Annotated in this window: 53 protein-coding genes (2 of these 53 running past the window's edge); 15 read left to right on the top strand and 38 right to left on the bottom strand. The window is 41.9% G+C overall.

Annotated features, from left to right (window positions below; genetic code table 11):
* Positions 1-576, top strand: the 3' portion of a protein-coding gene (locus ACIPK1_RS02610) for a helix-turn-helix domain-containing protein (RefSeq protein WP_400449867.1). It extends 216 nt beyond the left edge of the window; only the last 576 of its 792 coding nucleotides appear in the window; the start codon falls outside the window, past its left edge; its stop codon occupies positions 574-576.
* Positions 577-841: 265 nt separating this feature from the next.
* Here ACIPK1_RS02610 and ACIPK1_RS02615 read toward each other — a convergent pair whose 3' ends face one another.
* From ACIPK1_RS02615 to gnd, 11 genes are all read right to left on the bottom strand, one after another.
* Positions 842-1564 (bottom strand): HAD family phosphatase, encoded by a 723-nt coding sequence (locus ACIPK1_RS02615; protein ID WP_087664630.1) that lies wholly within the window; start codon positions 1562-1564, stop codon positions 842-844.
* Between the two features lie 96 nt (positions 1565-1660).
* Positions 1661-2278: a bifunctional 4-hydroxy-2-oxoglutarate aldolase/2-dehydro-3-deoxy-phosphogluconate aldolase gene (locus tag ACIPK1_RS02620; protein WP_301388186.1), complete on the bottom strand. Its 618-nt coding sequence runs from the start codon at positions 2276-2278 to the stop codon at positions 1661-1663.
* Positions 2275-3372 (bottom strand): mannonate dehydratase, encoded by a 1098-nt coding sequence (gene uxuA / locus ACIPK1_RS02625; RefSeq protein WP_005234052.1) that lies wholly within the window; start codon positions 3370-3372, stop codon positions 2275-2277. Before uxuA ends, ACIPK1_RS02620 begins: the two co-directional genes overlap by 4 nt.
* 20 nt (positions 3373-3392) lie before the next feature.
* Positions 3393-3848, bottom strand: coding sequence for a PTS sugar transporter subunit IIA (locus ACIPK1_RS02630; protein ID WP_005234051.1), 456 nt, complete (start codon positions 3846-3848; stop codon positions 3393-3395).
* Positions 3849-3872: 24 nt separating this feature from the next.
* Entirely contained in the window at positions 3873-4748 is an 876-nt protein-coding gene (locus tag ACIPK1_RS02635) for a hypothetical protein (RefSeq protein WP_301388182.1), read from the bottom strand.
* Positions 4749-4850: 102 nt separating this feature from the next.
* Positions 4851-5357: a PTS sugar transporter subunit IIB gene (locus ACIPK1_RS02640; RefSeq protein ID WP_061053213.1), complete on the bottom strand. Its 507-nt coding sequence runs from the start codon at positions 5355-5357 to the stop codon at positions 4851-4853.
* Between the two features lie 18 nt (positions 5358-5375).
* Positions 5376-6233 (bottom strand): PTS system mannose/fructose/sorbose family transporter subunit IID, encoded by an 858-nt coding sequence (locus tag ACIPK1_RS02645; protein ID WP_301388180.1) that lies wholly within the window; start codon positions 6231-6233, stop codon positions 5376-5378.
* A gap of 19 nt (positions 6234-6252) precedes the next feature.
* Entirely contained in the window at positions 6253-7086 is an 834-nt protein-coding gene (locus ACIPK1_RS02650; protein ID WP_016621661.1) for a PTS sugar transporter subunit IIC, read from the bottom strand.
* 11 nt (positions 7087-7097) lie between these two features.
* Positions 7098-8201, bottom strand: a complete 1104-nt coding sequence (locus ACIPK1_RS02655) for an iron-containing alcohol dehydrogenase family protein (RefSeq protein ID WP_301388178.1) — start codon at positions 8199-8201, stop codon at positions 7098-7100.
* A gap of 15 nt (positions 8202-8216) precedes the next feature.
* Entirely contained in the window at positions 8217-9218 is a 1002-nt protein-coding gene (locus tag ACIPK1_RS02660; RefSeq protein ID WP_016621663.1) for a D-isomer specific 2-hydroxyacid dehydrogenase family protein, read from the bottom strand.
* 11 nt (positions 9219-9229) lie between these two features.
* Entirely contained in the window at positions 9230-10129 is a 900-nt protein-coding gene (gene gnd, locus ACIPK1_RS02665) for a phosphogluconate dehydrogenase (NAD(+)-dependent, decarboxylating) (RefSeq protein ID WP_016621664.1), read from the bottom strand.
* A 152-nt stretch (positions 10130-10281) separates the two neighbouring features.
* Here gnd and ACIPK1_RS02670 point away from each other — a divergent pair, with 152 nt between their 5' ends.
* Entirely contained in the window at positions 10282-11133 is an 852-nt protein-coding gene (locus ACIPK1_RS02670) for a MurR/RpiR family transcriptional regulator (RefSeq protein WP_005228428.1), read from the top strand.
* 255 nt (positions 11134-11388) lie between these two features.
* Here ACIPK1_RS02670 and ACIPK1_RS02675 read toward each other — a convergent pair whose 3' ends face one another.
* The 3 genes from ACIPK1_RS02675 to ACIPK1_RS02685 form a co-directional block, all read right to left on the bottom strand.
* Positions 11389-11760: a YccF domain-containing protein gene (locus tag ACIPK1_RS02675; RefSeq protein ID WP_010749951.1), complete on the bottom strand. Its 372-nt coding sequence runs from the start codon at positions 11758-11760 to the stop codon at positions 11389-11391.
* A 150-nt stretch (positions 11761-11910) separates the two neighbouring features.
* Positions 11911-12975, bottom strand: a complete 1065-nt coding sequence (locus tag ACIPK1_RS02680) for a DUF1002 domain-containing protein (RefSeq protein ID WP_008380562.1) — start codon at positions 12973-12975, stop codon at positions 11911-11913.
* Positions 12976-13152: 177 nt separating this feature from the next.
* Positions 13153-14166, bottom strand: a complete 1014-nt coding sequence (locus tag ACIPK1_RS02685; protein ID WP_016621666.1) for an acyltransferase — start codon at positions 14164-14166, stop codon at positions 13153-13155.
* A gap of 235 nt (positions 14167-14401) precedes the next feature.
* On the opposite strand from ACIPK1_RS02685, the gene ACIPK1_RS02690 reads away from it, so the two are divergent.
* The gene (locus ACIPK1_RS02690; protein WP_008380558.1) at positions 14402-15193 is read left to right on the top strand and encodes a helix-turn-helix domain-containing protein; all 792 of its coding nucleotides are present in this window, start codon (positions 14402-14404) and stop codon (positions 15191-15193) included.
* Between the two features lie 46 nt (positions 15194-15239).
* On the opposite strand, the gene ACIPK1_RS02695 is transcribed toward ACIPK1_RS02690, so the two are convergent.
* A complete protein-coding gene (locus ACIPK1_RS02695; protein WP_034872126.1) occupies positions 15240-15908 on the bottom strand; it encodes a CPBP family intramembrane glutamic endopeptidase in 669 nt (222 codons plus the stop codon).
* 396 nt (positions 15909-16304) lie between these two features.
* Between ACIPK1_RS02695 and ACIPK1_RS02700 the strand changes: the two genes are divergently transcribed.
* Genes ACIPK1_RS02700 through ACIPK1_RS02710 form a run of 3 tightly spaced genes read left to right on the top strand, consistent with a single transcriptional unit; the run spans position 16305 to position 18858 of the window.
* On the top strand, positions 16305-17279 hold the full coding sequence (locus ACIPK1_RS02700; protein WP_005234036.1) for an ATP-binding cassette domain-containing protein: 975 nt from the start codon (positions 16305-16307) through the stop codon (positions 17277-17279).
* Positions 17276-18079 carry a hypothetical protein gene (locus ACIPK1_RS02705; protein WP_016621669.1) on the top strand — a complete coding sequence of 268 codons (804 nt, stop codon included), beginning with the start codon at positions 17276-17278 and terminating at the stop codon, positions 18077-18079. The genes ACIPK1_RS02700 and ACIPK1_RS02705 overlap by 4 nt, the downstream gene beginning before the upstream one ends.
* Positions 18080-18084: 5 nt before the next feature.
* Entirely contained in the window at positions 18085-18858 is a 774-nt protein-coding gene (locus ACIPK1_RS02710; protein ID WP_005228413.1) for an ABC transporter permease, read from the top strand.
* Positions 18859-18913: 55 nt separating this feature from the next.
* On the opposite strand, the gene ACIPK1_RS02715 is transcribed toward ACIPK1_RS02710, so the two are convergent.
* The 4 genes from ACIPK1_RS02715 to ACIPK1_RS02730 all read right to left on the bottom strand — a co-directional run bounded on the left by ACIPK1_RS02715 (position 18914) and on the right by ACIPK1_RS02730 (position 23549).
* The gene (locus ACIPK1_RS02715; protein ID WP_016621670.1) at positions 18914-19372 is read right to left on the bottom strand and encodes a PTS glucose transporter subunit IIA; all 459 of its coding nucleotides are present in this window, start codon (positions 19370-19372) and stop codon (positions 18914-18916) included.
* 13 nt (positions 19373-19385) lie between these two features.
* Positions 19386-20552 (bottom strand): MFS transporter, encoded by a 1167-nt coding sequence (locus ACIPK1_RS02720; RefSeq protein WP_010749958.1) that lies wholly within the window; start codon positions 20550-20552, stop codon positions 19386-19388.
* A gap of 65 nt (positions 20553-20617) precedes the next feature.
* Positions 20618-21949 carry a 6-phospho-alpha-glucosidase gene (locus tag ACIPK1_RS02725; protein WP_301388876.1) on the bottom strand — a complete coding sequence of 444 codons (1332 nt, stop codon included), beginning with the start codon at positions 21947-21949 and terminating at the stop codon, positions 20618-20620.
* A 28-nt stretch (positions 21950-21977) separates the two neighbouring features.
* Positions 21978-23549, bottom strand: a complete 1572-nt coding sequence (locus ACIPK1_RS02730; protein ID WP_016612789.1) for an alpha-glucoside-specific PTS transporter subunit IIBC — start codon at positions 23547-23549, stop codon at positions 21978-21980.
* 180 nt (positions 23550-23729) lie between these two features.
* Between ACIPK1_RS02730 and ACIPK1_RS02735 the strand changes: the two genes are divergently transcribed.
* The gene (locus ACIPK1_RS02735; RefSeq protein ID WP_016621673.1) at positions 23730-24503 is read left to right on the top strand and encodes a MurR/RpiR family transcriptional regulator; all 774 of its coding nucleotides are present in this window, start codon (positions 23730-23732) and stop codon (positions 24501-24503) included.
* An 840-nt stretch (positions 24504-25343) separates the two neighbouring features.
* Here ACIPK1_RS02735 and ACIPK1_RS02740 read toward each other — a convergent pair.
* The 8 genes from ACIPK1_RS02740 to ACIPK1_RS02775 form a co-directional block, all read right to left on the bottom strand.
* Complete coding sequence (locus ACIPK1_RS02740; protein ID WP_301388872.1) at positions 25344-28259, bottom strand: NADH-dependent flavin oxidoreductase; 2916 nt, start codon at positions 28257-28259, stop codon at positions 25344-25346.
* Between the two features lie 138 nt (positions 28260-28397).
* Positions 28398-29237, bottom strand: a complete 840-nt coding sequence (locus ACIPK1_RS02745; RefSeq protein ID WP_061053223.1) for an SDR family NAD(P)-dependent oxidoreductase — start codon at positions 29235-29237, stop codon at positions 28398-28400.
* Positions 29238-29324: 87 nt separating this feature from the next.
* Complete coding sequence (locus tag ACIPK1_RS02750) at positions 29325-29993, bottom strand: hypothetical protein (protein ID WP_301388869.1); 669 nt, start codon at positions 29991-29993, stop codon at positions 29325-29327.
* Between the two features lie 12 nt (positions 29994-30005).
* A complete protein-coding gene (locus ACIPK1_RS02755) occupies positions 30006-32126 on the bottom strand; it encodes a hydantoinase/oxoprolinase family protein (RefSeq protein WP_400449875.1) in 2121 nt (706 codons plus the stop codon).
* A gap of 17 nt (positions 32127-32143) precedes the next feature.
* Complete coding sequence (locus ACIPK1_RS02760) at positions 32144-33472, bottom strand: citrate transporter (RefSeq protein WP_301388866.1); 1329 nt, start codon at positions 33470-33472, stop codon at positions 32144-32146.
* Positions 33473-33587: 115 nt separating this feature from the next.
* Positions 33588-34871, bottom strand: a complete 1284-nt coding sequence (locus ACIPK1_RS02765) for an MFS transporter (RefSeq protein WP_016621680.1) — start codon at positions 34869-34871, stop codon at positions 33588-33590.
* An 87-nt stretch (positions 34872-34958) separates the two neighbouring features.
* The gene (gene aroE, locus ACIPK1_RS02770) at positions 34959-35807 is read right to left on the bottom strand and encodes a shikimate dehydrogenase (protein ID WP_016621681.1); all 849 of its coding nucleotides are present in this window, start codon (positions 35805-35807) and stop codon (positions 34959-34961) included.
* 30 nt (positions 35808-35837) lie between these two features.
* Complete coding sequence (locus ACIPK1_RS02775) at positions 35838-36689, bottom strand: sugar phosphate isomerase/epimerase (RefSeq protein ID WP_301388864.1); 852 nt, start codon at positions 36687-36689, stop codon at positions 35838-35840.
* 236 nt (positions 36690-36925) lie between these two features.
* On the opposite strand from ACIPK1_RS02775, the gene ACIPK1_RS02780 reads away from it, so the two are divergent.
* Positions 36926-37825, top strand: coding sequence for a LysR family transcriptional regulator (locus tag ACIPK1_RS02780; protein ID WP_005234023.1), 900 nt, complete (start codon positions 36926-36928; stop codon positions 37823-37825).
* A 144-nt stretch (positions 37826-37969) separates the two neighbouring features.
* On the opposite strand, the gene ACIPK1_RS02785 is transcribed toward ACIPK1_RS02780, so the two are convergent.
* The 4 genes from ACIPK1_RS02785 to ACIPK1_RS02800 form a co-directional block, all read right to left on the bottom strand.
* Positions 37970-38596 (bottom strand): restriction endonuclease, encoded by a 627-nt coding sequence (locus tag ACIPK1_RS02785; protein WP_016621684.1) that lies wholly within the window; start codon positions 38594-38596, stop codon positions 37970-37972.
* Between the two features lie 492 nt (positions 38597-39088).
* Complete coding sequence (locus ACIPK1_RS02790) at positions 39089-39352, bottom strand: type B 50S ribosomal protein L31 (protein ID WP_008380527.1); 264 nt, start codon at positions 39350-39352, stop codon at positions 39089-39091.
* Positions 39353-39451: 99 nt separating this feature from the next.
* Positions 39452-40747: a transcription termination factor Rho gene (gene rho / locus ACIPK1_RS02795; RefSeq protein ID WP_005233978.1), complete on the bottom strand. Its 1296-nt coding sequence runs from the start codon at positions 40745-40747 to the stop codon at positions 39452-39454.
* A gap of 2 nt (positions 40748-40749) precedes the next feature.
* On the bottom strand, positions 40750-42009 hold the full coding sequence (locus ACIPK1_RS02800; protein WP_005233977.1) for a UDP-N-acetylglucosamine 1-carboxyvinyltransferase: 1260 nt from the start codon (positions 42007-42009) through the stop codon (positions 40750-40752).
* A 241-nt stretch (positions 42010-42250) separates the two neighbouring features.
* On the opposite strand from ACIPK1_RS02800, the gene ACIPK1_RS02805 reads away from it, so the two are divergent.
* On the top strand, positions 42251-42985 hold the full coding sequence (locus ACIPK1_RS02805; RefSeq protein WP_016621686.1) for an ABC transporter ATP-binding protein: 735 nt from the start codon (positions 42251-42253) through the stop codon (positions 42983-42985).
* Complete coding sequence (locus ACIPK1_RS02810) at positions 42969-44516, top strand: putative ABC exporter domain-containing protein (RefSeq protein WP_244732423.1); 1548 nt, start codon at positions 42969-42971, stop codon at positions 44514-44516. The genes ACIPK1_RS02805 and ACIPK1_RS02810 overlap by 17 nt, the downstream gene beginning before the upstream one ends.
* Before the next feature lie 92 nt (positions 44517-44608).
* Here ACIPK1_RS02810 and ACIPK1_RS02815 read toward each other — a convergent pair whose 3' ends face one another.
* Positions 44609-45478, bottom strand: coding sequence for a class II fructose-bisphosphate aldolase (locus ACIPK1_RS02815; RefSeq protein ID WP_005228297.1), 870 nt, complete (start codon positions 45476-45478; stop codon positions 44609-44611).
* A 368-nt stretch (positions 45479-45846) separates the two neighbouring features.
* Here ACIPK1_RS02815 and ACIPK1_RS02820 point away from each other — a divergent pair, with 368 nt between their 5' ends.
* Positions 45847-46302, top strand: coding sequence for a YehR family lipoprotein (locus ACIPK1_RS02820; RefSeq protein ID WP_005228292.1), 456 nt, complete (start codon positions 45847-45849; stop codon positions 46300-46302).
* Between the two features lie 265 nt (positions 46303-46567).
* Here ACIPK1_RS02820 and ACIPK1_RS02825 read toward each other — a convergent pair whose 3' ends face one another.
* From ACIPK1_RS02825 to lacG, 5 genes are all read right to left on the bottom strand, one after another.
* A complete protein-coding gene (locus ACIPK1_RS02825; protein ID WP_008380521.1) occupies positions 46568-48175 on the bottom strand; it encodes a CTP synthase in 1608 nt (535 codons plus the stop codon).
* 525 nt (positions 48176-48700) lie between these two features.
* A complete protein-coding gene (locus tag ACIPK1_RS02830; protein ID WP_016621690.1) occupies positions 48701-50332 on the bottom strand; it encodes a glycosyl hydrolase 53 family protein in 1632 nt (543 codons plus the stop codon).
* Between the two features lie 15 nt (positions 50333-50347).
* A complete protein-coding gene (locus ACIPK1_RS02835) occupies positions 50348-52021 on the bottom strand; it encodes a PTS lactose transporter subunit IIBC (protein WP_016621691.1) in 1674 nt (557 codons plus the stop codon).
* A gap of 12 nt (positions 52022-52033) precedes the next feature.
* Positions 52034-52351: a PTS lactose/cellobiose transporter subunit IIA gene (locus ACIPK1_RS02840; protein ID WP_034858641.1), complete on the bottom strand. Its 318-nt coding sequence runs from the start codon at positions 52349-52351 to the stop codon at positions 52034-52036.
* A 24-nt stretch (positions 52352-52375) separates the two neighbouring features.
* Positions 52376-53776, bottom strand: a complete 1401-nt coding sequence (gene lacG / locus ACIPK1_RS02845; RefSeq protein ID WP_016621692.1) for a 6-phospho-beta-galactosidase — start codon at positions 53774-53776, stop codon at positions 52376-52378.
* A gap of 236 nt (positions 53777-54012) precedes the next feature.
* Here lacG and ACIPK1_RS02850 point away from each other — a divergent pair, with 236 nt between their 5' ends.
* From ACIPK1_RS02850 to ACIPK1_RS02865, 4 genes are all read left to right on the top strand, one after another.
* Positions 54013-54798: a DeoR/GlpR family DNA-binding transcription regulator gene (locus ACIPK1_RS02850; RefSeq protein ID WP_016621693.1), complete on the top strand. Its 786-nt coding sequence runs from the start codon at positions 54013-54015 to the stop codon at positions 54796-54798.
* 2 nt (positions 54799-54800) lie between these two features.
* Positions 54801-55493, top strand: a complete 693-nt coding sequence (locus ACIPK1_RS02855; protein ID WP_144330899.1) for an HAD family phosphatase — start codon at positions 54801-54803, stop codon at positions 55491-55493.
* Positions 55494-55791: 298 nt separating this feature from the next.
* A complete protein-coding gene (locus ACIPK1_RS02860; protein WP_016621695.1) occupies positions 55792-56277 on the top strand; it encodes an RNA polymerase sigma factor in 486 nt (161 codons plus the stop codon).
* Positions 56267-56956, top strand: coding sequence for a hypothetical protein (locus tag ACIPK1_RS02865; protein WP_016621697.1), 690 nt, complete (start codon positions 56267-56269; stop codon positions 56954-56956). Before ACIPK1_RS02860 ends, ACIPK1_RS02865 begins: the two co-directional genes overlap by 11 nt.
* Positions 56957-57011: 55 nt before the next feature.
* Here ACIPK1_RS02865 and ACIPK1_RS02870 read toward each other — a convergent pair whose 3' ends face one another.
* On the bottom strand, positions 57012-57671 hold the 3' portion of the coding sequence (locus ACIPK1_RS02870) for a zinc metallopeptidase (RefSeq protein ID WP_016612795.1). The gene runs 48 nt beyond the window's last position; only the last 660 of its 708 coding nucleotides appear in the window; its start codon lies off the right edge, out of view — the gene reads right to left on this strand; the stop codon is at positions 57012-57014.

Here is a 57671-nt window from a genome sequence, read left to right on the forward strand (position 1 = left end):
CCCAAGGAATCACAACTGCATATTCTGGTTTTTTCGCCGGAGTTTATTCCAGATTTTTATGCCAAAACCAAAGATTTCGCTTTGTCAGATCCGGTTATCACCATTGATCCATTTGCCAAGCAGCTCTACTATCCTTTATTTGAAACGGATTCCCTCTATTTACGAAAATCGGCACTGTATCAAGTCCTTTACCTTTTTGAGCACCAAACGACTTTACTACCAGCCAAAAACCAAGAGGATATCCTGATCCAGCTGCTTGCCTATATCGAGTCACACTTCAAAGAAGAGCTGACGCTCGAAAAACTAAGCAGCAGTATCGGTTATAGTAGCGTCTACGTTTCCAGAATGATCACTGAGAAATTGAAAAGCACCTTTCCCCGACTTTTGAATCAAGCAAGAATACGCCATGCCTCTTTTTTGCTGACTCATAGTCTCTTGCCGATTACGGAAGTAGCAGAACAGGCTGGCTTTCAAAATGTGCGAACCTTCAATCGAAATTTCAAAGCTTTGACCTCACTGACTCCGAAAGAATACCGCTTAACACACAATGCTCATTTTTCATTGCTGAAGGAATAGCAAAACAAAAAAGCAGCTTCACTTACCTATAAAGTGAGCTGCTACAATCTTACTCGTTATTCTAGTCAGCCTTTTGCCACGTTCCCAGAAAGTAGTGAAAAACGTTCTAACGCTCCCCTTCTTCATAGAGAAATGAGCAGGAAAAAACCAATTGCCAAAATGAACCTTTGTTGTTTTACCGATTCCGCAACGCTATGCCTGATTTATAGCACCGTATGTTCTTGCTTAATGCCGTTTGCTTTATCGAAGCTTCTTGGAACATCGATCAAGCCCAAGAAAAATGATTCACGACTAGCCAGTCTCTGACTTCCGTCAGATCAGAAAAAGTTTTCACCTGTGCAGCTACTTCTTGCTCAAGTTTTGGCTGTTTAAGCAAAGGATACTTCCCATTTTTCTTGACTGGCAAAATACTCAAATCATCCGCAATCAGAAAAGCTGGGATCTTGGCTTGTTTTGCAGCTCTTATGCCGGCTAGAGAATCTTCTAATACCAAGGCTGCTTCAGGCTTTACGCCTAATTGTTGGCATGCTGTCAGAAAGATTTCTGGATCAGGTTTGCCCTTTCGCACTTGATCCCCAGAAACCACCGTATCAAACCAATCTGGCATCTGTTCCATTTCAAAATACGCCTTGATTTTTTCTTTCGACGAAGAGGACGCCACGGCTATCAAGCAATCTTGTTTTTTTAATGCTTCCAATAGTTCAAGAAGGCCGGGCTTTTTGAACACCCGTTTTTCTTCAGCTAAAATCACTTCTTTCTGACGATTCATCGCTTCTCGCCACCGATCCGTTGGTACCGTACTGCCATAGAGTTCCTGCATCCCTTTACGAATATCTGCTTCCGTTCTGCCAGTCAGGTAATAATAAACATCTTGGCAAACTTCAAAATCATACTCCTCCGCGGCTCTTAAATAGGCGCGGTAAGCTAACCGACCAGTTTCAAACATCAAACCGTCCATATCAAAAATCACCAGTTTTATCTTCTCCATCCTATGGCCTCCTTTGCTTTTCTGCGAATAAAAAAGCAATGGTACCAAAATCCTTTGGCACCCATTGCTTCATCTTGTTTATATACAGCTGACTGCTCAACTTAGCAATGATTTTACATGCGCCAAATGGCTGTCAGCCTTTTCCCGCCCTTCTTTTACTAGCGCTTCTGACAGAATGAAGGATCCGCCAACCGCTAATACTTGCGGATCAGATAAATAGTCTTGAACATTTTCGAGAGTGATTCCGCCAGTTGGGACAAATCGAATATCGTAAAACGGACCACTGAGGGCTTTGATTGCCGACAAGCCCCCGTAGATATCCGCAGGGAAAAATTTCACAACTGATAAGCCATAATCCGTTGCCCGTTGAATGTCATTGGGGGTAGCTGTCCCTGGAAACACTGGAATGTTTTCGGCAAGACAAAATTCCACCACATCAGGTACAAGAGCAGGGGAAACAATAAAGCGCGCCCCTTTCTCAACCGCTGCTTTCGCTTGTTCTAAGGTGCGGACCGTGCCTGCGCCTACGATCAATTTGCCCGATTGAGAGAGTTTTTCAATCGCTTCTAAAGCAAGGTCACTGCGGAAGGTTATTTCAATAAAATACAGTTCATGCTCAATCAGCAGTGATTCTACTACTGGCAAATAGGTAAGGTCTGTTGCAGTGTAAAGAGGCAACACCCTTGTTTTTGCCAATTGTTCATAGAGTGTCATACGCTCTCTCCTCCCTTCGTTCCCCTCGATTGCATTTGCTCTTTCAAGACGGCTTCATGAAGCCCTTGAAGATAACTGATACCAATCGCGCGATCATACAGACCATAGCCTGGCATCGCCACTTCCCCCCAGATCGTCCGCCCGTGATCAGGACGGATGACACCATCAAAACCGACCTCAACCAAGGCTTTCATAATGGCATACATATCTAACGATCCTTCAGTGGAAAGATGGGCAGATTCTTTAAATTTGCGTTCCCCCATAAACAACACATTGCGAAAATGAACAAAGTTGATGCGGCCTTTTAAGCCATGAACGATCTCCACCATGTCGTTTTCTGGATCGGCACCTAACGAACCGGTGCACAACGTTACCCCATTATAAGGCGAATCCACGATGGCCATGATTTTTTTCAAGTCCTCTAAATTTTTGGTGATCCGTGGCAAACCAAAAATTTCCCAAGGTGGATCGTCCGGATGGATCGCCATTTTCACATCTACTTCTTCACACACAGGAATGATCCGCTTTAAGAAATAGCTTAAGTTATCAAAGAGGATCTCTTGAGTGACCCCTTCATAAGTTGCCATCAAACGCTGGAACTTTTTCAGTCGTTCTTCTTCCCAGCCTGGCAATTTAAAGCCTTTTGATTGGCTATGGATCAGCGTATACATCTCACTAGGTTCCATATCATCCACAACGGCTTGATCATAGAGCAAAGAGAAGCTGCCATCCTCGTTTTGATAAAATAGATTTGTTTTTGCCCAGCCGAAGATCGGTTTGAAGCTATAGCAGATCATATGTACATCACAAGCTGCTAAATTCCGAATTGTTTGAATATATTGATCGATGTAGTGATCCCGTTCCTCTGTTCCGGCTTTGATCGCATCGTGGATCGCCACACTCTCAATCCCTAATAGTGAAAGATGCTCTTTTTCAATTGATGCTTTTAGTGCGTTGATTTCGGAAATCTCCCAGACATCTCCAGGCATTTTATTTAGAAGTGTTCCTACAATGCCGTGCATTCCTGGAATTTGTCGAATATTCGTTAACGGGATCGTATCCCCTTCCCCGTACCATCGAAACCCCCATTGCATTTGCTGTCATCCTTTCGTTTTTAAAAATCATCGTCCTCATCAGTCTCTTCGCTACTATCACCTGCTGAAGAATTGTGCCAAAGCGCTACACTGTTTTCTCCTTGCTGGATCACTGCTGCCACCGCCTGTTCAATCGGTGTCGCCAAAAATTGGTGATTGATCGCTTCTAATACCATCGGCAAATTCACCCCGCCGATCACATACGTCTTTTCCTGAAGCGATTCTTCTAATTGATTGATCGTTACAACCGACTGATTGTAGGGACTCGCACTCAATAGATCAGCAAACACCAAGACACCGTCCCCTTGATCTGTTTCATGAATCGCTTCATGGATTTTGTTTCCCAGAAGTTGAATATCCTCTCCGTGGTTCAAATTAACGACCGCAATATTTTCGACACTGCCCATGATCACCTCTGCAGCATCTTTAAAACCAGTACTCAGCTGTCCGTGAGTTGCCAATACGATTCCTAACAAATGTTATTCCTCCTTTTTCGCTTCCTAACCAAATAACGCAAGAACTTTTTGCATATTCCTCAGATTCAGCTCTTTTTGCTTTAATTGTTTTCTAGGCAGCACATACGTCTGATCCTGCTGCTTTTCTGCACAAAACAGATAGTTGATGCTGCCCATTGCTTCACTACTGTGTTCGATCGCCAACTGCTGCAGTTGCCCTTCATTGAATTGCTTGCCGATAGCTCGAATCGGAGCATCGGCACCAATAGAATCTAAATAATATATCTTCGCATTCGGCCTTACTGAATCACGTAACACTTCCAACCCGCGTTCTCCGTAACTTCCGTCATCAAGAAATGCGAAGGCCGTCGCTGTTTGACTGTTTTGACTGATCAAGGACAGCAGCGCTAAGATAGAGGAGGTATTGCGGGTTAGATTTTGCTGAAATCCTGCCCCGCGGCTTACGCGATTTAATAGCAGAAAATAAATACCGACCCCTGAAGCAAAAAGCGCTGTTTGCCAAGACAATAAGGGAAATCTCCCTGAGGCAAAGTGGATATAAAGCCAAGTCCCCAACAACCCTAAAAGAATCATCACTGCTGAAGCAGTCAGAATAAATTGATTTGTTTTACGGCCTTGCTCCTGCCGATCAAAAAAATGGTAATCGCCGAAATGCTCTGGCGGTGTATCATAATACGTGCAGATGATCCGTTTTGCTTTAGTCAGATCACCAACATACAAATTGCGTGAGGCGTTTTTTTTCGTGTGATCATACTCGATCACCTGAAGGTCTTTGCGAAATGGAATGATATCCGCGATGAGTGCCTTCAAAAATCTTTGTTTGCTTTTATCCGTTGATCGCGCTCGGTAGACATACCGATAACGAAACAGCCAATCACGAAATGCTTCTGTTTGATTCATGGCGGATTCTCCTATTCACAATTTACTGACAAGGAAGGAGGAACTCTATTTTTATAAGACCCTCCGCCTTCCTCTTCAACAGATGACGAACTCGCTCAATGATTACAAATTGAACTGCTTCAACACATCTTTAAGTGTTGATTTCGGTGCAGAAGGCGTTGCCTGAAAATAGATTGATTCCACACCATATTCTTCATTCATTTCTTTGAGTTTTTGCGCATCCGCTTGATTTAAATAAACAGATTTTGTTACCAAGAGATCCTTCTCGGGATCTTTTTGGGCAATACCGCCTATGTTCAATTCTTTCATCGGCACGCCGTGTTTGACTAAGTCGTACATCACGCTGACGGTTTTAGCGATCAAAATACAGTTGTAATCTTTGAAGTTGTATTCATCCCAGTAAAACTTGGCTTTTTCTGGTGTAACGACGATCGTTTTTTGCCCTGTTCGGCTACCGGCATTTTTGTATAGTTCCCGCATGAACTTATCCTTAGCTACTACCTCATCCACTACAAAGATCGAGTTGACTCCGCTTTTTTGCGACAAGGTCATCATGACCTGCCCATGGATCAATCGTTCATCTACTCGTGCTAAATTTACTACACCCATTGTTGACACTTCCTTTTCTTATAAAATACCGACACCGGATAAAATAATCAGAATCAAAGTCAGCCATAGCAATGCTTGCGTGACTTTTAATCCTTTCTTTGTATAGAACCAGTAGACGCCCATTACAACTGCTAACGGCAAGATCCCTGGTACAATCTGATCAAGGATATCTTGGATAATAAATTCTCGTCCAGAAATATCAAACTGCAGCGAAGAACTGACTTTGACATAGTTTCCAGCCAGAACCCCCATCATAAACAAACCGAGAACCGACAGTGTTTCAATGGCAGTTTGAACACCTGTACTCTGCATCAAGCCAGTTGCGTTGCGTCCCATTGAGAACGCTTGGCGGGCAAAAAACATTCCTAGAGAAACTTGATACAGTGCAAAGCAAATGAACGGAAACAACGCACCTAGCGGACTTCCTTGCTGTGCCCAAGGGACGGCAATCGCAATAAAGATATATTGAACGGTTCCTGAGTCGATGGCATCCCCGATTCCTGCTAAAGCACCCATCAAACCAGCTTTCGTGTTGTACATTAGATCATCCTGCATCAAGATCTCTTTTTTCTCATGCTCTTCCTCGGCCCGCTGTTGTTCCATTGATGACATCAGCCCAGTAATAACACCGCCACCCCAACTTAGCTGGGTATTGAAAAACAACAGTTGGCGTTTGTAGGCAGCTTTCAGTGCCTCATCGTCTTTGTAAAGTTTGCGCAAAATCGGCATCATGGCGTATAAAAGCGATGGTGATAAATACCGTTCAAACGAATGCGGGATCTCATTGGCGAAATGCCATCTTAGGTATGCTTTTGTGACATCTTTCTTCGTGATTTCTTCCGGTGCGCCTTGCGCTTTTTGAATTATTTCGGTCATTACTGCTCCTCCTTATCGATTAGAACCCGTCATCATAGTCATCGTCATCATCAAAGGATGGTGATGCTGTATTCGTTTCTGGGGCTGGGGCCAATTTTCCTTTTTGTGACTGAACAAAAATCAACGCGATCAAAATACCAAAAATCGCATAGGTGACCATGGTAATTTCTAGCGAACTGAAAACTACACTCATGAAATAGGCCAAGAAGAAAAAGACCATATAATCTTTTCGACCGATCACATAGACGGTAGTTGCAATCCCGATCGCTGCCAATCCGCCGCCGACTACTTCTAAAATATGGATAACGACTGTCCCCTCAAGAGCATTGATGACATCAGCAATCAGTGGAGCTCCTAAATAAAGTGCAATAAATACCAGCGGAACAAATAAAATAAATGAAGCCAGCGTTGGGTATAAAATAATTGAACGAGTCATTGCTTTGTCATTAAGATCTTCCACTGCTTTATCCGTATATTTTCCTAAGAAGGTATTGATAAAGAAACGGAACTGATACAAATAACTCCCTAGCAAACCAACAGGTACGGCAACAGCAATCGCTGCTTCTGGTTGCAGATTTCCTAGCAAAGCTACCGGTACGGCAATCGCCGCAGCAATTGAAGGTTCCGCTGGCATGGATCCGCCAGGAGAAAATACCCCCATGTAAATCATTTGTAAAGCGGCAGTAACGATCATGGCTTGAGCCACATTTCCCATCACCAGTCCGACAACTAATCCCGTCATCAATGGTGAAAAACGTAAAGTCAGTGTGGCGCCTCCGCCGAGCCAACGAGACATGACTGCTGCAACCCATAGCGCAATCAGTAAACTTTGTGTAACACTTAATGTATCCATTTTTCCTCCTCCTAAACTTCTTTCAAATAGTTTTCTAAATCAAGAACAGCTTCTTTCAAGCGTTCTTTGGTGATTAAGACTGGAATCAAGTGTACTTTTTCTTTTGAATCTATGAACTGCACCAACTGATCAATGACTTGTGCATCTTCAGGAAAAATACCCATTTGATGTAAACTCATTGGTAAGTGCAATTCTTGATAAAAGGGGATCAACTGATCGATGACCATCCATTTTTCTTCAAGGGCTAATTGATAAAACATCCCATAGGCAACCTTTTCCCCGTGAAGAAAACGATGACTTTCAGGCAGATATTTACTGATGGCATCATGCATCGCATGCGCCGCTGCATTGCGGGCATATTTATCGCCTAGCCCGCCTACCATTCCAGCAACTGCAATAACGATCTCCGACAAGTGACAAAAGGCGTCTGTCACTTCCTGCCGCTTCATATCTTCAATCGCTTGTTTCGATTGTGTCAAAATAGCTGTTTCGCATAATTTTGCTGTATAGCCTGCCATTTGCAAGAAAGGCTCATTTTTCAAATGTGGTTGGGCTAAGATTGCTTCCGATTCAATCCACTTTGCCAACGTATCTGCTAAACCGGCGATAAAGTAGGAGACTGGTGCATCGATCACTAACGTCGGATCGGTAATCAAAAAAGCAGCCTGTCTTAAATAGTGTTCCGACTTCCCTTCAGATTCTCCCGACTCTTTATACATGACAGACAAGGGTGTCCATGGTGCACAATTACTGGCCAATGTTGGGATCAGTCCAAAGGGTCGATTGACTACATGTGCTGCATATCCCACTAAGTCGGCTAACTTCCCGCCACCAACCCCCAGAATAAAATCGATCGCCAGTTCTTCAACAAGATCAGCAATCAGTCCAGCGCCATAATAGCTACATTCTCCTGTGTAGCGATGATAAAAAATTTCCAAATGCGCATCTTCTAAAAAGGGTAATTTTGGTTTCGCTTTTTCCCATGAAACCGTTCCATGTACGAGCAGCAGTCGTTTTACTTTGTACTCTTTTAATACTTCCGGCACATAGTCGATCGCGCCTTCATGGTAACGATAAACTTGCGGTCCAACCTTTACTTTTAAATCCGTTAGCACGAGCTTCACTCTCCTTTATACAGCCAAAAACCGACTTTCCGCTTGAACAGCACGGTCTGGCAGCAGTCCCTTAACGATTCGTTCAATATCCGTTACACATTTGTTTCCCATCTCTTCTAAGCATTCCATAGTATAAGCTGATGTATGCGGTGTCATAACTACATTTTCAAAAGCTAAATACGGATGATCTTTATGACCAGGCTCTTCCTCTAAGACATCGGTGGCAAGACCAGCGATTTTCCCACTTTTTAATCCGCTTACAATTGCCTCTTCATTCAAAAGTGCGCCACGGGCACTATTGGAGAGATACACTTGATCTTTCATTTTTGAAATTTCTTCAAAGGAAATCATATGATAATTTTCCTCCGTCAAGTTAGCACATAGACAAATAATATCTGATTTTGCTAGCAGCTCGTCTAGATCGACTTTTTTTCCACCATAGCTTTGAATATGCAAAGCTGACTTGTATGGATCGTATGCCAAAACCTCGCAGCGGAAACCATTTCTCAATATTTCTACTACACAACTTCCAGTATTGCCGACACCAATCACGCCTACTGTCTTGTTAAATAGTGCGCGTCCGACAAAGTTCGCTCGTTTTTCCCATTGATCTTCGCGAACTTTTGTATTCGATTCAACTGTACAGCGCAGAAGCGCCAATAGATTGGTCACATTATTTTCTGCTACTGCATCACGCTCGACCAAAGCTGGAATGATCGAAACAATCGTTTGGTGGTCCTTCGCTGCTTCTAAATCAATATTGTTATAGCCGATCCCGTGGCGTGTGATCAGTAGCAATTCATCTTTGTACTCAAAAAACTCTTTGGTAAAAAATGGGGTAACACTTGCTATAATGATGTTATATCCCTTAAGCTTTTCTGCCAATTCTTTCCCATTGATTTCGCTATCGAACGTGAAATGACTGACAGTTCCGATTGCTTTCAACCGCTCGATATGTTGCGGAAAGATTTTTCCAAAGCTGCTGGAATTCACTATAGCGATCTTAAACTGTTCCATATTCTTCCTCCTTACTCTTTTGCAACAATCTCGTGACCACCAAAACCATTCCTTAGCGCAGAGACGACTTTTGCTGAGAAACTGTCTTCTTCTTGGGACAAATTTCTCATAAACAAACTCATAGCGATCGTCGGTACAGCAACATTCATCTCCAAAGCCGTTTCCACTGTCCACCTAGCTTCACCAGAAGCTGCAACAACCCCGCGATATTCCTCCAACTTAGGGCTCTCATTAAATTGGGCCGCTGCGATTTCCATCAGCCAGCTGCGAATAACCGATCCATGATTCCATACCTCTGCGACGGAAGCCAAATCAAAGTCATAGGCACTTTGTTCAATCAATTGAAAGCCTTCACCGATGGCTTGCATCATTCCGTATTCGATACCGTTATGGACCATCTTTAGAAAATGACCGCTTCCTGATTCCCCTGCATAAAGGTAGCCTCCTAAAACAGCCACATCTGCAAACAAAGATTCCACCTCTGAAAAAGCGATTTCATTCCCGCCAATCATCAAACATGCATCTTTTCTAGCTCCGGAAACCCCACCAGAAGTCCCACAATCAAAGTAATGCACCTCTTTTTCTTTAAACCAGGCTGCTCGGCGAATCGAATCTTTGTAATTAGAATTTCCGCCTTCAATCACGATGTCTTTCGCTGATACAAGGGGCCATAGTTCTTCAAGAATCCCCTCAGTCACAGTTCCCGCAGGAAGCATCAACCATAAAACCCGTCGGCCGCTAAAAGAATTCGTCAAATCAGCTAGCGTTTGATAGAGTGTAATTCCAGCTTCTTTCGCTGTTTTCTGCGCATGTATCGAAAGATCCAGCCCTTTTACTTGATAACCTTGATCTTTTAAATTGAGGGCCAAGTTCAATCCCATTTTTCCAAGTCCGATAATTCCTATCTCCATGACAGCGCCTCCATTTCATACTTTCATTATACAAAAAAATATTTTTTTGTAAACACAAAAAATAAAAATAATTTTTATTTGCTTTTTTTCTTTAAAAGAGGTAACGTAACAATACAAAGATAATAATGTTCATATAAAGGAGGTAACCGTCTTTGACTGTTTCGATTCGCCTGCAAATAAAAACGCTTTATAAAGACTTAAGTCTCAAAGAACAAGCGATTGCCGACTACATTTTGGAAAATCCTAGTAAAGTCAGCCACAGTTCAATCAGTGATTTATCCAATGAATTAGGCATCGCTGATTCGACCTTTTTTCAATTCACAAAAAAACTCGGTTACAACGGATTTAAAGACTTCAAAATGGCAATGCTGATGCAGGAAAATGATTTTTCTGCCATTTCGATCCATGAAAATATCCAGAAGTCTGATAATGAATTGACTATGGCTCAAAAAGTATTTGATTCCAATATGACCACATTGACTGATACCAAAAATCTTTTGAAAGAAGAAGATTTAAAGCTTGCTGCTGCAATGATCAATCAATCTAAACGACTTTTTTTCTTCGGCGTTGGTGGTTCAGAGATCGTGGCAACCGATGCCTATCACAAATTTTTGCGCTCGCCGATCACTGTTTTTCACAGCAGTGATTATCACATCCAACTGATGGAGGCTTCATTGTTGACGCCAGATGATTGCGGCATTTTTATCTCTCATACTGGAAAATCAAGAGAAACCATTGAACTAGCTCAAGTTGCCAAAAACAATGGTGCCAAAATTATCGTCATTACTAGCCATGCTGCTTCCCCTTTAGCCAAACTCGGCGACGTGGTTTTCATCTCTATTTCCGAAGAAACTGAGTTTCGCTCAGAGGCATTGGCATCCAGAATCGCTCAACTGAGCATCATGGATTCCCTCTATGTCATCTTAATGTTTATCAATCGAGACAAAGCGCAACAATCGATTGCCAAAATTCGACGCTCCATTTCAAAAATCAAAGAACCCTGAGAAGGGAAGAAAAAACTTACATTTTTCTGCGTTTCGCTAATTCTTTTGTGAATCACAGTTGATATGCAAAAAAACTTGTGCGTTTTTTCTGTACTCTTCGTTGGTTTCTTATCAACTTTTTCAGTTCTGAATCTCAAATGCGCTGAGCCTGCCAAAAATCTTGTCCCTTACTCTTGCTAATGTTCGCAAAAAAACCACATCACAAAGCTATCCGCTCTGTAATGTGGTTTTTTAAGACTATCTTTTTTAGGTAAATCAATAACGACTAGACACAATCTCTGCTCCAAAGGGCATCAACGCTAAGCGCGCCATTTTCAATGATTGCGCCGCAAATGGAATGCCGATGATCGTGATGGCTAGAATGACTGCGCTAGCTAAATGGCCTAAAGCCAGTGGTATACCAGAAAAAATCAACCATAAAATATTTAGAATCACGGACACGCCACCGCCACGGTAAACGATGTCTTTCCCAAATGGTGCGAGTGACAACGTCGCAAACTTAAAACATTGCAGACCAATGGGAATGCCGATGATGGTGATACACCATAAACACCCAGCCAAAAACCATGAGATCGCACCGATCAAGCCGCCAAAGACAAACCAAATCACGTTGCCTAAAAAATTCATCTGATTGCCCTCCTTCTTTTTTAATAAAGACTGCTCCTGTTTTAGCAAAGAAAGCAGAGGACATCGAAAGCCCTCAGACGTGCGCTATCGTCTGATGCTCCGCTTCTCTTTTTTCTTAATACAAGCGAAATGTGTTATTTTGTAAAATGCTTATTGCCCAGAATCAACGGTTGATTCGCTGCTATTGTTAGACTCATTTGAGTCATTGCCGAAGACACCGGTGATCGAAGACCAGATGCCGCTAAAGAAGCTCTTGATATTTTCCCAAAGTCCCTTAGAGGTTTCTTCGATTTGCTTGCGGGCTTCTGACAGATCCAATTCTTTGATGAAGTCATCGAAGATATTGTTGTCTCGCATGTCGCTCATCAAAGAGGTCAACTCAGAAATTTGATTTTCCGTAACGATTCCTTCAAGTCCGTTGTCCTTCAAGGCTTTTTCTACTGTTTCTTGAATATCTGCTTGGGTTAATTCCGTACCATCTGCAGTTTGAGCAGCCAAATCGGTTTTCGCTTGTTCTTGCGCTGCATTCAAAGCTTCATCGGAATAGCCTTCTTTATCTTTATTCTCTTCGGTGATCGTAGACAGCACATCCATCTCATCTTGAGCTACGGCTACTCGATTCTGATTGATGACACCGCCTGATTCTTCAACGATTTTGTATACCCCAGCTAAAGCTCCGGAACCGTCGATCGGTACGGCAGAAGCGACCGTTAGCTTCGCATCAGTGATCCCTGCCGTCAGCGCTGCATTTTGGTACTGGGCTGCAGTGATGCGGGTAATGTTATCTGGTGTCGCGATATCGACAGTGATTCCTGCCCCGCTTTCTAAAGTCTGCATTCTGACCGAGCTATAGACCGCCCAATCTGCAGTAAAGCCGCCATCGGGAATGTATTTCATCAAGTCATTACCGTTTGTCGTATAAATCGGTGTTTCGCCTTGGATGCCTAAGCGCTCAAGTGTGTAGTCTTCTTGTGCTTTCGTCAAGGCATTTCCGATCGCCACAGCATTGACTTGCAAACGATCTGAACTGCTGTCAGAGGTACTTGTTTGACTGTCGGTAGTGGCTGTCGTTGCGGTAGAACTGCTTGTTGCAGTGGAACTGCTCGTCGTTGAATTGGTTTCGTCAGCAAAAACTTGTGGTGCTGCTAATAAAACTTGGCTAGATACCAAGAGAGTCGCTAAAATCATCGCTGGTTTTCGAGTCTGTTTTTTCATCACTATATCCTCCAAGTGTTGATCTCTTTTTCAGGGATTTTTCCCTCTTACTGCTGTTATTGTACTATAGGTTTTCTTGCAAAGCCTACGTCTAGGGTCTGAAATGAAGAAAAACTTAGAACTCTGCTGCTATTTAAAAAAAGTGTAACTTGGTTTTATCCTTGGTGCAGCAATGCTTTAGGCGCTTTTCTTTTCATCAACTGTTTTTTTAGCAAACCCAACAGCATAGGATTTGAAATGACTGCCCACTTTCCTCAAGCCGAGAAAGGCTCCCGTTAAAACTATCGTATAAAAGAACAACGGAAACCCTCCTAGTAAAAAAAAGACTTTCCCGGATTCCAGAAACAGCGGGTGACTCAGAAAGATCAATCGACTAGCCTCAGCTGCTTGTTTTGCTTGCCAAGTCCGCTTTTGTGGTTGCTGCTTGATCAGCCAAGCAAGGAAAAAAAGAGTCGTCGGCACAAAGAACAGCATGAAATTCTTATCGTCCCCCTGATTGAGATACACGAGTCGACCTTCAATGCCTAATAAGCAAAGAGAGACCGCGAATTTTCTGCCAAGATGCTTCGTGAAAAAAGGACGTTTCTGGTGTTCACCTAAACAAAACCCGCACAGCAAAAAAAGAAACCCATAAAAAAGACCGTTTCTCGTTGTAAAAAATAGAGTCCGATAATTTTGATAAAATACCAATAAAGGTCCACTTAAATAACTGCTGTACGTTTCAAGACAGCCAATCAAATACAAACTGATCGCCAGTAAAAACTGCCACCGATAGCCAAGAAAACGGGTTTTCCTTACTAACCACATGCCAAAGAGCAACGCTGGAAAATACCAAAGATGGTACCAGACCCCTACTGTTAAAAAGCCAGCAGCCAAACCGATGACCCGTAATGGATCGGCAAGATTTTGCTGTCCTAAATAAAACCAACCTAAGGGAAGATACACGATCGACCAACGCAAATAAAGCTTGAATTGTCGTTTGCACCATTGCTGCCATGAACAGGTGCTCTTTTGAAAAAAATAGCCATTCAGCAGGAGAAAAAAAGGAACCGCCAAACGACATAAGAGACTCTTTAACAAAAAATGAAGCTCGTTGTTTTCTGCCAGTCGACCACAGTGAACGAGAATCACCAGTAAGGAAGCGAAGAATTGGGTATAGCCAATTGGAACCATAAGGTGTTTTGTCTTCATTCGATCGTTTCTCCTTTCTCCGTCAAATTTGATCAAACATACTTCACTCTACTGGCCCTTTCTTTTTCTGACCAGCACTGAAAGCTTCCAGAATAGAAAGACAGTGCAACAAGTAGAAACATTGATAAATAAAGGATGTTACCCTTTGTTGCATCGTTAATTTCATAGATCCTCGTTCGCATAGAAAAGAGTTTGCTATAATATATAAGAAGAATGATGGAGGCAAAACAGACACATGGATATTGGGAAAATTATTAAAGAAGAACGCACCAAACGAAATCTCACGCAAGAACAATTGGCGCAGGAATTTTTTGTCACTCGGCAACTGATTTCAAAATGGGAAAACGGCAAGAGCTATCCTGATCTAGACCAAGTAGTCAAACTGAGCAACTATTTTGAATTGACCTTGGACTATTTATTAAAAGAAGACAAACAGATGGTCCAAGAACTCAATCTGACCACCCACCGAAAACGAATTGGCCTCGTATTGATCGCCCTTTTGACTGTTCTCAGTATTAGCTTAAGTACGATTTTGCTGGCAGGATTTTGGATCGATCCAGTCTTTTTCACAAAAGAAGACCTAACGATCACTTCTATTAAAAAGTACCACTTGCCTGCCACTGAGATAACAAATCAGGAAACCGGACAAGTGATTCAGCTGCCTGAAGATACGGAATACTTGATCACTTATACGATCGATCGGCCAATGGTAAAAACGGGCCGTCTGTCGGGTTATAAAGAATACAGCAGCGAAAATGCCAGCCAATTAATGGTTTCGGGTTATCACGGTTTTCATTTTGGCACGCAAACAAGCAAAATCGTCATTCGCAGCAATCGCGAAGACAATTTAGCTGCACCAGAATTAAATGCAAACAAGGATCTTTATCTTCGTAATATGAATAAAGCGCGCGCCTATCAAAAATCTGCAGCAGGTGACGCATTTTCTATCGAAGACGAAGGCGATCTCCTCTTTACTGCAGAAGAACTGGAACAATTACCCTTTGAACAAGGACAACTGCCAGAGTAAACAAAAACCACCGAATCGTTTTGATCGGTGGTTTTTTGCTGACTTCTTAACCTAACAAGATCATTGCGATCGCCGCCAAGGCATTATTGAGAAAATGCATGGCGATGGCTGTTTCTAAGCGCTTGGTTTTTACATAAATCAACGCCATGATCAGCCCCATAGCACCGTAGATCAAAAACTCGACCAGATTGGTGACGGAATGGATGATACTAAAAACGGCTACACTTGAAATGATCCCGACTATCGGGTATTTCTTGAATAAAAGGCCGATAAACCCACCACGGAAAACGATTTCTTCCATGATTGGCGCCGCCACAGCGATCAATAGGAAGATCAAAAGCGGATTTTCGCCTGTAAACAGTTCCCCTAACAATGCATCATTCGCGGTCGCCTCTTGATCGGATATATGCTGCAGATACATGGTACCACCAACAGCAACGACTCGACCTAAAACAAAACCACCGATGATCCATAGCCAGTTGCGCTTCGTTGACCACCCAAAGTCAAAGGTGGCAAGTCCTAGCTTCCGAGCCAAATACATCAGTAGGCCAATGTTTGCCAAAAGCAAGGCAATCAACCCGTAGCTCATCATCGCAGGAATCCTCGGCTCTCCTGCTTCCAAATAATAGATTTTTACCACACTGAATACGGTCATCCCTACTTGACTTAGTAAGAATAAGCCAATCAAAATAAATAAGTTCTTTACTGCTTTCATGCTCTCCTCCATTGTTTGCTCATTGCATTTTGCAGGATTGGGTTACGACAAATCATGACACAGTCCATCACTTGGTTCCCCATATATCCAGAAACTGCTTAGCCGCTATCGGCTTGTTTCTAATGATACTGAGTTTCCTCAGTATTTACAACAAATAAAAAATAAAAACAGTTATTTTGCGTATTTTATCCAACAAACCACGTTTTTTCTTTCGCTGCCCTCAAAAAAATATAAGTAGTGTTTGAAAAAAGCGCTCTCTTATGCTACACTGTTCCTACTTTTGTTTGGCTGACGAACCGCTGCCCCAACCATGTTCGTTTGGACCAACTCGTTGCGAGTATTCGATTTCGAATGCTCTTTTTGTCGCGTTTGTCAAAAGAAAGTGAGTGAATCCAAATGATCCAAGTAGAACACCTCAGCAAGACCTTCCAAGTGTCCAAGCGAAAAAGCGGCTTTCGCCAAGCAGCCAAAGCATTTCTTTCTCGTGAAACCACCACCGTCCATGCGTTGCAAGACATCAGCTTTACCATCAATGAAGGCGAAATGGTTGGCTACATCGGGCCTAATGGTGCTGGAAAAAGTACCACCATAAAAATCATGTGCGGGATTTTGACCCCTGATCAAGGCATTTGTCACATCAATGGTCGTACGCCTTGGCAAGAACGTATTCAACATGTCAAAGACATCGGCGTCGTCTTCGGGCAGCGCAGTCAACTCTGGTGGGATGTCCCCGTCAATGACAGCTTTGATTTGATCCGTGATATCTACAAAGTCGACGCTGCTAGTTATCAGCGCAACCTAGAAGAATTAGTCACCTTACTAGATTTAGGTGAGATCTTAAAAACCCCTGCTCGGTCCTTGAGTCTCGGTCAGCGTATGCGCTGTGAGATCGCCGCCTCCTTACTCCATGACCCCAAAATCTTATTTCTTGATGAACCCACCATCGGTTTAGATGCTGTATCAAAGATTGCCGTGCGTCAGTTTATTAAAAAAAGAAACCAAGAAAAAGGCACCACAGTCATCCTGACGACCCACGATATGCAAGATATCGAGGCGCTGACACAGCGAATTCTGTTGATCGGCAAAGGGCAAATTTTGCTGGATGGTCGCCTCGATGAACTAAAGCATCGTTTTTCTGATGTCAAAACGCTGGAGATCGACTATCAAGGGAATGAACCTCATCTGCCAGAAAACGTCCAGCTGCTTCAAAAAGACGTTGGTCGCCTTGTTCTGAAACTTGATCCCAAAGAAGTGTCGGTCGCTCAGCTGCTCAGTCTGCTCAGCAATCAAGTCGAGATCACCGATTTGGCCGTTGCCAGTATCACCGCCGAAGAAATGGTCGCTAAGCTGTATCAGGAGTATCAAATATGAGGAAGTATCAGGCATTTTTCCGCATTCGCTTTATCAATACCTTGCAATACCGCTCGGCGGCAATTGCCGGGATGGCTACGCAACTAGCTTGGGGCTTGATGGAAATTCTGGCATTCCACGCCTTTTACCAAGCAGATCCTAGTGCCTTTCCCATGACCTTTCAACAAACCGTCTCCTATGTTTGGCTCCAGCAAGCCTTCTTGTCTTTATTTATGTTGTGGTTCTTTGAGGCAGAAATTTTCAATACCATCACCACAGGGACGATCGCCTACGAACTTGTGCGGCCGATGGATCTATACAATCGCTGGTTTTGCCAATCGGCTGCCAATCGCTTAGCAAAAGCCGTCTTGCGTTGCGGACCGATTTTTGTGATTGCCTTTTTACTGCCAGCACCTTATCGCTTGATTCTGCCAGCAAACATCGTTGCCCTGTTCTTGTTTCTTTTGTCTATGGCGCTGAGTTTAGGTGTAGTGATCGCTATGTCGCAGCTGGTCTATATCTCGACTTTTTACACATTATCCTCCATCGGGGTGCGGATCGTCATCAGCTCCATCGGTGAATTTTTAGCTGGCGGGGTCATTCCTCTGCCTTTCTTTCCACAGCCTTTTCGCCAATTCGTGGAACTATTGCCTTTTGCTTCCATGCAAAACGTCCCGCTGCGAATTTACAACGGGGATCTGACTGGCTTTGCGCTTGTTTCTGCATTGCTCTTACAAGCGTTTTGGCTCGTACTTTTGATCGTGATCGGAAAAATTTGGCTGCAGCAGGCACTCAAGCGTGTCGTTGTGCAAGGAGGTTAAGGAATATGGTTTATTGGCATTATTTTTGTATTCATCTCAAAAGTCAGATGCAATATAAAGTTTCCTTTGTGTTAACTGCTTTGGGACAATTTCTAGGTTCCTTTACTGCTTTTTTAGGCATTTGGTTTATGTTTACCCGGTTTCATCAAGTGGATGGCTTCACCTTTGAAGAAGTCTTGCTTTCCTTTGCGACGGTTTTGTTTGCCTTTTCGATTGCGGAATGCTTCTTTCGCGGGTTCGATCTTTTTCCACAAATGATCAGTAATGGCGAGTTCGATCGGGCACTCGTGCGTCCTCGCTCCTTGATTTTTCAAGTCTTAGCTTCCAAAATGGAATTCTCGCGTCTCGGCCGTTTTATTCAAGCCTTGCTGTTGTTTGCTTATGCGATTCCTAATAGTGGAATTGCTTGGCATTTTGGAAATGTCCTGACTCTTTTTCTGATGATCGTCTGTGGCGCCCTCTTTTTCGCCCTATTGTTCTTAGTGTATGCCGCCATTTCCTTCTTTACGATCCAAGGACTTGAATTTATGAATATTTTTACCGATGGTGCCCGCGAATTCGGCCGCTACCCCTTCAGTATCTACGGAAAACACGTCTTGCGTTTATTGACCTACGTCGTGCCGATGGCTTGGTTTCAGTATTATCCGTTTCTGTATGTCATTGGTCGCGTAACTAATCCTTGGTGGATCTTATCGCCGTTGGTTTGTCTGCTCTTTGCCTTTCCCGCCTTCTTCTTTTGGCGAGTAGGTTTGAAGAACTATATTTCTACGGGTTCGTAAATAAAAAGGAGCGCCTCTCTTTGAAACTAAGAGAATGCGCTCCTTTTTTATTCGGTTATTTCAAGTGAAAAACAGCCTCTCCTTGCTGAATATCGCCGTCTGTTCGCAGGCACTTCCCGCCTTGTTCCTCCATGAAGACAACGATCACCATGGTCTCTTTGCCCATTTCCTCAACTGCTGCTACATCCATTTCTGCCAGCAACTCACCTGTCGTGACTGACTGGTTTTCTTGGACCGCGATCGTGAAGGGCTCCCCTGCTAACGCCACTGTTTCAATTCCCATATGGATCAAAAGGGAACGGCCATCCACCAACTCAACGGCTAAGGCATGCTGTGTTGGAAAAATCGTTCGAACCGTCCCGGCTGCTGGTGCATAGATTTTTCCGTGATGATGAGAAACGGCAAATCCATTTCCCATCATTTTAGACGAAAATACCTCATCTGGTACTTCTTCGATCGGTAGCAGTCGGCCTGTTACCGGTGCACAGATTTCTATTTTTCTTTTAAAAAGCATCCGTAATTCCTCCTTAGATTGCCGACAGTGTTCTCTGACAGCTAGAATAGATAAGAAAAGCTACGAAGGGCAATAAACCAAAGATAAAGATGGCAGTATCGAGGGACAGCACCTGCGAAAGAAAGCCGCCAGCTAATGGCGAAAGAAACGATGCCGCACCAATGTACACACTGATCGATATCAGTTGTCCAGAAGAAAAAACAGCTGGCGGTGTAATAGCACTGATAATCATTCGACTGCCGATGGTAAATGCCGGTACAGTGAAAAACTGCAGAAAACTGGCTGCCAAAAGTAAGAATGGGCTACTAGCAAGCCAATAGACAAAAAATTGTAAGGTTAAAAATATGCCTGCAATCAAAATCAAGCGCTCATTTTTCCATTTAGCAATCATGCGATTCAGCAAAAGGTACGCTGGAATTTCACAAAAGGATTGGATCGACCATTTCAGACCAACAAATTCACTGCCTCTTTCCATTGTAATCAGCTTGTCGATAACGACCGTATTGTTCGCAACGATTGTCAAGTACAAGAGAAAGAACAGTCCCGTATAAACCAAAAAGCGTCGGTCTTTGCATAACAGAAGAATGTCTGCCAGCGAGACACCGCTGTTTGTTGCTGTTCCTTGCTTTTGCGGTAAGGCGTTTTTCTCTGGGATCGTTCGTGAAAATGTATAATTGATAAGCAAAAAGAGGAGCAGCGGCAAACTAAACCAGCGATAATTATTGGAAAATAAAAAGAATGGCACGCAGACACTCATCATACTCCACCCTAAAGAGCCGTTTGCTTTGATTGAAGCAATTCTTTTTGAAGTACTGGACTCCGATAATACCCAGTTATCGAGCACCGTTGCTGTTGTATTGGCTAATCCACCCGCAATAGCCAATACCAGAAGATGGATCAGCCAGTGGTCTTTTCCTAACCAATAAAAACTAATGGAGAAGAAAACCAGAAAGATCATCAGAAGCATCGAAATACGTTTTAATCGTTTGCTCTTGTCCGAATAATAGCCGATCACTAACTGAAAAAGAATTGTCGTGATGCTGTAGGAGGCTAAAAACCAGCCTCTTTCAAGCGCATCATAGCCTTGCTCAGTTAAAAAAGGAACGATTTGTGTCATCAAAATCGCCATCGTTGCATATTGAACAAAATAGATTACTTGAAATTTGTGTTTGATTTCCATTCTTTGTTTATGATCGGCTGAAGGAAATTCCTTCAGCCGATCCCTTTCCTTTTTACCTGCTGAACCTATTTAAGTTCTGGCCAATATGGTTCGTTCGCCACAATCATTTCATCTAATATTTCTTTGGCGACTTTCGCACTTGGTACAGTTTTATTCATAGTAAAGGATTGCCACAATTTTTGGTAAGACTCTTGTTCCCAAGCATCAACTGCCAATTTTTCAGATGCGATCTGCTGCTCCATCAATCCCTTTTGGAATGTTGGAATATCACCGATCGACAAGACTTCGTAGCCATCTTTTCCAACTAGACAAGGCAGTTCCACCATTGCATCATGGGTAAAGTTGGCAATTGCGCCGTTGTTTTCAACAATAAGAATCATGCGTTCTTTCGTATTAAAGGTTAGTGCGCAAGCAAGGTCTGTAATAAAGGACGCATGTTCGTTTGAAGCAAATGTTGTATCAACTGCTGTGTTGTTTGCAACGATTCGTCGGCATTCATCAAACACATACTTCTCTCGTCCGTCAATGATCTCATTGGCACGGGTATACTCTTTGTCCGCATGAGCCACCGTTTCATCAGCCATCAAATAATATTTCAGATAGGTATTCGATAAAAATTCTGGTTCAATTTCGTGCAGATCTTTAGCCGCCCACATCGTTTCCAGCCAACTGCTTTCTTTATGCTGGCCTTTTTGTGTTTGTTCGGTGTAGCCGTACTTTTGAACATGCGCACTGATTTGTGGCATCAAGTCATTGCCGTCATGGTCTTTGATGCTGGTCCACCAGCCAAAATGATTCAAGCCGAAATAGCTCGTCTCAAATTCTTTCCGATCCTTCAACCCAATCACTCGCGCCATGATATCTTCCAAACAAACTGGCATATCACAAATATTGATGATTCTTGAATTTGGTCGGAATCTTCTGGTCGCTTCGGCAACGACTGCTGCTGGGTTGGAATAGTTCAAAAGCCAGGCATCTGGCGAGTATTTTTCCATGTAGTCGACTAGTTCTAAGATCGGTCCAATCGAGCGCAGGCCATAAGCTAAACCACCAGGTCCGCAGGTCTCTTGTCCGACAACATTATGCCTGAAAGGAATTTTCTCATCTTGTTCCCGCATAGCATATTTTCCGACACGAAGCTGTGCCATTACGATATCGACATCCGTAAAAGCTTCCTTTGGATCGGTTGAATATTCGAACTGTACTTCTGGCGCTCGCTCAGCAATAATGATCGAACAAGCTTTTGCTACGGTTTCTTGTCGCTTTTCATCGTTGTCATAAAATTTGATTTTTCTAACTGGAAAGCGCTCTTGACTTTCTAATAACATCATAACTAGCGATGGTGTATAGGTACTTCCGCCACCTGCAATTAAAATTGAACTTTTTTTCTTACTCATGGTACTTGTTCCTCCTTGTGATTCTGTTTTATTCGGCCATTAGTTCTTCGAATGATTCTCTAACCGTTGGTACCGTTAATCCTACAATGATTTGAATGCCGCCATTTCCAGGGTTGACCAATCCTGAGGCACCTGCTTCTTGAAACTGCGTACTATCTGCAACTTTGTCGGCATCCTTAACAGTCAAACGCAGCCGTGTCGCACAATTCGTTACATCAATGACATTGTCTTTCCCACCTACCAAGTGCATATAGGCCTGTGCTTGCCGCACATGTTTTGGTAATTTTTCATCTTGCTTTTTGTTGTCATAATCTGCTTTTGTATACAACTGCATTGCTGCAGTATCATCCTCACGTCCAGGCGTTTTTAAGTTGAACTTCTTGATCATAAAGGAGAACACAAAATACCAGATAGCGGTAAAAATCAGCCCGATAATGATTTGGGTAATATAAGTTGAACTGTGAAATTTCCACAAGGGCAGCCAATTTAGACCTAACCAGTTGATCAATCCGCCGCCAAAGTCCCCGACTACCCCGAAAGCATAGGAGATTGTGGCGATCGAAGCATCCAGTAAAGCATGAACGAACCATAATGCTGGTGCAACAAACAAGAAAGTAAACTCGATTGGTTCAGTGATTCCGGTCAAAATAGCCGTCAATGCTGCCGGTGCAATCAATGCGATCACTTTTTTCTTTTTATCAGGCCGAGCCGCTTGGATCATCGCTAAACTCAGACCTGCCGTTCCAAAGACTTTCGACATTCCTGATAGTGAGAAACCACCAAACGGATAGAGTTCTTTCAGCGAAAATGCAGTAGTTTGGAACTCGCCAATGTGGGAGGCCCAATAAACGGCCATTCCCCCTTCGACAACCGCACTGTCATAGGCAAACGGGGCATAAACAAAGTGATGCAAGCCTGTTGGAATCAGTATTTTTTGCAAGAACTGATAAATAAAGACACCGAAGTTTCCTGATTCAATGAAAAAGCCTTGCATACTTCTCATTCCCTCTTGGATAACTGGCCAGACAAAACACATGAGTACTGCCAAAGGAACCATGGCAAAAAAGGAAATCATGGTTACAAAGACTGAGCCACTGAAATTCGACAGCATTTCTGGCAATTCTTTTTCATAAAAGCGATTGTGGAGATAGACAACGATTCCCGAAATCAGCAAGCCGCCCATCATGCCGGTATCTAAGGTGATGATTCCCGCAATCGATGTCAACCCAGAACCAGCAGTTGCCCCTTGAGCTAAATCCACCGCAAATGATTCTGGCCACAAAGTTAAAATTGCATTTACAAAATAATTAAAAGCGATATAAGTAACGAGTGCTTCCATCGTAGCGCGGGCGGCGTATTTTTTAGCTAGACTGATCGGCAGCCCTACTACAAATAAAAGTGGCAATTGGAAGAAGGGTGTCCAGCCTCCTGCTGCAATCACATTCCAAAATTTGAACCAGAGGGTATCCGGTGCTGCGATGTCCCCCATGATCGTTTGATTCGAAAACAGCAGAGAAAAGCCGATAACGATCCCAAAAAAGGAAAACAGCATGACCGGTGCCAGCATCGCTCCGCCGAACCTTTGTATTTTTTTCATCATAGTTTTTCGTCCTTCACGTTTTTTAGTTAAGCGCTTTACTGATTCTCATTTTACTATTAAAATGATGCTATGAAACCCTTTTCCGTTGTTTAAAAGTTTCTCACATTTGAAAGGTTTTTTTCACATAAAATGTGAATTGTCACACAGAATCAATTGAGAGATAAAATGAGGAGATAGCCTATGCTGCAAGACCGTATCACTACCTACCAGTCAAGATTAACCGAGAATGACTTTTTGATCTGGTCCTACATCACAACTCACAAAAAGCACTGCTTGGCGATGTCCATCAATGATTTAGCCAAGGAGTGCATCGTTTCTAGGACGACGATCATGCGCTTTTGTCAAAAAATCGGCTTTGATGGCTTTTCAGAATTCAAATACCATTTAAAGAACGAGGTACAACAAGAAAATGCCCTACTCTCTGAGATTGAAGGAGAAATTCTCGACAATCATATTCAAACGATTGAAAATTTAAAAAAGAAAGATTTTACAGCATTGTGTAAGATGATGGCTCATGCCAAACGAATCTTTGTCTATGGTTCAGGGGACATTCAAAACCTTGTTTCCAATTATATGAAACTCTTATTTTTGCCTAATGGACTACTTGTTTACGATTTTGGTGCGATCTCAGTCAATGAACAATTTTATCGTATCATCGAGCCAGATGATTTAGTGATTTTGATTACTTTAAATGGTGAGTCACCCACCGTTGTCAAACTAGCAAAGCAACTGAAACAGCGGAATATCAACACTATAGGGATCACGAAGCTGAGAAACTCAACGGTTTCTAAACTTTGTTCTGAAACGATTTTCTTTTTAAATCCAGAGATCCAACCAACCGAAAATGCGATCGCTCCCTTTGAAACGACCGCAACACTTTTCTTTGTGATCGAGTACTTATTGCTAAAATATGACGCTTGGCAAAAACAAGCCGCAACCGTCTCAGAGCCATAAAAGTTCTCCTGATTTTCCTTAATTCATTTAACTTACAGTATTTTGAAAGACGCTTGAATAAGCCATTTTCAGCCAATTTCTGCTAGGAAAAGCCGGCAATCTCTGGTAAGATAAATAAAAACGTAAAAGAGGACCAGTTATGGAATATTTAGCGATTTTACTTGTTTTCTTTCTATTGAATGTAGTGATACTTGTACTTGGATTGAAGAAGAAACGAATCATGCTGCTTTTTCTGTCACTCTCTGGTTTATTGTTGGTTTGCTTGATTGCCATTTCTTACGTTTTCTTCTATTCAAATACACTTTAAGTTGTCAAAAACACGGGGAGATGGCTACGAACCTACCGAAACAAACGAGGCTGTTTTAGTCATTACACCCGATTTAGAAGCTATCGGACACACACAATTTATGTCCACCTTGAAACAAATCGCTGTTCTTTTGCTCTTTATCAAGTCTAGCGAAAGCAATATATGCACCTTTGATGTCGGTGATACCGTCCCCATCTTCGCACCAACCTTTGTAGATGCCCGTGCGTTCGCCGATCACTCTTCCAAGTCCGAGGTAGAACGATGTACCACTTATGTTTTTTTGCAAAGTAGATAGACAATGGATACAGAAGACCAATCAGTCGTATAGGACACGTTTGTGAAAATCACACGAAAAAACCAGGACCTCCGAAAGGATCGTTCTGGTTTTTTTGCTGATTTGATTATCTAGAGAAACGATCTAAATCGCTCTGATTCTAGCCAAATTTCTGAAAGAGAATTATAGAAGGATTCTCCTAGCTGATCCGTCATCGACGCTGGTTTCTCAATTTAGCAATAAAGCGAAAAAGCGGATTCTACGCTTTTTTCGGTCTTTTCGTCATTTCCCAAACAGCTTCTGCTGCTAATTTCCCAGAAGTCAATGCCCAGGCATTATTGGCACCTGATGGAGAGTCTGACCCCATGACGCCTCCCACAACTTCACCTGCAACATAGAGCCCTTTAATGGGCTGGTTTTGCTGATTCAAAACTTGCAACGAACGATTGACCGCTAACCCACCTAGCGTAGTCGCAAACCGAGGCTTTTGTTCGATAAGATAATAGGGACCTGCACCAATCGGTTCTTGCAAGTATTCAGGTGCACGGTGAAACTCTTCGTCGCTTCCTTGCGCTACCCAGTAGTTAAAATTATCCACTGTTTCGATCAGTTGTTCTACAGGCATCTGCGCTTTGATGGCTAACTGTTCTAACGTGGCAGCTTTAAGAATACGAGGTGTGGCCTTTCCTTCTTGCGCAATCCAACAAGCCAGCTCTTCACTGGTGATTCCGCCTTCTGCTACGCCTTGGCTGAAATGCTCAAAGTGTTTGCCGTCTAGCAATAAATAAAGCATTGGCGAGCGTTGTCTTAATAATGCTTCTAATACTAGCTTATTGCTAGCTCGCTCATTTACTACCCGCTTTCCAAATTGATTCACTAGAATACCGTTTTCTTTCAACACGATCAGATTGCCACCAATCGTTGATTTCGCCACCCCTTGAGAAATTTCCAATCCATTGGGATAGATTTTTCCTTGATCCATCGCTCGCGTTTGTGCCTTTAAAGCAGGGATGGTTGCCATCAACAGACCATCGCCGGTGGCAGATTTTGGTCCATAATACAAAATTTGCTTGAATCTTTCCTTGAGTAAGGAGGCATTATTCCCATAGCCACCGGTTGTCATAATGACTGTTGAGGCATAGATCATATGAGTTTTCCCTGATTCTTCGACGGCTTTAACGCCTATGACATTATTTTGATCATCTACTAGTAGCTGTTGGGCTTTCGTTTGGAGCAAGACCTGAACCGCACTATTCTGTAGTGTTTTACGGACGGTTTGGGCAAATCCAGCGCCGCCCCCTTGATAAGCAAGTTCGCGATTTTTTTGATATTCTGGTAGGACGTGCAGCCCTTGCTCCATATCGTAGGCTACACCTAAGTATTCATGGACCCAATCTGTGGTTTCTCCTACGTTCTCAGCGAAAAGGGTCAAAAGGTTTCGATCGTTCAGCCCATTCCCGTTTTCCAGAAAATCAGCCACCATTGCTGTCGGTGTATCATCTTTTACACCAGCAATCTGTTGTAGTTTCGAACCAGTCACGATTTGGTTTCCACCACTAATAGAGATCGCTCCGCCCACAAAACTTAATTTTTCCAGTAAGATGACCTTTCGTTCTAACTGATCCGCTCGCAATGCAGCAGCAAGCCCAGCAGCGCCTGAGCCAATGATCACTACATCAACTGCTTCTTCAACCACTTCTTCTGACCAAGCCACGACTGGCTTTGGCCGTGCTTTGAGGACCTCTACATCGGCGCCTGCAAGTTTTACCGCTTCTTCCACCCCTGCGATCACCCCTTGACTGGAAGCAGAAGCACCAGAAACAGCATCGACATTCAGCGTTTGTCCTTCAATGATCTGTGCCGGAATTCTCGTAAAGACTAAATCAGATAAACCTTCAGATTCATTGCCTTTATCAATCGTAATCTTTTCAATCGTTTCCTTTGAAAAAGTCACTTGCATTTCAATCGGACTATTGTGTCCTTGGGCTTGTACAAGATATGTCCCTGGTTGGTAAGCGACTTTCCGCTTTTGGAGTTCTTTCAAGCGTTCATGCTTTTGTTTCTCCTCTTCTGGATCAATGACCATATCTTCCATAAACTGCCACAATGGTGTTGGGATTTTCAACTCACTTTGCGCATGACTAAGAGCAAAATGACGAACAACTTTCTTCTCGGCGATCATCTGAACCCAATTAGGTTCGACTAAAAATCCTTTCCCGATGGCAAGCAAATCGTAGCCAATTTTCAGTGCTGCTTCTGCGTCTTCTCGTTGCAAGATAGAGCCCACTCCTATAATCGGAATAGTCGAAAGTTCAGGCGAACGCATTGTTAAAAACTTCACAATCAATGGCTCGCTGCTCTCGTTATCAATAATAGAACTTCGATGATAGGTTCCCATTGAAAAATGAAGGTACTCTGGCTTGCTTTTCGCTAGTTGATTCAACAAGTACATCGTTTCTTCAAAACAAATACCAGGCTTTTCCATTTCTTCTGGCGAAAAACGATAACCGATAACAAAGTCTTCAACCGATTCTTCTTGACGGACCCGCTGTACTTCTTTTAATACGGCTAATGGAAAGTGCGCTCTTTTTTCCAGACTGCCTCCCCAATGGTCGTTTCTGTGATTTGAATGGGGCGAGAAAAATTGTTGGATCAAAAAGGTATTCGCACCATGTATCTCCACACCATCGTAACCAGCTTTGATCGCACGCCTAGTCGCGTCTCCAAATCGTTGAATCATCGTTAGGATCTCATCATTACTCATTTCTTTCGGAACAGGTGCGTTTGGTCGTAACGCTGCGACGGGACTTGCGCAAATCGGTTGTACTCCACCATTGTACTCAGGCCATGCCATTCGTCCAGCATGATAAATTTGCAGGATCGCTTTCGAGCCTTTTTCTTTGATGGCTTTTGCTAATCTAGTGAGCCCAGCAATTTTCTTGTCTGTATCTACCCCGAGTGCTCCCGGAAACCCACGCCCATGTTCTTCGATAAAGCAGCTTTCTACGATCACTGCCGCAGCTGCACCGGCACGACAGCGATAGTATTCAATGATCTCTTCCGTTATTTCACCATCGTAAAAAGCAGATTGAGTTGTCATAGGTGCCATAACGAGTCGATTTTTAAGTTCAACGCTAGAAGATAGTTTGATCGGTTCAAATAATTCTTTTTTCATAAAAATCAGTTCCTTTCAAATAGCTTGCTTCGTCAGACCGCATGTATTAAGGCATCACGAAATACACCCATCTTTTTCGGACAAGTCGAAAAGATGAGTGTCTCCCCTGTTCAGTTATTACTTACTTCATTTCCCCATTTATTTTTGGTTTTCCGGCCGAGAATTGATGGCATACTGTTTACGCCCACCAGGTTTTGGTACTTGATCCCCCATCATGATCCCAAAACCGCCTTCAACACGTAATTCGTGCCCGTTCGTATAATCGGAACGTTCGCTGGCTAAGTAAAGGACTGCATTAGCAATGTCTTGCACATCGCCGATTCGCTTATTGGCAGTTAAACGTTTCCGCCCCTCTTCAACTTCTGGGTCTGCATAAAAGCTTGCGGATAAAGGTGTCTTCACAAAGCATGGCAAGACACAATTGCTGCGAAGGCCGTACTGCCCCCACTCTGCAGCCATTTGTTTCGACATCATATTAACTCCAGCCTTACTTGGGCTATACGCACCAGAATATGTTTCAGGGCTGATTGAGGCGATCGTTGAGACATGCACCATCCGCCCTGATTTTTGTGCGATCATCACTCGCCCGATTCTTTGAGAAACCAAGAAGTAGCCGTTTAAGTTGACGTCGATCACTTGTTTCCATTCTTCAAATGGTAGATCTTCAAGCAATGAAAATTTCAAAATAGCCGCTGTGTTTACCAAAACATCAATGCGGCCAAAATCTTCTTTGACCTTTTCTGCCAATGCATCTACCTGCTCTTCGATCGTCGAATTGCAGACATAACTGTTTACTTTCACACCGAATTGATCTGCTAGCTGTACAGCATAGTTGGCAAGGTTTTCCTCATGCAAATCAACTAATGCAAGTTGTGCGCCTTGATCAGCAAAGTCCTGTGCGATTTTTTTCCCCATACCACCTAAAGCGCCAGTAATAACTACGACTTCATTCTTAAGATTCAACCAAGATTGCTCCATCATTTATACCACCTCTAATATTGTTATATTCTTCACTAACAATATACCTTGATATGAGCAGAGAAACTAATTCTTTTTTTCCATTGATCAATAGCTTCTGTGAATGGTTTGTTCCTTTAACGCAGTCATAACGAGCGCTTGAGCGAGCTCAGGATTTTTACAATAGATTATGCAGCTAGCAAGCAATGTAGGGGAATTTTCCAGCTGATAAAACGTCTGTACAAAAGATGCAGCAGCGATCTCACTCAAGGAATAGAGACGTGCCTGTTTTTTCAAAAAACCTATCTGATAGTGCAGTTGTCTTTGAATGGTCCAGAGATTTTTACGATATTCCAATACATGAAACACTTCATGCATGAAAACCAATTCCGTAAGTGTCGTCGCAGGAAGTAATCGGCTTAATTGCTGTGCTTCGATAAAATGCTGCGCTTGCGCCAAGAAATTGCGATCAATCATAATATGATCTGTTTTTTTATAGACAGCAAAGGTATAGCGCTCCTGTTGCGCTTGCGCTTCAGGCAGTTCATTGATCTTTAATGAATCAATGATTCCTTGCAATTCTTGAGGATGCTCTCGATACCAGCGGGCTTCTTGCTTACCTATGCTTTCAGCAGTTTCAATAAAGGACTCTGCCTGCGCAGGATCAACTTTGGCGTGAAGGGGGTCTTGTTTGAACAGCTGCAGGTGAGGATTGGTTGCTTGAGACCATAGGTGTAAAAAATGTTGGCAAAATTCTTCTACTTTCACGGATCTCATTCCTTCCTTGGCCTACTGCAAGCGGTTCGCAGCAATAATAATAATCTCTTCTGTACCAATCAGCTGACTTAATTCAATATCGATCAACATCATCAATTGGATATAATCTGTCGAACTAAAATCAAAGAGACGCGGTCCAGCACAAATATAAAAATCTGGCCGGATGACTAGATCACTTTGGTAGTTCGCCATACTTTCCCAAAGACGAGCGATTTGTTCACTATAACTTTGGATCGTCGTTTTCACGACATCTGCATGGTCTCTTTGCACGCGAATAAAGCCTCGATGATCAATGACACAAACACGATCGCCTTTTTTTGTCGCTGCGCCATAAACATAAAAATGTTCACTTGTAGCACAAGAAACCACGTTTTCTTTAGCAACTTGCAGCTCAGCATAGGCAATGTCTTGCGCTTCTTCACGGTTAATTTGGTTTTGACGCTCAGCGGCTTGAGCAGCTGTGGTACCGGAGGCTCGCGCAGTAATTTTTTGCGTCTGAGGATCGATTTCAATATAGACTTCAATACTATCAGGCGTTGCCCCACTCTCGATCGCCAAAGTAGCTGCTTCTTGCTTGATTGCTGCAATATCCGCTTTTGTTGGATTCGGGACAATTCGTTCCACCACGTCTTGAACGACGGATAACGCCACACCGATCGATGAAATCACTTCAGCATTTTCAGGTATTTTATAATTCAACGACAATTGTTTCGCTGCATGTTTGATCAGTGAAGAGACGCCTCCTCCTACACCTACTAAAGTCATTTGGTTAGGCTCTAATTGATACTTGCGGGCAAAAGATTGAATCACAGGTGCTATTTTTTGGACTGCTTGATCCAATATTTGCTGTGCGACATCCTCCACCGTCGTTTCTAAGTACTTCGCTAAAGGCTGCATGGCTTTTCTGGCCGAATGGGCATTGCCATAGGAAAAATCATCCTTTGTGACATATCCTAAGACATTCGCTGCACAAGAATTCGTGATCGTAATTCGTTTCCCGTTAGCAAGTTTGATTGCAACATAATCTGCTGGGTCACCTTCTTTTGGTGCATAAAGCTCCAATTCTGGTGCAACGATCTCTTCTTCTGGCAGATACGTACTATATTCTAACCCAGCGATATGGGCACTTCTTGGGCCGACGTCTATCACGCCTTTTTTGTTCACTCGAACCATACTGCCGCCAGCCACACCTAGGACGCGAACATCTAATGAATTGACATACGTCTTATGACCTGCAATCTCTGAGTAATCGATGACTGGCCGACCATTTTTGATCACGCCAAGATTCGTAGAAGTTCCCCCTACTTCAAAATAAATACCGTTCGACGTTCGCAGATACATCAATGCTCCCATCACGCTGGCTGCTGGACCAGAAAGCATCGTTAGCACCGGTCGTTTTTTCATTTCAACAATGTCCATCAACCCGCCATCGCCCCGCATGATCATCAGTGGTACATCCACACCTGCTTGGCGAACACTATTTTCTGTTGAATTTGCCGTTTCCAGCATCGTTGGCAAAATCGATGCATTGATTGCTGCGGTACGGGTTCTCCGGGATAACCCATATAGTTTGGTCATCTCCGACGCCAAGGTTACTTCGATGCCCTTTCGTTTGGCTACTTCAGCGATCCTTTCTTCTGTTTGTAAATCATCTACACCAAAAGCTGCTGAAGTCACGATGACCTGAGTTTGTGCCTGTTGCAGTTCTGCTAATGCCGCTTCGATTGTTGCTTCTGAAAGCTCTTTTTTAGGAATAAAGCGAGCAACGACTTCAATACTTCTTCCCGTACCTAAATCAATGTCTTTTAATGCCGTTTGCCACTTTGCCAGCCAACCTTCGACGCCGCCCTTTGCTGTACTGATAATGCCGACCTTCGCTACATCTCCTTCTAAGAGTGCATTGGTGGCTTGGGTTGTGCTGTGAGCGACAAAGACCACTTCATCTGGCTGGATCTGATTTTCGGCTAAACACTTAATAAAAGAGGCCACTACACCTTCTGCAACCCCTTGCTCACTTTTGTGGGTCGTTTTTACAGATGACTTTCCAAGCACCTCTTGCGTGTCATTGTTGATTGCGACAGCTTTCGTATGAGTTCCACCCACATCAATGCCAATTCGGACACTTCTTCTCATTTTTTTCACCTACTTTTTTAAATCGGGCTATATAACAGGAACGTCGCAATTTCAAGAACCAGCGAAATGACGACTCCTGGTAAAAAAGCAACCTTCATGTAATCTTTCGTATTGATATTATTGAAGCCTAATCCCCAAGCATTCCAAGAAATGGTCAAATCAAAATGACCCATACCGATCATATTAGAAATGAACAACGGATATAAAAACGTCACAGGATAATTGGTTTGATTGCTGATTACTGCTAATAACGCTGCCCCACAACCAATCAAAGAAAGTGGCCCGCGAAACCAGGTCAAGGGAGCTAAAAAACCAAAAAGCAAACAAAGCGCTAAGGGATGCGTCGGAATGATTCCTCCTAGCAATGATTCAAAATAAGGTGCAGCGAAGGTTGCAGCTGCATTGAACATCGCAAGGGTCATCCAAAAGGCAACTAAGGTCGCAGTATCTTTGACCCCATCTGCAAAAATACGTGTCAAAATCTGAGAATCTTTTCTAAACCCATCCTTTAAAACACCACAAATCCACAAGGCATAAAGACTCGCACCAATAAAACAAAAGATCACTGGAAATTGAAAGATGATGACTCCTACGACCGGTATAAAAGGGGTAAGTAACGCCAAACTAGGAACGTCTTTAACTTTCGGTTCTTCTCCAACCGCCCAAGCATAGGTCAAACTTTCTACTCTCAAATACCCAATAGCAAAAATCGAAGAAACCAGAATCATCACAAAGAAAGCCAATAATCCAAACGAAAAATAATCATTATAGGTGTAATCAACCCCACCATTCACATTGCCAAAAAAGGCTTGATACTGTGTGAAATTGATTGGATTTAAGAAAACACCTGCTGCAACGGAAGCCGAAAAACTAAAGAATGCCACGACTTTAGGAATACCAATCGAAAATAAAATTGGCAATACGATCACGGCGATCGCGATGACAGATCCGGCACCTGACATGGATGAAAAGATAAAGCCGGTAATCAAATTGACAATTACTAGAATAATCGCTGGGCTATCCCCACCTAGTTCCACACTCTTACGAATGATAGTTGCCGCAATGCCCGTTTCCAACAAGATCCTACCAAAGAAGGCTCCTACAAAAATATTCATTTGTGAAGCCCCCCAGCGTTCTGGCGCCTGTTGATAGACCTGTGCCAGCATCTCGGTAAAAGGGAGGTTTTCAAATGCCGGATTGGGTGAAATGACATTCCCTATAAGCGGCAACAACACCCATAATGTTGCCATAACGATAAAACCAATCATCAGGTTATATCCTTTGATACAATAAAAAACCATGCCACCAAATGACACTACTAGTAATAAGCCAATCAAGCTATCCATTCTTCTTCTCCTCCATACAAATTACGCCGTTTGAACCTGCAGCCAGATACGCGAAAGCCGCCGTTTAACAAAAGCGAAAAAGGAGGAAGTGGTTGGCCACTATCCTCCAGGACGTTTAGTCCTTTAATTTATCAAATGCGCTGTAGCCAAATACTCTTTTGTGTTGCAGTAACAAATAAACCATCATGACGATCGCTAAAACCGCAGCTGCGAGTAATAAGCCCATCATAATAAAAATCGCTTGCGTTTCTCCTACTGACCGAGTCATGGAAGCAACGATGTAAGGTAAAAAGGTACTTGCTAAGCCCATCCAAGTATAGTAGATCCCGGTATTTCGACCTTTTGGTCCAGGGCAAAACATTTGTCGTACCCCTAGCCCAGTTTGCAACGCCCCTCCGGCAGCAAAGAAACCCAAGAAGGCGATACTGATGTAAATCACTACGACATGTTGGATCACTAATACCATCCCTAACGCAAGAGCGATGAATACCGTATCAATAAACAAGACTTTTAAGGGATTCCAACGCAATTTCCCCATCATTACTGCCCAAAACAAAACAGCCACCATTGAGCCAAAAGTATAGATCGATGTTAGCCCTGCTGACTGCATCTCAGTCAAACCAGCATTCGTCAAACCAAACGCTTTGGTATACTGTTGAGCACCGTACATGATGAACATACAGATGAAACCAAAGAACATTGTGAAGAAGTTAACGACCATATTCGGCTTAACAAGCATTCTGGCCTTCATTGCCGCAATTTCTTCTTGAACCGCATTCGTTTCTTTTCCATCAACGGTTGCCGCTTTTTCTTTCATCATGTCATCATAGGCGAATGGCGCGATAGCTGCTAAAATCGTGCAGACGATCGATAGGACTAATGGAATAATAATCCCCATCGACTGATTCCCAGACCCGATGAAATTTACCACAAGTAAGGGATAGATAACCCCTGACAAAGAAACAAAAAACTTGATCCCAATCATTGCTGAAGCCGCATATTTCGGTGCTGCTTCTTGAGAAGCGGGATACAATGCAGCATCCCAGAAACCAGAAGTCGCCACCCCTGCGATAAAGGCACAGACAGACGCGATCACCATATTCGTCGTCAGTAACAGACCTAAAAAGCATAGCGTATACAAAACAGCCCCCATGACCGCCATTTTTTTGCGTCCCACTTTATCCGAAATTTCTCCACCGATCCAGACGGTCAAAAATTTTCCTAATCCGGTCGCAGTGATGGCCAACGATACCGCAGCGGCTCCTGCAGAAGCATCGGTATAGCCCCATTTATCCGAAAAATAAGTCGCATTTTGGCTTAAAATAATGGCTTGGATCCCATGAGTGAAATAACACATATAGACAGTTGCCAGTGACAAAATATACTTTTTTGCTCTCATTTGTACGCTCCTTATAAAAGAACATCCAGCTTTCCTACGAAAATTTCCCTGTGGGTATTTCGTAGGAAAGGGATACTCGGTCCCTAGTTAGTTTGCTCTGACAGGCAGTTCCTTGCCAGTAAACAGTTTAAAGGCGGCTTTTCCTTGTCCCACCAGCATTCCTTTTCCACCCACGGTCTTACAACCTTTTGCGCTGGCATCTTTCAATAACTGGGTCATTGGTGGGTTATAGATCGCATCAGCCACCGTCAAATCTGCATGCAGTACCTCTGTGTCTGCAATCGGTGTCGCTGTATTTCCTTCACCCATTCCAACAGTCGTTGCATTCACTAAACAATCGGCTCCTTTTATTTTTTCAGCAAGTAACGCTTGATCCGTCAGATCATAAATATCAATTACTAGATCAGGGTAATATTCTTTGATACGGGCAACGGTCTCTTTGCCTTTTTCATAAAATGCATCTTTGATGTTGAAAATTGCAATGGAGGCTGCGCCTTCGATCGCCAATTGGACTTGGATCGCGGTGGCTGCTCCACCAGCTCCGATCACAACAAATTTTTGATCTTTCATTTTTACATCGTGTGCTTGCAGATTATCAACAAAGCCGACACCATCGGTAATATGGCCGACGAGCTTGCCTTCATCATTGACGATAGTATTGATAGCACCAACCATTTTTGCAGCGGGGGTCAATTCATCCATGTATTCTGCCGCTGCCGTCTTGCAAGGCATCGTGACATTTCCACTCATTTTGAAGGTTCGAAATGCCTCGATCGCCTGGGCGACTTGGTCTTCTTTAATGTCAAAAGCTAAATAAACTGCATCGATATCAAGCTGGTCAAAGCCATAATTATACATGGCTGGCGAACCAGAATGCCCAACAGGTGTACCGATCAATCCTAAGAGCTTCGTTTTTCCCGAAATTTTTTTGCTCATCGTATTTCCTCTTTTCTATTTGATTTTTTTTTACGCAAGCAATTCTGGCCATGCGTTTTGGATCACTTCAATACTGGTTTTGTAATTTTGCTCTGCTGCTTTTTGATAGCCTTGACTTAAAATCGGATCAGAAATCACTTCCGTGCCTACAACACGAGGCTTGATGCCGTGTGCTTTTAGTGCCCGTAAGAAGCCTTCGGCATCACCCCATCCTGTTCCTGGACATAAGCGATCGTGCATCGACTCATCCCGTAAGATCGTATCAGGATATCGTCTTTCTAAAACATCACAAATTTGGATCGAAACAACTTTCTCCGCTGGGACCCCTTCCAAGTCAGCTGCTGTCATGTTGGCTCTAGCCCAGTGCCATGTATCTAGGATCAGCATCCCATTTTCACAATCTGCCTCTTTGACAATATTCCACGCACTAGCTAGATCAGGAACACCGCTATAAGGCATGAATTCTAACCCAATGACTAATTCTTTTGCTCGTGTACATAGTTCTTTAAAGGCTTGGATATGAACCTCTGCTGGGTATTTTTCCATTAAGCCACAATTGATGTGCCCAACACCAAACAAACGTGCCATATGATAGATCGTTTGCTCTTTAAATTGTTGCAGCAGTGTTTCCGGTGTTTCCATCGTTTTATTTGGATCAGCCCACAAGGTGATATATTCGACCTCGGTTACTTTCATGTCATGTTCTGCAAGAATTTCAAGCATCCGCTCATCAGAATAGCCTTGCTTCACAGCAAGCATATAGGTCTCCGCACGTAAACCGATCCCGTCGTATCCTGCCTCTTTCGCGATCTTCACTCTGTCTTCAAAATTAATCTCTGTCCCTAATGTGTAAGAGCTAATCGTCAATGGAATGTTTCTCATGTTATTTCCCCCTTTAAAAGTCTGTAAACAACTACTACTTGGTTTACAGCTGGAAATAAAAACACGAACTAAAAAGCGGCCGCAGTAATTGTGCTTTTATTCACAATGTTTATTACCGTTATTATAGCTTTTCCCTCTCCGTACTTCTAATTGTTTTTTCTTTATGGATCTATAGATAAAAGATATAAGTCTTGTGATATACTGATAAAAAAAGAAGGATTTTAGAGGAGGTTTCTATGAATCTTCAGCATTTAAAATATTTTGATATCCTTGCTAGAGAAGAACACTATACACGTTCGAGTAAATTGCTCAACATCACACAACCAAGTCTCAGTAATGCCATTTCACTTTTAGAAGATGAGCTAGGTGTACAACTCTTTGAAAAAAACGGACGAAATGTGATCCTAACCAAGCCTGGAAAAATTTTCCATGAACATGTTATACGAACGTTAGAAAACTTAGATTCGGGTATCGATACAGTAACAAAAATCAGCAAAGGCTTTGGGCATATCAGCTTTGCTTTTTTGCAAGTCCTCGGTACATCTTACGTACCAAAAATCACTAAACAATTTCTTGAAGCAAATCCTGAAAAAAAGATTCAATTTGAATTTCACTCAGATAGCGTCAGTACCGAAACAGTCCAAGGACTAAAAACCTTGCGCTATGATCTCGGTATTTGTTCCTACATCACCAATGAACCAACCATTGAATTCGTCCCGATTGCAAGTCAAGAACTTGTCGTGATCACCGCGTTGGATCATCCTCTCGCACAATTTGATGAAGTCTCTTTGGACGACTTAGCAGAATATCCCCAGATTATTTTCAGCAAAAAAAGTGCCTTACGTGAAATCATCGATGACCTTTATCAGCGTAACAACGTCAGCTATCAAGTAGCCTACGAAGTCAAGATCGATCAAGTGATCGCTGGACTAGTCAGTCAAGGATTGGGGATTGCTATCATTCCCAATATGACGATGCTTGACTCTTTGCCCCTTAAGCGAATCAAACTTAATGGCATCAGTTGGGAGCGATACTTTTATTTAGCCTACAATAAAGAGACTTACTTACCACCTGTAGTCAGCAATTTCAAAGAATTTATTTTGGCCCATGCAAATCCGAAACAGATCGTTTATTGAGTGACTGGGTGGGTGAAAAACAAAGCTTTAGAAAATAGGAATAAAACTATGTTCCCGCCTTTTTTTGGCGTTTTCACTTAATAAAAAACAGACATTCATTAATGGAATGTCTGTTTTTTATTGCTTATTCTCTTGTTCTTTTTCTCATGACGAATAATTAAAAGAGCTATACTCACCGCACGTTTCGCAGATATAGTAATAATTGCGCTTCTTCTTATTGTAGAGTTTCAACTTCTTCCCATTTTTACAACTCTTGCATTCTTCTAATTCCGTCAAGGTTTTATAATAAAACAACTCACTGATCATCTCTGGATAAAAATGTGCAAGAAGCTCAATCAGTTTTTTTCTATCAACCAACAGTAGATTATCACCGGCTATTTCTAATGCTTGATCTGTAAAAAAATGTGTAGTGATGAAAAGCCCATTGGGAAACCCTTTGTCTGGAAAAATCCCTTTAAATGCGGCAACGAGTGGCTTACTGATCCGCTCCGTTGTTTTTTGCGGATTCCAGGCTTTACATTGGACCGCTATTGCCTTTTTATTATTAGAAAAAGCATACACATCAATACCACCATCTTTGTAACCATCGATGTTTTGGACGGTATATCCCATCTTTTGTAAAATACATTCAGCAATATAATTCAAATCCTCTGATTTACAGGTTTCTAATTGAGCCACAATCTTTTTCAATTTTTTCGGGTATGTACGTTCATTATGGTTGCTTAGTTCTGGGAAATTAATGACTTCCTTCTTTTTCTTAAATGAAAACATGTCTCTTCCTTTCTTGATTGTTTTGGATGTGATTCGTTAAAGCATAGCAAGTGAGTGGTCTTTAATTATGTAGAATAGAAACTGGTTCTTAAAGAGAGAACTATCTACTTTTCTCAATAAAAATCGTGTGAACTCGATAAAATAAGTCAAAAATAAGAAACTTATAACGGAATATTATTAATTTAATGATAATTTTATTCAAGATAAATGTCAATTGAAGTTTGAATATTCAATAATAATCGATGATTAAATCAAACCACTCTTGATCATTGCTCCATTTCGAAAATTACTAGATAGGATTCGTTACAGTGCTAATTTCCACATTCTTGCCTACAGATTTATTGATTCCTTTTACTTTGTTTGTAACAGATTCTGAATGGTTTCTTTCGGTTTAGCAGTTGAGTGTCTATTACCTATAAAAACAAAAAAGGTTTCCCTCGTAAAAGGGAAACCTCAGAAATGTTATCGAAACAACATTTACATTTATTTGTCTTATTCTGCAGCGTTGTTGTCTTTGAGACCGTATTTTTTGTTGAAACGGTCCACACGTCCGTCTGCTTGTGTGAATTTTTGACGTCCAGTGTAGAATGGATGTGAATCAGAAGTTACTTCGACACGGATCAATGGATACGTGTTGCCGTCTTCCCACTCAACAGTTTCTTGAGAATTCTTTGTAGAACCTGATAAGAATTTGAAACCAGTAGTTGAGTCCATGAATACAACTGGATGATAATCTGGATGGATATCTTGTTTCATTTCTTCTTCTCTCCTTTGCCCTGGCTCATTTGCTTCACCAGAGTTGATTTGTCGATTTTACAACATGACTATCTTACCATGTTTGGATTTTAGATGCAATTATCTTTTTATATTTCTTTTTGGCCGCTTGTCTCCGAAATGGACATCATGAAAAGCCGCTAAAAACTCTTCATTCTTTTTCGTTTTGCGCAAGAATTGAATGAATTGTTCTGTGAACTCCAAGGAATCCCCCAACATGTTGTTGCGTAAGCGCCAAGTTTCTTCCAATTGTTCACTGCTCATCAGCAATTCTTCTTTACGGGTACCAGATTTCTTGATGTCGATCGCTGGGAAGACCCGGCGTTCTGCGAGGCTGCGAGAAAGCTGCAGCTCCATATTGCCGGTTCCTTTAAACTCTTCATAGATGACATCATCCATGCGGCTGCCGGTATCTACCAAAGCTGTGGCAAGGATCGTCAAACTACCGCCTTCTTCAATATTGCGGGCAGCGCCAAAGAATTTCTTCGGTTTGTACAAAGCAGCTGGATCGATCCCGCCGCTTAGTGTACGTCCGCTTGGAGGAACGACTAAGTTATAAGCTCTCGCCAAACGAGTGATACTATCCATCAAAATCACGACATCACGCTTGTCTTCCACCAAGCGCATCGCCCGTTCTAGTACCAATTCTGAAACACGGGTATGATTGCTAGGCTGTAGGTCAAAGGTTGAAGAAACCACGTCACCCTTGACACTACGTTCTAGATCAGTTACTTCTTCTGGACGCTCGTCGATCAAAAGTACGATCAATTCCACCTCAGGATAGTTGTCCGTAATCCCATTGGCAATTTCTTTCAATATACTGGTTTTCCCAGCTTTAGGCGGGGCAACGATCAGTCCCCGTTGACCAAAACCCACTGGCGCCAGCATATCGATCATCCGAGTCGAAAGACGTCCTGACGTTGTTTCTAATTTTAAATGACGGTTCGGATAAAGGGGCGTCAGCGCTGGAAAATGCGGGCGCTCTTTGGCATCTTCTGGATCTTTGCCGTTAACAGACTCAACGTGCATCAATCCATAATAGCGTTCAGATTCCTTAGGCGGGCGCGCCTTACCGGCGACTTTATCGCCATTACGCAAACTAAACCGACGAATCTGTGAAGAAGAAATATAGATATCTTCTGCACTCGGTCCATAGTTGATTGGACGTAAAAAACCATAGCCTTCTTGGCCTACGATATCCAAGATTCCTTCCATATAAAAGAAGCCTTGTTTTTCCGCCTGCGCCCGTATCACAGCCAATGACAATTCTTTTTTATTCATTTGGCTGTAATAAGGAATTCGAAACTCTTTGGCAAAGGTGTAGATCTCTTTTAAGGTTTTGTTTTCCAACTCTGCCATCGTAAGATAATCGCTCATAATTACTCCTCTATCATTTGAATATCAGCTCCAAGAGCCGTTAGTTTTTCGATGATATGATCATAGCCGCGCAAAATGTACTCGACATTAAAGACGCTAGTCGTGCCAGTCGCCATCAATCCGGCAATAACTAGACAAGCCCCTGCCCGCAAATCAGAAGCGACAACTTCTGCTCCGTGCAATTGGCTCGGTCCGCTGACAAAAATCATGTTGCCTTCTGTCGTTGCTTGTGCGCCCATCCGTGCTAATTCAGGAATATGGTTGACCCGTTTGGCGTAAATCGTGTCCATAATCTCCGATGTTCCCTTTGCTTTTAGCAATAATGGTGTGATCGGCTGTTGCAGGTCTGTGGCAAATCCCGGATAAGGATAAGTTTTCACAGTCGCTGGTTTCAACTCTTTTGAGGGATGCACATAGATTTCATCTTCGCTAATATCCATTCGCACACCGATTTCTTCCAATTTCGCAATGTAGCTTTCTAGATGCTCATAAATCACATTTTTGACTGTAATGCCTTCACCCGCTGCTGCGGCTAAAGAAAGATAGGTTCCTGCTTCGATTCGGTCTGGAATAATAGAATGACGACAACCGTGCAGTTCTTCCACACCTTCGATACGAATTTCATTGGTACCTGCACCTCTGATTTTCGCTCCCATATTATTTAAAAGGGTCGCGACATCAATGATCTCAGGTTCCCGTGCAGCATTTTCAATGATCGTTTTACCTTTGGCTCTTACTGCTGCCAGCATTACATTGATTGTTGCTCCGATGGAGACCATATCTAAGAAAATCCGTTCGCCAGTCAAGCCTTCTTCTTCGGTACGCAAATACATGGCGCCATGCTCGTTGGTGACTTTTGCGCCAAGTGCTTCGAAGCCTTTGATATGCAAATCGATTGGTCGCGGGCCTAAGAAACAGCCGCCAGGCAACCCAACGACGCCTTCACCAAACTTCGCCAATAATGCCCCCATGAAATAATACGAAGCCCGTAGACTATTGATTTTTCCGTTAGGCATCGGGATCGAAACGATATTGGTTGGATCGATCTCTAGCGTATTGTTTTCAAAATGGGTCTTCACGCCCATGATTTCGATAATCTCAATTAATGAGTGCACATCTTGGATGTCGGGCACTCCTTCTAAAATGACCGGTGAATCAGCTAAGATCGCTGCCGGGATCAATGCGACTGCACTGTTTTTTGCGCCGCTAATGGTGACTTCACCTTTTAAGGGACGATTGCCGTTGATGACAATTTTTTTCATGGAATTCCACCTATACTCTTTTTTAATTTATGTGTATCATTCCAATTTTAGCACAGATCACTCAAAGAAAAAAGATGCAGGATATTTTATAAGTCAAAATAAGAAAACAAGTTTTTTAGTCTTTTAAATGAGTTTATCACACGCTTGTTTTAAGAATATTGATAAATCGGCAGAACTTCGATACACTTATTAAAAAACAGCAGATTTTTTCAGAAAATGAACGCATTAAGGAGAAGAATAAATGATTGAAGTAAAAAATTTGGTGAAGGATTATGGCAAAGTTTTAGGCGCTGACCATATCTCACTGTCGGCACCCCCCGGTCAATTAACTGTTTTGCTAGGGGCAAACGGGGCTGGAAAATCAACAACGATCAAAAGCATCATCGGATTATTAAAGTTTAAAGGAGAAGTCACCATTTGTGGTCATGATAACCTCAGCGTTGAAGCGAAACGGCTTTTTGCTTATATTCCTGAAACGCCTGTGCTTTTCGAACTATTAACGATACAAGAGCATATTGATTATATCGGCAATGCCTATAATTTACCAAATTACCAAGAGACGGCTGCTTATTACCTCAAATCGTTTCAACTTGACCACAAAAGAAAAACGATCGCCAAAGAGCTTTCTAAAGGTATGCGGCAGAAAGTCTCAATGATTCTTGCGCTAATGACGGAACCGAAGGCACTGCTGGTCGATGAGCCGATGATGGGTCTTGATCCAACAAGTATTCAAGAAACATTGAATATCCTGGCTTCCCTGAAAGAAAAAGGAACTAGCATTTTATTGAGCACGCATATCATTGATATGATCGATGATATTTGGGATAGTGCCTATATTTTAAAAGATGGAAAAGTGGTAGCTGAAACAAAAAAATCAACCCAAGAGGAACCCTTGAAAGAGCTGTTCTTTCGCGTCACTCAATCGCATATAGTTGAACAGGGAGGGGTTCTTGAAACAGATGAAATCATTAATTAACTTAACCTTTTTAAAAGCTAAAGGATTGGTACGGTACTATTTCAGCAGACCGCTTTCTGCTATCATCCTAATCATTGCATTGTTTTTTTTGCTCTTTCCGGTTGCCGGCATCTTTTTTTCTGGTCAAGAGAACTTCATGTCCATCCAGCAAATCGCCATCACCAATCTGAGCGTCTCAGCAATTGCGTCAGGCTTTCTGATAATCAGTTTATTTTCAAAGAAGCAAGCACTCTTTTATCAAGTAGATGCACATTTCCTATTTATCGGACCCTATTCGACTAAACAGATCCTTGGTTATGCGATTCTCTTTAGCCTCTCCCAAAGTGTGACAGTTGCATTAGGAATAATTTTCTTCCTTTGCGTGATTTTAGGACAACTGTTTTCACTTTCTTTTGTCTATCTTCTCTACTTGTTTTGGAGTACGCTCTTGTTCTTCTTTTTTTGGGAATTGGTTACAGGAATTTGGTACATCAATGAATTGATTCGCGAAAGAAAAACGTATTATCGCCTATTGTTAGCATCAGCTGCGTTACTTGGTATCTTAGGCTTTGTTGGCTTCAACTACTTTACAACGAATCATTTATTAGAAGCGCTTCTTTCTCTGACGAACCAGCCCTTCTTTTATTTTGTTCCAATCATTGGTTGGGGGAAATGGCTGATGGATGGCTACTCCAGTCAAAGTCTCTCCCACCTTCTTCTTAGCAATGGTTTTTATCTTTTGAGCTGTCTGTTGTTAAGCGTGCGTTTATGTACACTCAAAGGCTATTTCTTTGAACAAGCGATTCAGGATTCTGAAGAAGCGAGCGAAATGCTGCAAGAGGCGCTGGAAGGAAAAACACACGACTCAACGAAGGTCAGTGATGCTTCTGTTTCTTATCGTAAATTAGCAGGCGCTTCATTATCGAAACATATTCTATTGATGAAGAAGAAAAAAAGAATCCTTTCAACCAACGAACGGATGACTTTAGGTTCCTTACTCCTCCTTACATTTGTTTTCAAAGATATTTATGCGATGGCAGGAATTATTTGGCTTACATTGCTTAGTTTAGTCAAGGATACCGGCGTAGAAGAAGAAATGAAAAATATCTATATTTATATGATTCCAGATTCTTCTGCCAAAAAGTTATTCTATACCATGCTGATCCCTTTTCTAAAGGCTGGAATGATCATTGTTCTACCGCTTGTTTCGCTATTAATCTTTTTCGATCCTTCATTCTTCTTATGGCTAAATGTTACGCTTGTCTTGTTCTCTTTTTTGCTAGTCTTTTTTGTAGGCAATCTGCTTTCACTTCGTTGGTTGAAAGACCGTAACAATCTTTTAACACAAAGCCTGATCCGCTATCTAGTAATGCTTGCGGCGTGCGTGCCCCTTGTACTGATTATAGGAGGGATGTATTTCCTTCATCCAGAATTACTGAGAAATATCGGTTTGCTTGCCAGTATTGTTACCATCTGTAATTTGCTAATAGCAAGTATTGGTGGCTATTTCTGTTTGGATCTACTTAATGGCAATGGGCTTTATTCGGAATAACATACGTGATAATATAATTTACTCGACATCTTATCTACAACAAAAAAACCGCTGGAAAATATGCTTTCCAGCGGTTTTCGTTCATTATAAGATTAAGCTTTACCAGCTGAACCGAACCAGTCGATGTGTTCTTCTGCATCTTTAACGATTGCAGCAACACCTGGTGCTAATAATTTACGAGGGTCGAATCCTTTGCCTTCTTTATCTTTGCCAGCTTCGATGTATTCACGAGTTGCTTTAGCAAATGATAATTGGAATTCAGTATTTACGTTTACTTTAGAAACACCCATTGAGATTGCTTTTTCGATTTGGTCTTGAGGAATACCAGAACCACCGTGTAATACTAATGGTACATCAGAACCTACTGCATCAGCGATTGCTTGTAAGTGGTCAAAAGCAAGGCCTTTCCAGTTTTCAGGGTATTGACCGTGAATGTTACCAATTCCGCAAGCTAGGTAATCAATACCAGTTGCAACCATTTGTTTACATTCTTCGATGTCAGCTAATTCGCCAGAACCGATGATTCCATCTTCTTCTCCGCCGATTGAACCAACTTCACACTCAACAGAAACGCCTTTTGCGTGTGCTTTTTCGACAACTTCTTTAGCCAATTTCAAGTTTTCTTCAAATGGTAAGTGAGAGCCATCAAACATAACAGAAGTGTAACCAACTTCGATACATTCCATTGCTGCATCGTAATCACCATGGTCTAAGTGGATTGCAACTGGAACAGTGATGTTCATTGAATCAACCAAGTTTGTAACGATGTCTTTAGCAACTTTGTATCCGCCCATATATTTGGCAGCACCCATTGAAGTTTGGATTAGAACTGGCGCTTTTTTCGCTTCAGCAGCTTTTAAAATCGCTTGTGTCCATTCTAAGTTGTTTGTGTTGAATCCGCCGACTGCATATCCGCCTTGACGAGCAGCTTTTAAGAATTCAGCTCCTGATACTACTGGCATAAAAAATTCCTCCTAAGTTTTGAAAAACTTTATTTGTTAAGCAATGCTTAACCGACAATGCTATTTTAGCAAAGATTTGCGGTATTTGCTACTAAAAAGAGGAATTTCTCTTTTCAAAAAAAGATTGCACAAATATAAAAATCCAGCATTTTCATCATCTTTTCTGAAAGTCTACGATTCTGTAAGGTTTTTCTCTTCTGTCTACGGTCGTTAGATAACAAATCGGCATGTGAAAATTCGAGAAAAATTTCACATATTTTTTCGTTATTTTATCATAATCTTCCAGCAAATCCTTTCCTCTTCTCTTTTGAGCATAAGAATAGCCTTGTGAAAGCGGCTATATTATTATGTAAAAAAGGAGGGATAAAATGAAAAAAGCGCTTATTGGATTTTTGGCAGTCATCGGAGTTCTTTTCTTGGCAAGCTGTAGCTCGGGGGCCAAGGAAGAAACCAAAACATTCACAATGGATCAAAATGGGGTTTCGATGGAACTGGTCTTCACTTATGAAGGCGATAAAGTAAAAACTCAGACTGCGAACAATGTCATGCCTTATTCAGCGATCGGGGTAACGACTAAAGAAGAAGCACAAACCGTGCTTGATCCGATCGCTAAGAAGTATCAGCAAGTCAAAGGGTTGGACTATTCCCTCGACTATACAGATAGTGAAGCGACTGAATCCTTGACCATCAATTATGATGAGTTGGATTATGATTCAGCGAAACAATTGCCTGGGGTTAGTTTCGAAGGAAACACTGAAAATGGGATCAGCATGGAACGTACAGAGGAAATGCTCTTGGATCAAGGGTATAAATTAAAAGAATAATCCTCTCTATGCACCAGCAAATCAACATGGGTTTCCCGCTGGCGGATTTCATTCGAACTGTTAGCGAAAAAAATAATGCATCAGCCAGAAACTTCCGGTCGCTTTGACGGAAGTTTTTTTGTGTGCAAAAAGGGATAGCTTCTACCAACGCTCAAGCAAGTTTCAACCTTTTACGGATTACTGGGATCGCACAACTCAAAAAAACTCCCCATCTTGAGATGAGGAGTTTCGCACATTCATTGCTTGATTTTGCCGCTAGCGATTATTATGCTTGGCGGTTGTCTAATGAAGCTCCAACAAAGGCTTTGATCAAGCGTTGTGGGCGAGTTGGACGAGAAATCAATTCTGGGTGGAATTGGCAACCCACGAAGAATTTGTTTTCTGGGATCTCAACGATCTCAACCAAACGATTGTCTGGTGACACACCTGAGAAAACCATCCCGTTTGCTTCAAAGATTTCACGGTATTTGTTGTTGAATTCATAACGATGACGGTGACGTTCTTGAACAACTTCCTCCCCATCATAAGCTGCAGCTGTTTTGGTGCCTTTTTTCACTTTACATGGATACAAGCCTAAACGCAATGTTCCACCTAAGTTTTCGATGTTTTCTTGGTCAGCCATCAAGTCAATGATGTTGTTGGCTGTTTCAGGATCTGTTTCTGCGGAATTGGCATTTTCCAAGCCAACGACATTGCGGGCATATTCCACACAAGCCATTTGCATCCCTAGACAAATCCCTAAGAATGGCACATCGTTTTCCCGAGCATATCGGATCGCTTCGATTTTTCCTTCAATCCCGCGATCACCGAATCCACCAGGAACAAGAATACCGTCTACTTCACCTAAGTAAGAATCCACGTTTTCTCGTGTGATTTCTTGGGCTTTGATCCAATCGATCTCGATGTCTGCATCAAAGGCAAAACCAGAATGTTTCAAGGCTTCGACAACTGATAGATAAGCATCTGGCAATTCCACATATTTTCCAACTAACGCGATGCGTACTTTTTTCTTCAAATTCAGCACCTTTTCTTCCAATGCTTGCCATTCAGTCATGTCAGCAACTGGTGCAGTCAGTTTCAAATGATCACACACGATTTGATCCATGCCTTGCGCTTGCAGTGCCAATGGGATCGAATACAGGGTCTCAACGTCACGAGATTCGATCACGGCTTCTGGTGCCACGTCACAGAATTGTGCCAATTTGTTTTTTGTTGATTGTCCTACAGGTTGTTCTGTCCGAACGACCAAGATATTTGGTTGAATCCCTAAGCCGCGCAGTTCCTTCACACTATGTTGGGTCGGCTTTGTTTTCATTTCGCCTGCTGCTTTCAAATAAGGAATCAGCGTCGTATGGATGTACATCACGTTGTCCGCACCTACGTCTGCCTTCATTTGACGCAAAGCTTCTAGAAACGGCAATGATTCAATATCCCCTACTGTTCCGCCGACTTCTGTGATGATCACATCTGAATCAGTCATTTTGGCTGCCCGCATGATTTTTTCTTTGATCTCGTTGGTGATGTGCGGGATCACTTGAACAGTCGCGCCTAAGTATTCTCCTTTACGCTCTTTCCGCAAAACTTCTGAATAGATTTTTCCAGTTGTTACATTTGAGTATTTGTTCAAATTGATATCGATAAAGCGTTCATAGTGACCTAAGTCTAAGTCGGTCTCTGCTCCATCATCGGTTACGAATACTTCACCATGTTGATATGGGCTCATCGTTCCTGGATCGACGTTGATGTACGGATCGAATTTTTGAATGGTTACTTTCAAGCCACGATTTTTCAACAAACGTCCTAATGATGCTGCTACGATCCCTTTACCAATAGAAGAAACCACACCGCCGGTTACAAAAATATATTTTGTCATAAACTGAAAAACTCCTTTAATCTATTTTACAGGAAAAGCATTTAGAAAATAATAAAAGCTCCCTATCCATAAATGAATAGGGAGCGAAAATTCTAAATCACTTTCTGACTCTTGTAAAGAGTGCCCAAACAGAATGATACATTCTCACCTCACAAATGTCAAGAAAACTTTATCTGATTTTTTCAGAAAAAACGGAGGTTTCCAAACGAAGCGCTTTACGCTTCGATGCAGCTGGTTCCTCCTTTTTCACGCCGGCATTCTAAGGTTACTCTTTCTTAAACAACCTTCATGTTTTCTGCACAACTTTTTGCAATTTTTTCATTGCTTCTTACGAAATCGTTGAACTCTCTTTGGCATAATACAAAGTGTAGATGAAGTCTGGCGCTTTACTCGTTTTGGTAAAAATGATCGGAACGTATTTCTGGTTATTTTTGGCAAAGACGAGGTGCAGGTTCGATTCCTGCCTTCTACGCTAGTGATGCGGTTGAAAGAGGGATCTGAGAATCAATAGTAGTAATCCTTAGACTATTGTTTCACCAATGAAACAAAATCAACGTTCGTCCAAGCATTTTCTGAAGCCTTGCTGTAAACCCCGATTTCACAAACACCTGTTGTAATTGGAATGTCTTTGATTGTAATTTTTGTCCATTCACTTGTTTTATCAACCGCAGTATTTAGTTCCGCTCCACCATAATTTTTGATATATAACTGATTGGTATCAAACTCTCCCCCAGACATTACATAGGCACTCAATGTGTAAGTTCCATCGCTTATTCCACTAACATTTTGATAAGCTGATGCCTCGTAAGCTTGATCCTGCCAAAAAGTTAATTTGTAGTCTCCAAAAAAAGTCCCTGCTTCCGTTTTGATCGTACCTTCAGCTGTTCCTTGTTGAAACCACGTTTGCCAATCAGAAGGACTGGTCGTTGGTCCATCGCTCTCGAAACTTGCATTTTTAACCAGATTTGTTTGCGCCCCTGCTTGTTTAAACGCACGCAAGCTTGGCAAGGCGTTTCCAGCAAAATCAAACATCGCCTGGTTGTCCCATTCGTTTCCCATAGTAGATTGAACACCGAGATAATTCATACCTGCTTGTGTTGCCCAACTCACGTTTCCGTTGTACCAAAGAGGTTCCCAGTAAAAGAAGCCCGCCCCGCGATCATTCGGCACCGCTTGAATACGATCGGCCAGATCCAGCAAATACTCTGCTTGTCCTGTCGGTGTTGGTTCATATCCCCCCGCCGCTGCTTCGGCTTCGCCAAAAGCATTTGGCATAGTATCTGCATTCGCTATTGTATGCCCATAAGCTGTTTCAACTACGATCACTTCTTTGCCATACCGTTGGCTGATCGTATTCATATTGGTTTGAAGTTCATTCATTGAACCGTGCCAATACGGATAATACGATACTCCAATTAAATCAAATGACACTCCCCGACTGGTGATTTCATCAAACCACCAAGTAAATGCTCCTGTATCGCCACCATCAGCTAAATGGAGCATTACTGGAGTTGTTTTAGGTTGAGTGTCTCGAACAGCTTGGACACCAGACTTCAAAAAAGTAGCCAATCGATCAAACTCTCCCCCATCTTCTCCCCAAGACTTGCCATAAGGCCAGAGCATTCCACTATTCAGTTCATTGCCGATCTGAACCATATCAGGATAAACGTCTAGCTGCTTCATTTCCGACAGAACATTCTTTGTATAGTCATACAATGCCGTATTCATTTCTTCAAAGGTCAAATCTTGCCACGCTTTAGGAACATTCTGTTTCCCAGGATCAACCCAAAAATCACTGTAATGGAAATCTAGCAACACTTTGAGTCCAAGACTTTTTGCTCGTTTTGCAAGGGCAATCGTCGTTTCCAGATCATTTGTCCCTGCCCCATAACTTTCTCCGTTACTATTATAAGGATCCTGCCACAAACGCAGTCGAACATAGTTGACACCATTATTTTTTAGAATCTCTAAGGCATCTTTTGAAAAACCATCTTCATAATATTTTGCACCAGATTTTTCCATATCTGACAGGATTGAAATATCTGCTCCGCGAATAAATTCGCTGGCAGATACTTCAACTGTTTTTGAAACAGCCCCCAAAGTCCCTATCACAGCTGCAAATAAAGCGGCTTTACGCAACCAAGCTCCCTTTTTCATTAATTTGCTCCTCCTTTATTGAAATTGGCTCAGAATAAATTGAACGGCTTTTTCAGGATCTCTCGTTAATCCGATATATTCTGCTCCTTTTGTCGCAACCAGCTTGATTCCTAAGCGATCGGTATCTTCTTTGATATCATCATAGTAAGAATTGACTTGCGGTGCTAAGACCACCATATCAAAATCCTGTAGCATTTCGTAATGAGAACCATAAGCACCCGCCATTGCACTGATCGGTGCTTTCGATTCCGATGCGCCTTCTTTTAAAGCATTAGCTAACATCGCACTTGTCCCTGCTCCAGCACAAAGTACCAACACATTGATTTCTTTATTTGCATCGTTGATAACTTGGCTCGCTGCCACAGGTACTTCCTCAGGAATAGTGGCAGAAGCACCTTCCTCAGTTGCGATCACTTCTGCTTTTTGTGCTTCTTGCTCTACTAAGACAGCATCGTATGCTTTACAAAATGGCAGATAGATCAGGAAGTCAACGACGATTAGAACCGCTGCTAAAACAAAGGCTAATACCCCCATGCCCGTTCCTAGAACCAAACCGATTGGTGCCGGAGTTGCCCAAGGTAAAACGTACATAAAACTGTTCATGCCTAGCACATCGACAAAAAACTTAAACAAGCAAACGTTTACAACAGGTGTTAACAAAAACGGAATGAAAAAATAAGGATTCAAAATCATGGGTGCTGCAAACAACAATGGTTCATTGACAGCAAAACTTACTGGAATAAAGGAAGCTTTCCCGACTGCCTTCAATTGTTTAGACTTTGCAAAGAGTAGGAAGATAAAAGGAACGACCAATGTTGCCCCAGTTCCTCCCATAGTTCCTACAAAATTCCCTAAACCCACTGTCAGTACTTTAGAAGCTTGTTCACCGGAATTGAACAATTGCAGATTGGTTTCCACATTGGCATAGATAATTGCCGCAATTGCCGGCTCCACAATCGACGGTCCGTGAACACCGACAAACCAAAATAGCGCCATCGCTCCCCAGATAATAGCGATTCCTAAATAACCGTCGGCTGCTGTGAATAATGGCTGCAGGACAGTAATGATTGCTTCTGCAAATGAGATTTGGAAAATTTGCCGAATACCTAAATCAATTAAAACGGCCGCAAATACTGAAAAAGAGAATGGAAAAATATCTCGGAAGGTTTGTGAAATCGTTCCAGGAACTTCTTTAGGCATTTTAATAGTAATATCTTTCAGTACACAAAACTTATATAAATTAACTGTTAAAAATGCAGCGACAAAGGAAGCCAGTAATCCCTTTGTCCCCATGTATTCCGTTGAAAATCCACCTTCAATTGGAGAGACACTTAGCAACAGGAAACTTACCACAGAGGCCAGCATCACAGAGGTAGTGTTGATCACTTTGTTTTTCGGTAAGCGGCGATTCATCGAATCAGCCAAGCAGCGAGCAGTGGTTGCTGAAACAAGTAACCCTACAACCCCCATCGAATAATTATAGACTTTCCATAACCAAGTGGAGACAGCTTCAGGCCATTGATAACCAAAAATCTCAGGAACCGCAGCAATCAAAATGAATATGCTTGAGAATAAAATAGCCGGCATCGCTGTTAAAAATCCGTCACGAACGGCTCCCAGATAACTATTGCGTGAGATTTTTTCAAAAAACGGTTTTCCTTTTTCGATTTGTTTAATGATTCCATCCATAGCGTTCTTCTCCTATTCTTGATTCTGCTTGTACAGTGCAATAAAGTCTTGAATCAGATCCCTCAGCAACAAAGTGGTCATTAAATGGTCCTGTCCATGGATAAAAATGAATCCCATCTCCATCTCTTTCCCCGATGCTTCTTCCGCTAAAATTTTTGTTTGCGAATTGTGTGCAAGGGTTAAATTTTCGTCGGCTTCTTTCAGTGCTGAATCAACATGCTCAAAGTTCCCTTGTCTTACTTCTTTCAATAATTTCAATAATGTACTGCGAGCGTCCCCTGAATAAGCAACGATCTCAAAACCAAGCATTTGTAATTCCTCTTTATTCATCTTTTCTTCCTCCATTATTACTTATTAAATAATCGTTTTGGTTTCACTAACTAATTTGTACCAGTATGCTGACTCTTTGGGGTAACGCTTCTGGGTTTCAAAATCAACATAAAACAAGCCATACCTTTTGTTATACCCATTTGTCCATGAGAAAAGATCCATAAGCGACCACAAAAAATATCCCTTCACATTTACTCCAGCTGTTATCGCCTTGCTTAAGGATTCCAAATAGACTCTCAAATAGTCGATTCTCGGCTGATCCATAATGATGCCGTCTTCAAACTGGTCTTTATACCCCATGCCGTTTTCAGTGATATAGATTTTGTTGTAATGCGGGTAATCGCTTTTAATTCGCAACAACAAGTCATAAAGACCTTCTGGATAAATCAGCCAGTCCCAATCTGTTCGAGGAATTCCTTCTTTATAAATGCGTTCTCCGATCCCCTTCACTTTATAAACAGAGGTCCCTTTTTCACCCGTGCCATTATGATGGATCGCGTTTTCTCCATCGTAAGCTTTGACAAAATGGCATTGGTAGTGATTGATTCCTAAATAGTCATTACGCGTGGAGGCTTTTTTCAATTCAACGAAATCTTCTTTAGGAAAATGATAGCTGGCCTGATTTGCTTCACATATCTCATCAAGAGCAGTCAAGGTTTCAGTTGAATAATAGCCTAAATAAGTAGCATCTAATAAGAAGCGGATCGACAATGCATCGTCTAAAAAGGCTGCATGCTTATCTTCTGGAGCATCTGTTGCCGCATATTTCGTCTCCAATGAGTGAACGACACCGATTTCGCCTGGAAGTTCGTTTTCTTTGAAATAGTTCACTACACGTGCATGGGCAACCATCATATTATGAAGACAGGCGATGATTTTTGTAAAATCATATTTGATTCCTGGTGGGAAAACGCCTAACAAATATTGATTGGTCGCAACAGGATAGATTTCATTAAAGGTACTCCACACTTTCACTTCTTTGAATTCATGAAAACAAAAAATGGCATAGGAAACGAATGCTTCTATTGTTTCTCGATTCAAAAAATCTCCCTGTTCAAACAAACGTTTAGGGGTATCAAAATGATGCAATGTCACAAACGGCGTTACGTTTCTTTTTGCGCATTCTTCGAACACACGATGATAAAAAGCGATTCCTTCTGGGTTCGGTTCCCCTGTTCCATCAGGAAAAATTCGACTCCATGCAATGGATAATCTTAGCCCATTCACACCAAATCGTTCACACAATTCAATGTCCCTTGCATATTGATGATAAAAATCACTTGCCGGATCGGGACTGAATCTACCCTGTTCCTCTAAAAAAGCATCCCAAGCAACAGCGCCTTTGCCGCCCTCCTTAGTGGCTCCTTCAACCTGATAGGCTGCTGTGGCTCCACCAAAAATAAAATCTTCTGGTAATTTCAGCATTTACATCTCTCCTCAAATCTATAATCAGTTTCCGCGTTTTCTAACTGATTGAATTGTAATCGCATCCAAAACATTTGTCAACAAAAACAAACATAAATAATCACAAAAATCGGAAAAAAATGATATATTTTATTGAAACAAACATGAAATAAGTATAATATGTTTGTTTTTGTTTGAATTGGATTGACTGTTATCCGATTATATGTTAGATTATCTTTAAATTAGAGGTGAAGACGATGCTGAAAAAAGAAAGATTGTTTACTATCGTAGAAATGGTCAATAAAAAAGGAATTCTTACTGTTAACGAGATCATCAATCAATTAGATGTTTCTGATATGACCGTTCGCAGAGATTTAGATGAATTAGAAAAATCGGGCAAGCTGCTACGTATCCATGGAGGGGCCCAAAGTCTTTCCTATACTTTAGATCAAGAACTTTCTCACACCGAAAAAGCCACTTTACAGATTCAAGAAAAAAAAGAAATTGCTGCCGCAGCAGCCTCATTGATTCACGAGGGAGAAACGATTTTCTTAGGACCAGGTACAACAATCGAACTATTGGCGACACATTTACTGAACAAGAAAATCCGGATCATTACTAATAATTACCCGGTTTTTGATATTCTTGCGCAAGCAGATGGACCGGAAATTTTACTAATTGGCGGTGATTTTCGTAAAAATACCGGTGCATTTGTTGGGCCGATTACTAACGACAATTTAAGAAGATTAAAGTTTACAAAAGCATTTATCAGTTCAAACGGGGTACACAACGAAGCCATTTCTACTTACAGTACAGAAGAAGGAGAAGCACAACAGATCGCTTTAAATAATTCCCGCAAGAAATATCTGCTCGTTGATAACAAAAAGTTCAACCGAGATGATTTTTATGTATTTTATAATTTGCATGACTTCGACCTACTCATTACGGATCGTCAAATATCACCTGAGCTGCAAGAGCACTATGCACAATATGTCGATCTGCAAATTGCTGATTCAACCGAAAATACCACTATAGGAGTGTAACTATGAAAGGGATTATTTTTGATTTCAACGGAACAATGTTTTTGGACTCTCATCTACATGAAGCTGCTTGGCTGCACATGATTCATGATCATACAAAAGATGGTTTATCAGATGAGGATATTTTAAAAAATATCCATGGTCGAACGAATACGGAGATTTTAAAACATTTCATTTCAGAACATTTGACTGTCTCTGAGATCGCCGTCTTGTCAGAAGAAAAAGAAAGCTATTATCGTATGCTTTGCTTGCAAAATGAGAACGATCTCCAATTGACAAAGGGGCTTGAAGCGACTCTTGATCAGCTGACTGACCAGCAGATTCCATTAACGATTGCCACGGCTACTGTTAAAGAGAATGTTGCTTTTTATTTTGATACTTTCGATTTAGCACGCTGGTTTGATTGGGATAAGATCGTCTATGACGATGGCTCTTTTCCTGGAAAACCGCAACCGGATATTTTTCTTAAAGCGGCTGGCAAATTGGGCTTAGCTCCTGCTGATTGTCTTGTTATCGAAGATGCTTATTCAGGTTTGCTTGCTGCCAAGCGTGCTGGGATTGGAACAATTATCGCAATTGATCCATTCGGAAAAAATAATGCAGTATTTGAACAGGCACAGCTAAATAAAGATGGAACAATCAAAGATTTTACTGATTTTTGGACAGAGCACCTATCTGTCATATCCATTAATTCTTAAGCGATTCTATTAAAAACAACTGAGATGCATATCTCCTTTTATAAAAAACTGCAGTGAAATGACATGAAAACACGTGTCATTTCACTGCAGTTTTTTTCATTTTCGTTTAGTTCTTACTCATTCTGCTAAAATTTCTAGATTTTCTCCAACCAATCATTGTCATTCTTTTTGTTCTTTGAGAAAATAAGCACAACTCAATCGATTAATTTAACGTTTTCTCGATTTTTTTCGATTTTTTCAGTTGAAAGATGTTCACTTTTTTTATTTTCAGTTGTTGTATTGTTAAGGAGGGAGAAAAATGCGTTTGGATGCTTACGAACATTATTTACTGCAGTTAACGAATGACTTGGTTCATTACCTGCAGTCCCTCGGCGCTTCTCAACAGGATGCCGAAGATATTGCTCAAGAAGCAGTTGTGAAAATCCTTGAAATCGATTCGGTCTTATCCGCAGAAGCGATTCGTCCGTGGCTGTTTCGTGTGGGGATCAATGGTTACTTTACTTTATATAAACAAACAAAGCGACGGCGAGAAATCGTCAGGCAGTATTTGCCAGTGACTGCTTCTAGTATCAACTGGCAAGAAACCGATGATGATCTTTATGAAGCACTTCAAGAATTACCCGTTTCTACCTCCACCCTTTTGATCATGAAGTACGCAGAAAATTTGAGCTTAAAAGAAAAAAGCTTCTTACTGAATCGCTCGGAAGATAGCATCAAAACAGCATTATACCGAGGAAGAAAACAACTGAAAAAACGAATGGAGGAAAAGAATCATGACTATTAAAGATCAAGAATTTAAAAAAATCGTGAAAAAAGCTCGACTAAAAAACACACGTAGGACAATTTTTATTGCTGTACTGTCTTTGTTAGTATTGATTGGTCTACCTGGGGGGCTTTATTTAAACTATTACAATTACGGTCCTTTTCGAGGAGAAAAAATAGCGGGTGTTCCAGATAATCATATAGTTCAAGTCGAAAATCAAATGGATCTTTCCAGATTGTTATTTGATTTTGGCTCACAGCTAAAATTTAATACCCAAGCTCGAGCGATGACGGTTTACTTTAATCACTACCAAAAAGGCGAGAAAACAACCCACAAGCTGATTGCTTCCTTAATGACAGATACCAAAAGCAATTATAACGGTTATTTAACAATTGGTATTTCTAAAGGAGAAAAAAAGCTGTTCGTAAACTTATCTTCCAATGGCGGTGCATCAGAAACAACGACAGATCTTACGGCATTTCAGTATATTTCTCTTGGAGAAGACAATGATCTTCCCGGGGGAGCAATCTATCACATTGAAGAAGATCCACTAGAAATCAAAAAAAATGTTGAGATTCCTTTGATTTACATTGCACAAGGCGGTGACCTAAAACTATTTGCTGAAATGGAAAACAATCTATCTGAAGAAAATTTAAAAAGCGTTGAAAACGTCTATTACGTTTACTTAATAGTAGAATAACGAAAAAAGACCAGTTCAGAATGCTGAGCTGGTCTTTTTTCTGTCACACTGTCGATTAATTCCGACGGTTGTTATTACCAAATAAAATAATCAAACGTAAGAGTTGCAATAAGGTTGCTACGGCAGCTGCGACATAGGTCAACGCTGCGGCAAAGAGCACTCTTCTCGCTTGTGGTACTTCCTCTTCTGTTAACAAGCCACCATCTGCCAAAATACGGATCGCCCGTTTTGAGGCATCGAACTCGACTGGCAAGGTCACTAATTGGAAAATAAACGCCAATGAGAAAGCCAACAAACCTAAGTTGATCAGAAACGAGCCTCGTAATAGTACCCCGATCAAAATCAACGGGATCGAGATGCTGGTTCCGATATTGGCGATCGGTACGATCGCATGACGCAAACGCAAAGGAAAATAGCCTTTGGCATCTTGGACTGCGTGACCACACTCATGGGCCGCAACACCGATTGCTGCTACCGAAGTTGATTGTGCGGTGGATTGCGATAAACTCAACATTTTGTTGCCAGAATTGTAATTATCCGTCAAATCACCAGCGATTGCTTGCACACCAACATTATTGATTCCTTGGCTCTGCAAGATGTACTGCGCCGCTTTTGTGCCGGTAATATTATTTTTACTTCTGACTTTGTCATATTTGTTAAAGGTACTTTTGACGTACGCTGACGCTGCTAGCGAAATCACCATACCGATAATTAC

It is taken from the genome of Enterococcus sp. NPDC086594, from assembly GCF_044746145.1.
Taxonomy (GTDB): domain Bacteria; phylum Bacillota; class Bacilli; order Lactobacillales; family Enterococcaceae; genus Enterococcus_D; species Enterococcus_D entomosocium.

What these genes read in the sequence shown, in the direction of transcription:
- ACIPK1_RS02615 (WP_087664630.1), bottom strand. Translation starts at nt 1,564, where the DNA reads ATGGAGAAGATAAAACTGGTGATTTTTGATATGGACGGTTTGATGTTT.
- ACIPK1_RS02835 (WP_016621691.1), bottom strand. Translation starts at nt 52,021, where the DNA reads ATGGATGGAATCATTAAACAAATCGAAAAAGGAAAACCGTTTTTTGAA.
- ACIPK1_RS02690 (WP_008380558.1), top strand. Translation starts at nt 14,402, where the DNA reads ATGGATATTGGGAAAATTATTAAAGAAGAACGCACCAAACGAAATCTC.
- aroE (WP_016621681.1), bottom strand. Translation starts at nt 35,807, where the DNA reads ATGAGCAAAAAAATTTCGGGAAAAACGAAGCTCTTAGGATTGATCGGT.
- lacG (WP_016621692.1), bottom strand. Translation starts at nt 53,776, where the DNA reads ATGCTGAAATTACCAGAAGATTTTATTTTTGGTGGAGCCACAGCAGCC.
- ACIPK1_RS02640 (WP_061053213.1), bottom strand. Translation starts at nt 5,357, where the DNA reads ATGGGTGTAGTAAATTTAGCACGAGTAGATGAACGATTGATCCATGGG.
- ACIPK1_RS02810 (WP_244732423.1), top strand. Translation starts at nt 42,969, where the DNA reads ATGAAATCATTAATTAACTTAACCTTTTTAAAAGCTAAAGGATTGGTA.
- ACIPK1_RS02780 (WP_005234023.1), top strand. Translation starts at nt 36,926, where the DNA reads ATGAATCTTCAGCATTTAAAATATTTTGATATCCTTGCTAGAGAAGAA.
- ACIPK1_RS02865 (WP_016621697.1), top strand. Translation starts at nt 56,267, where the DNA reads ATGACTATTAAAGATCAAGAATTTAAAAAAATCGTGAAAAAAGCTCGA.
- ACIPK1_RS02730 (WP_016612789.1), bottom strand. Translation starts at nt 23,549, where the DNA reads ATGATGAAAAAAATACAAAGGTTCGGCGGAGCGATGCTGGCACCGGTC.
- ACIPK1_RS02765 (WP_016621680.1), bottom strand. Translation starts at nt 34,871, where the DNA reads ATGAGAGCAAAAAAGTATATTTTGTCACTGGCAACTGTCTATATGTGT.
- ACIPK1_RS02800 (WP_005233977.1), bottom strand. Translation starts at nt 42,009, where the DNA reads ATGAAAAAAATTGTCATCAACGGCAATCGTCCCTTAAAAGGTGAAGTC.
- ACIPK1_RS02790 (WP_008380527.1), bottom strand. Translation starts at nt 39,352, where the DNA reads ATGAAACAAGATATCCATCCAGATTATCATCCAGTTGTATTCATGGAC.
- ACIPK1_RS02720 (WP_010749958.1), bottom strand. Translation starts at nt 20,552, where the DNA reads ATGGAAATCAAACACAAATTTCAAGTAATCTATTTTGTTCAATATGCA.
- ACIPK1_RS02775 (WP_301388864.1), bottom strand. Translation starts at nt 36,689, where the DNA reads ATGAGAAACATTCCATTGACGATTAGCTCTTACACATTAGGGACAGAG.
- ACIPK1_RS02715 (WP_016621670.1), bottom strand. Translation starts at nt 19,372, where the DNA reads ATGCTTTTTAAAAGAAAAATAGAAATCTGTGCACCGGTAACAGGCCGA.
- ACIPK1_RS02735 (WP_016621673.1), top strand. Translation starts at nt 23,730, where the DNA reads ATGCTGCAAGACCGTATCACTACCTACCAGTCAAGATTAACCGAGAAT.
- ACIPK1_RS02815 (WP_005228297.1), bottom strand. Translation starts at nt 45,478, where the DNA reads ATGCCAGTAGTATCAGGAGCTGAATTCTTAAAAGCTGCTCGTCAAGGC.
- uxuA (WP_005234052.1), bottom strand. Translation starts at nt 3,372, where the DNA reads ATGCAATGGGGGTTTCGATGGTACGGGGAAGGGGATACGATCCCGTTA.
- rho (WP_005233978.1), bottom strand. Translation starts at nt 40,747, where the DNA reads ATGAGCGATTATCTTACGATGGCAGAGTTGGAAAACAAAACCTTAAAA.
- ACIPK1_RS02760 (WP_301388866.1), bottom strand. Translation starts at nt 33,472, where the DNA reads ATGGATAGCTTGATTGGCTTATTACTAGTAGTGTCATTTGGTGGCATG.
- ACIPK1_RS02700 (WP_005234036.1), top strand. Translation starts at nt 16,305, where the DNA reads ATGATCCAAGTAGAACACCTCAGCAAGACCTTCCAAGTGTCCAAGCGA.
- ACIPK1_RS02635 (WP_301388182.1), bottom strand. Translation starts at nt 4,748, where the DNA reads ATGAATCAAACAGAAGCATTTCGTGATTGGCTGTTTCGTTATCGGTAT.
- ACIPK1_RS02680 (WP_008380562.1), bottom strand. Translation starts at nt 12,975, where the DNA reads ATGAAAAAACAGACTCGAAAACCAGCGATGATTTTAGCGACTCTCTTG.
- ACIPK1_RS02705 (WP_016621669.1), top strand. Translation starts at nt 17,276, where the DNA reads ATGAGGAAGTATCAGGCATTTTTCCGCATTCGCTTTATCAATACCTTG.
- ACIPK1_RS02825 (WP_008380521.1), bottom strand. Translation starts at nt 48,175, where the DNA reads ATGACAAAATATATTTTTGTAACCGGCGGTGTGGTTTCTTCTATTGGT.
- ACIPK1_RS02755 (WP_400449875.1), bottom strand. Translation starts at nt 32,126, where the DNA reads ATGAGAAGAAGTGTCCGAATTGGCATTGATGTGGGTGGAACTCATACG.
- ACIPK1_RS02710 (WP_005228413.1), top strand. Translation starts at nt 18,085, where the DNA reads ATGGTTTATTGGCATTATTTTTGTATTCATCTCAAAAGTCAGATGCAA.
- ACIPK1_RS02675 (WP_010749951.1), bottom strand. Translation starts at nt 11,760, where the DNA reads ATGAATTTTTTAGGCAACGTGATTTGGTTTGTCTTTGGCGGCTTGATC.
- ACIPK1_RS02855 (WP_144330899.1), top strand. Translation starts at nt 54,801, where the DNA reads ATGAAAGGGATTATTTTTGATTTCAACGGAACAATGTTTTTGGACTCT.
- ACIPK1_RS02820 (WP_005228292.1), top strand. Translation starts at nt 45,847, where the DNA reads ATGAAAAAAGCGCTTATTGGATTTTTGGCAGTCATCGGAGTTCTTTTC.
- ACIPK1_RS02620 (WP_301388186.1), bottom strand. Translation starts at nt 2,278, where the DNA reads ATGACACTCTATGAACAATTGGCAAAAACAAGGGTGTTGCCTCTTTAC.
- ACIPK1_RS02740 (WP_301388872.1), bottom strand. Translation starts at nt 28,259, where the DNA reads ATGAAAAAAGAATTATTTGAACCGATCAAACTATCTTCTAGCGTTGAA.
- ACIPK1_RS02660 (WP_016621663.1), bottom strand. Translation starts at nt 9,218, where the DNA reads ATGGAACAGTTTAAGATCGCTATAGTGAATTCCAGCAGCTTTGGAAAA.
- ACIPK1_RS02785 (WP_016621684.1), bottom strand. Translation starts at nt 38,596, where the DNA reads ATGTTTTCATTTAAGAAAAAGAAGGAAGTCATTAATTTCCCAGAACTA.
- ACIPK1_RS02725 (WP_301388876.1), bottom strand. Translation starts at nt 21,949, where the DNA reads ATGAGTAAGAAAAAAAGTTCAATTTTAATTGCAGGTGGCGGAAGTACC.
- ACIPK1_RS02860 (WP_016621695.1), top strand. Translation starts at nt 55,792, where the DNA reads ATGCGTTTGGATGCTTACGAACATTATTTACTGCAGTTAACGAATGAC.
- ACIPK1_RS02645 (WP_301388180.1), bottom strand. Translation starts at nt 6,233, where the DNA reads ATGACCGAAATAATTCAAAAAGCGCAAGGCGCACCGGAAGAAATCACG.
- ACIPK1_RS02830 (WP_016621690.1), bottom strand. Translation starts at nt 50,332, where the DNA reads ATGAAAAAGGGAGCTTGGTTGCGTAAAGCCGCTTTATTTGCAGCTGTG.
- ACIPK1_RS02745 (WP_061053223.1), bottom strand. Translation starts at nt 29,237, where the DNA reads ATGGAGCAATCTTGGTTGAATCTTAAGAATGAAGTCGTAGTTATTACT.
- ACIPK1_RS02650 (WP_016621661.1), bottom strand. Translation starts at nt 7,086, where the DNA reads ATGGATACATTAAGTGTTACACAAAGTTTACTGATTGCGCTATGGGTT.
- ACIPK1_RS02695 (WP_034872126.1), bottom strand. Translation starts at nt 15,908, where the DNA reads ATGAAAGCAGTAAAGAACTTATTTATTTTGATTGGCTTATTCTTACTA.
- gnd (WP_016621664.1), bottom strand. Translation starts at nt 10,129, where the DNA reads ATGGAGATAGGAATTATCGGACTTGGAAAAATGGGATTGAACTTGGCC.
- ACIPK1_RS02840 (WP_034858641.1), bottom strand. Translation starts at nt 52,351, where the DNA reads ATGAATAAAGAGGAATTACAAATGCTTGGTTTTGAGATCGTTGCTTAT.
- ACIPK1_RS02750 (WP_301388869.1), bottom strand. Translation starts at nt 29,993, where the DNA reads ATGAGATCCGTGAAAGTAGAAGAATTTTGCCAACATTTTTTACACCTA.
- ACIPK1_RS02850 (WP_016621693.1), top strand. Translation starts at nt 54,013, where the DNA reads ATGCTGAAAAAAGAAAGATTGTTTACTATCGTAGAAATGGTCAATAAA.
- ACIPK1_RS02805 (WP_016621686.1), top strand. Translation starts at nt 42,251, where the DNA reads ATGATTGAAGTAAAAAATTTGGTGAAGGATTATGGCAAAGTTTTAGGC.
- ACIPK1_RS02685 (WP_016621666.1), bottom strand. Translation starts at nt 14,166, where the DNA reads ATGAAGACAAAACACCTTATGGTTCCAATTGGCTATACCCAATTCTTC.